The following is a 57,671-nucleotide window of genomic DNA, read 5'->3' as shown; positions in this document are numbered from 1 at the left end:
TTTTCCATCTAAGCTTTGAGTATAAACTTGTCCCATGGTGATAAAAGGCGCAGCGTCTTTTTCCCAAGTTTTTAAAATAGGCATATCATATAATGAATTTAAGCTTTTGTAGTTAAATTCTCCATCTTTTTTAATGCGTTTTGGTGGGATATTTTTTAAATTAAGTAAGGTTTTGAAAAAATTTAATTTTGCACCAAAGCTTTGAGGTATATGCATTTTAAGCAAAGAGCTAATTTCTTTAGCCACATCTTCATAGTCTTTTTCAAATGCTAATTTTAAAGCTTTTTCATTACAAAAAGTATTTAAAAGAACAGGATAATCGTATTTTTTACCATTTTTTACTGCATTAGTAAAAAGTAAGGCTTTTGAGTCTTCTTTTTTAACTTCTATATAAGCTAAATGTGCCATTTCAAGATCAACATCAACAGGCTCATGAATGGTTTTTAATAAATTATTTTTTTCTAAAAGCTCTATGAATTTCTGCATTTATATCATACTCTCTGCTTCTTTTAAAATTTCTTTTGCACCTTTTGCTATCATTTCTTTAGCTAAAAGCTCGCCTGCTTTTGCGTAATCTTGCTTATCAATCATTCTTTTTTCTTTGAGAATTTTACTTGCGTCAGGTAAGCCTACTATGGCGCGAATTTCTATTTTTTCATCAATGATTTTTGCATTAATTCCTATAGGTACTTGACAGCCACCTTCTAGAGTTTTTATAAAATCTCTTTCTATATGGGTTTCTATGAAGGCATTTTCATCATTTAAGCATTCAAGGTATTTTAAAATTTGTTTATCATCAATGCTTTCTATACCTAAAGCTCCTTGGGAAGCTGCGGGTATCATCTCATCAAGCTCAAAAGCTCTAATGTATTTTATTTCTTTATCTAAACCTAAGCGTTTAATACCAGCTAGAGCCAAAATAATAGCGTCAAATTCTTTAGCTTTAAGTTTTTCTAAGCGCGAGTTGATATTACCTCTTAGAGAAATGATGTTTAAATCAGGTCTTAGTGCTAAAAGTTGCATTCTTCTTCTAAGGCTTGTAGTGCCTACTTTTGCACCTTTTGGAAGAGCATTTAAACTCTCATAATACTCACTTAAAAAAGCATCATTTACCACTTCTCTTTTTGAAATAGCAGCTAAAACTAAACCTTTTGGGAAAAAACTAGGCACATCTTTTAAGCTATGTACAGCTAAATGCGAATCGCCTCTTAACATACTTTCTTCAAGTTCTTTTGTAAAAAGTCCTTTTCCACCTATTTTAGCCAAAGGTGAATCAAGTAAAACATCGCCTTTAGTTTTAAAACCCTCTAAAGAAATTTCTAATTCAGGATGTGTCTGTGATAATTTATTTTTTATATGCTCACTTTGCCATAACGCAAGTTGGCTTTTTCTTGTTGCGATGATTAATTGCATTTTTTATACTCCTGTATGATTTCTACATCTATGATTTCTTCTTCATTATTTGTTTGATGATGATATTTTCTTTTTTGTTTTGTAAAAAGTTTTAGCGCCATCATAAAAAATAAAAGCAAAATTCCTAAAAATGTACTTAAAATTCCTGGTATTAAAAGTAAAATTCCTACTATGGTTAAAGAAAATAATTTAATCATACCAAATAAATTCGTGTTGGTATTTTGCATAGTGATGAGATTTGTCCAAGTCTTTGCTAAAAACATTGCTCCTAAAAACATACTTGCAAAAACTATCATAAAAAAATTTAAAAAACCAAAAAAGGCTATAAATAAAATACTAGCAATTAATTCTAAAATCAAAAATGCGCTTATATTTACTCTTGCTATCATAGAATTTTCTCTAAGTGTGAAATTACTTCTTGGGTTTTTAAAACTTGTTTTTCTAAGGTATTTCTATGGATTAACTCTACTTCATCATTTTCTAAGCCTTTGCCTATAACTAAAGCATAAGGAAAGCCCATTAATTCAAAATCGTTAATCTTTACACCAAAACGCTCATTTCTATCATCAAATAAAATCTCTTTATCACTAAAATGAGTGTAAATTTGCTCAGCAAATTCCATGGCTTTTGTATCTTTTATATTAGAAACGATGATATCTAAAACAAAAGGAGCTAAAGTTTTATTCCAAATACAACCTTTTTCATCATGACTTGCTTCTATGGCAACCGCAACCAAACGACTAACACCCATACCATAACAACCCATAGTGAAAAATTGAGCTTTACCATTTTCATCTAAATAGCTTGCACTCATTGCTTTTGAGTATTTATTTCCAAGTTTAAAAATATGCCCTACTTCAATACCTTTGCTTTGCTTAAGCTTGTGTTGGCATTTTGGACAAAGATCATGCTCTTTAACTGCCGCAAGATCTTTAAAGCGTTCTTTATTTAAATTTACAACATTAATTCCGACTAAATGATAATCTTTTTTATTTGCTCCAATAATCATATTTGTTTCATTTTCAAGCTCATGATCAATATAAAAATCAACTCCATTTAATCCTACAAAGCCGATAAATCCTGGTACTAAACCTGCTTTTTCTAATTCTTCTTCACTTACATCAACTAATTCTAGTGCATTTGCTGCATTTAGTGCTTTAACTTCTTGTAATTCATCATCACCGCGTATAAAAAATACTATAATTTTTTCTTCACTTTCATAAATAGCTTTTTTAGCAATAGCTTTGATAGTATAGTAAGGATTAATTTTAAAAAATTCCGCTAGTTCTTCTATGGTTTTTACATTTGGAGTGTGAAATTGTGTAGCAAAATCAGCTTCTGGCCTTTCATCTTCACAACTTTTTTTAGCTCTTTTTGCTGCTTCAATATTTGCAGCATAATCACAATGCTCGCATAATAATATATCATCCTCACCATTTTTAGCCAAAACCATAAATTCTTTTGAACCACTGCCACCAATAGCCCCACTATCGGCTTCAACAGCTCTAAATTCAAGCCCTAATCTTGTAAGAATTTTACTATAAGTTTCATGCATAAGATTAAATTCTTTGTCTAAATCAGCTTCATTAGCATGAAAGCTATAGCCATCTTTCATTAAAAATTCTCTACATCTTAAAAGTCCAAATCTAGGTCTAGCTTCATCTCTAAATTTAAGTCCTATTTGATATAAATGTAAAGGAAGTTGTTTGTAAGAATTTATTTTATTTCTTACTAAAGCCACCATAGCTTCTTCATGAGTTGGTCCTAAGACAAAATCATTTTCTTTTCTATCTTTAAAGCGTAAAAGCTCTTTACCAAAAACATTAAATCTCCCACTTTCTTTCCAAAGTTCAGCTGGAGTATTAAAACTTAAACTTACTTCCAAAGCACCCGCTTTATCCATTTCTTCTTTGATGATATTTTTAATCTTATCTAAAACTCTTTTTCCTAAAGGTAAAAAATTATACAAACCACTTCCAATTTGTTCTACAAAGGCACCTTTAACTAAAAATATATGACTTGGTAAAGTAGCGTCTTTTGGATTTTCTTTTGTACTTATGGCATAAAATTTACTAAATTTCATGATTATTCTCCAAATTAAATTCACATTTATAAAGGTTTAAACCTTCCATATTTTCATTTTTTAAATCAAACACATAACGCATAGCATTAATTACTGAATCATTTTGCATAGTTCCGCTTAGTTTTTTTAATTTTACACTAGGATGATGTAAAAATGCATTCATTACTTGTCTTATAAGCTTTCTTGCTTCTTCATGGTTTGAGTGTTTTAAATACCCTTTATCTATAGCCTTTTGCAATTGTTCTTTAGCGATTCCATCAGCTTGTAAGCGTAATTGCTTAACTAAAGGCAGGGTTGCTAGTTTGCTTAGATGTTGAAAAAACTCATTTGTCATAGCACCTACTATAGAATAAGCAATTTGGGCTTGGTGTTCTCTTAGAGTTAAATTTTTTCTTACAACTTCTTCTAAATCATCAACAGCATAGACTATATTTTTTTCATTTGCTTTTACATCAATATCCCTAGGCACCGCTATATCAAAAAAATATCTTTTATAATCTTTTTCTTCTAATAAATCATTAGTTATAATAGCATGTGGAGCATTTGTGGCGCTAAAAAATATCTCATATTGATTTAGTGCTTCTTTTAAATTTGCAATACTTTCACAACTTGCATTTTCACCCAAATCCTCACAAAGCTTTTGGGCATTTTGTATATCTCTATTTAATATCAATACTTTGGCCTTAGCATTTAATAAATGCTTACAGGCTAGCTCACTCATTTCCCCTGCACCTACTACAACTGCAGTTTTATTTTCTAAATTTACAAGTTCTTTGGCTTTTGCTACTGCTACTGAAGCAACTGAAATAGGATTTTTAGAAATTTCGGTTTGATTTCTAACATTTGCTGCACATTTAAAAGCATAATGCACCGCTCTAGTTAAATGCACACCACATCTTTGCTCCTGCAGGGCAAATTTATAAGCATCTTTTAATTGTCCAGCAATTTGCGTTTCACCAATAACCAAGCTATCAAGTGAGCTTGCCACAGAAAATAAATGATGGATAGCTCCGCTATCTTCATAAAAATCAGCCTTAGTGCTTAAATTTTCTTTATCAACACCACAAAGTAAACTAAGCGTTCTTAAAATATGCTCATTAATGCTTTCAACATCCCCAACAAAAAGAAAAATTTCAACCCTATTGCAAGTACTAAGTACTAAGCTTTCTAAAATTTTATTATTAGTATGAATTAGCTTTAATAATTCTCTTTTTTTGTCTTCATTAGAAAAGGAAAGTTTTTCTCTAGTAGCAATATCTGTATTTTTATGTGTAAAACTGATACAATAATAATGCATTAAAATTCCCTTTCTATCATACTTTTAATAATATCTTCTAAATCTTTTATATTATATTTTTCTATGGCTTTTAAAGCATTATTTGCATAAGTTTTTAATTCTTGGTTAACTTGATTAAAAATTTCATATCCTTGCATTTTATTTTTAATCCAAGCAAGCTCATCCACACTTAAATCTTTCTTGTAATAAGACTTAAGTATTTCTTGATCTTGTGGATTTAATTTTTCATATAAATACATATAAGTAAGAGTGGTTTTACCTTCTTTAAAATCATTCATAGCGGGTTTGCCTAAGGTTTGCTCATCACCTTTGATATCTAAAATATCATCTACAATTTGAAAAGCTAAACCTAAGTTTTTGCCATATTCTGCAAAATCATCTTCATTTAAATCAGCAAGTATTGCCCCACACCTTGCACTAGCTTCGATTAAAATGGCTGTTTTATTATATATCATTTGTAAATAAGCGTTTTTATCGGTATTGAAAGTTTCGCTTAAATTTACATCCATTAATTCACCAACAGAAAGCATAACAACAGCATTAGAAATGATTTTTGCTAATTTTAAATCTATTAAAGAAAGCTCATAAAAGGCTTTTGAGTATAAGATATCTCCAAGCATGATAGCATTTTTAGCTCCAAATTGTGCATTGATAGACTTTACTCCTCTTCTTAATTTTGCCTCATCAATCACATCATCATGCAATAAGCTTGCAGCATGAATTAACTCTATAATAGCACAGATTTTATAGCTAATATCACTTTCCCCAGCTATTTTTAAAAGTAGTTTTGAGCGTAATTTTTTACCACCTTGAAGTTTTGAACTCATGGTTAAAATAGGCTCATAATTTAATTCAGATAAAAATTCATGCATATATTGATCGATCTTTTGCACTATGCTTTCCTTAGTTTTCTTATAATTGTATTTTATTAAATTTTACTTTAGTTTTGGTTAAGACTAGCTTTTCTAGGGTCTAAAAATTCTACTTCTAATCTTTTATCTCTATCTTCTATATATACAGTAAAAATAGCTTCGCCTTTTTTAAAATCACTAAATTCAAGTATCAATCTTGCTCTATCTATATGAGGATTTTTATAATCAGGTACTAAGGTTTGATCTACCCAGTTTAAATTTCTTCTTAAAGACATCACAAATTGTCTAGGGTATTTTTTATATCTTGAATGAACAATGATATTAGTTTGATCAAATAAAGTCCATGAAAAGTCAAAATAATAAATCTCATCAGGATAGTCAATTTCTTTTATTTTTACACTTGCTTTTTCATCTTTACTTAAGGTAAATTTATAAGTATAATCAAAAAATACTTCAGCCTTTAAAAAATTAAGTATCAAAAATAAAGATAAAAATAAACGCAAAATCAACCCTCATGCCCTAAAATTTCAGCGCTTAATCCTATGTAAAAATCATTTTTTCTCTCATCTATTAAGAGTGAATTTTCCATTTGAAATTGCGCTACATCGCTTTCATTTAAATTATTTTTTTCTAAAAGTTCTATCATAGCGATATGATTGGCTAATAATTTTTCTAAAACATTTTCTAATGCACCCAAATTTGCATATTTTATTGTTTCGATAAATTTTTCTTTAGGGCTTTTTGCAAACATTTCATCAAATATATCCATTTTTAACCTTTTATGTAAGTTTGAATTTTTTCTATTAAAGTAGTTTTATCGTTAGCTTCATCTAAGTCTTTAATTTCTTTTTGCCAAGAAATATGTATGTAATCCATCTTAGCATTTTTAGCACAAAGTCTGTCTTTTAAGCTATCGCCTATAAAAATACTTTTTTCATATTTTGCTTCATCTGCGATTAATCTTAACATCATAGGATCAGGCTTAGCTTCTATACCATAACTAACACCTAGTATTTTATCAAAATATGAAAGAATGTTTTGTTTTTTTAAAATAGGTACCAAACTTTCTTGAGGTGCATTAGTAGCTATAGCTAAATAGCAATCATTTTTTTTACAAAATTCTAAAACCTCAAGCACACCATCAAAAAGCACCACACTTTGATCATAATGCTTAATAAAATACTTCTCATAACCTTCTTTAAAGCTAGTATGTGAGTAAGTATCAACACCGTAAAAAATCTTAGCATAATTTTGCCCAGGAGTATTGATAGTATCTAAAATAAACTCTCTTTTTAAAGGTTCTAAATTTAAATCCGCTCTTATCTCATTTACTGCACATACTATGGCATTAGCACTATCTATAAGCGTGCCATCCATATCAAAAATTACATTTATCAATATTCATCCTTAAATTTAATTTTATGTTTGTCTTTTTTATAACTTTGATTATTTTTTAGCTTATATAAGGCATTGGCTTTTGAAGCTAAGGTTTTTTGATCTAAACTTTCATCTAAACACTCATTTACAAAAATCTCCAAAGCCTTAGTATAAGTAGAATCTAAAAACACCGCTTGAACTTTTTCAAAGATTTTAGCATTTTTTTGCATTCTTTCTCTAAAAAGTGTTAAATCAAAATCTTCCCTTTTTAAAGCACTTACAGCAGAGTTGGTAAATTTTTCTAAAGCTCTTACGTATTTAACTCTCAAGGCTTTTTCATCATTTTTCATTCTGCTGCACTTGTATTAATTCTACATTGCAATGCTTCTTGAACTAAATTTCTAGCTATTGAAGCTTCAGCATCTACAATGTGTAAATGTTTATCAGTATGTGGGAAAATGATCTTAGCACCCGTACCACTTGTCTTTAAAACTGTTTGTATAGGTTTGTTAAAACTAGAAAGCACTTGATAAAGCATATCAAGTTTAGCTTCATTGCTTATAGTTATAATAGCAACTGAACATTCTTCTATATTAGCTACTTTTAATGTTTCTACTTGCGCTACACTAGCAAAAAAAACATTCTCATTTCTACTACGCCCAAGCTCAACTAAATTTAAATCACTTTCTAAAACTAGATATGGAATACCTGTTTTTTTAATCTTTTGCACTACTTCTTGACCTAATCTTGCATAACCAAAAATGATAAAATGATCTTTCATTTTTTGATCGCATAAATAAAATTTAGCCATATCATTTTGCTCACCTTCAGCTGCGTTGGCTATTTTTCTAAGATTATTTAAAATAAAAGGTGTTGCAACCATAGTGATGATAGAAACTATAATGAAAATCTGTGCTGTTTTTTCATCTATAAGTGAATTTACTTGCATTAGTGAAAATACTGCTAGTGCAAATTCTCCAATTTGAGAAATACTCAAAGCAGTTTTTAAAGCTACTCTTTTTCTTGTATAAAGGATTAAAAGACCATAAATTACTACAAATTTTATTAATAACACCAAACTTACAAAAACAAAAATCAAAAACCAATTTTCAAAAACTATATGAAAATCAATTTGCAAGCCAACACTGATAAAGAAAAATCCTAAAAGTAAATCCCTAAAAGGAACTAAATCTGCTTCTATTTTATGTTTATACTTAGTTTCAGCAATCAAAGCTCCAGCTATGAATGCCCCAAGTGAATATGAAAAACCAAAAGAATGCGCTAAAAAGCTTGCTCCTATTACGGTAAAAAGTATGGTAGCGATGAAAATTTCATTTGCATTAGTCTTAATGATAAATTTTAAAACATAAGTAAAAAGGTATTTGCCTATAAAATAAAGTAAAACAAGTAAAATCACAGCACTGACTAAGGTTGTAAATAAAAGCTTTGAAATATCAGCGTTTTGAGAGCTAAATATATCAATCATTAACAGCAGTGGTATTACAGCAATATCTTGAAAAAGCAAAATTCCCAAAGCTTTTCGGCCATATTCTTCATTGATATCGCCACTATCATTAAGTATTTTTAAAACTATAGCTGTAGAAGATAAAGCTAGAGCAAAACCTGCTATCATTGCTATATGGTTTGCTATACCTAAAATATAAGTTACAAGTAAAGTGCAAACCAAGCCACAAGTTAGCATTTGCAAACTTCCATTTAAAAACACTTCTTTTTTCATTGCTAAAAGGTGTTTAAATGAAAATTCAAGCCCTATGGTAAACATTAAAAAAACTATACCAAACTCAGCCACATGGATAATGATTTCATTTGTGCTAAAACCATAAAATTCACGCACAAATAAACCTGTGGCTATATAGCCTATAATGGTTGGAATTCCAAATTTTTTAAGTATAACATTAAGTACGACAGCAACTGCTACTGCAGTTAAAAATAAAGTTATAAAAGCATCCACTCACCAACCTTTTTTGTAATGTTTTATTATTTTATTTTTTCTAAAAAAATTAAGTCAAAATTACTTCTGTGTTTGACTACTGCTCTTGATTTAGAAGGATTATCTCTTCTATCAAGTTCTAATCTTAATTCTTCAATGGTATTTTCAAACTCATCAATTTTTGTTTTTAGCTTTAAAATCACATCAACACCAGCTAAATTAACTCCAAGATCTCTTGTTAAGCGTAAAATCATTTTGATTCTATCTATATCTTTTTGAGAATAAAGCCTCATTTTGCCATCAGTTCTACTTGGTTCAACCAAACCTTCTTTTTCGTATTGTCTTAGAGTTTGTGGGTGTATGCTTAAAACCTTTGCAACAACGCTTATAAGATACACCGGTTCATCATAACTATGCTCCATTGCATACTCCTTTTAAGGTAATTTTTCTTCTAAAATTTTTACAAATTCAGGATCAAGACTATTAATATCAGGTATTTTTACATTTAAAATTAAATACATATCCCCATAAAGATCTGTTTTTCTATTTTGCACCCCATAGCCTTTAAGTCTGATTTTTTGATTGTTTTTAGAATTTGGCGGTATGGTGATTTTAACTTCTTTTCTTGGGGTGTGTACGCTGATTTTGTCTCCAAAAAGTGCTGTTTTTAAACTAATTTCAACCTTTTTGTATAAATCATCATCTTCTCTTTCGTATTCATCACTTTTTTCAAGCTCTACTTTTAAAATCAAATCTCCTTTTTGTCCTTGAAAGCTTTTTCCTTTACCTCGTATGCGTAGCTTTTCGTCATCTTTTATACCATGTGGAATTTTGATTTTAACTTGTTCGTTATTGATATTTATTGTGTGTTCACCACCTAAAATTCCTTTTTCAAAAGGAATTTTAACACTTGCTTGTAAGTCTAAATCCTCTTCAAAACCCCCAAAACCTCCAAAACCACTTCTAAAATTATTACTAGAGCTAAAACCTCTACCAAAACCTCCAAAGCCACCGCCAAAAATATTATTCAAAATATCATTGATATCAGCTCCGCCTGCATTTCTTGAAAAATCATGAAAACTTTGCCCACCAAACATAGAATCACCATATCTATCATATTGAGCTCTTTTTTTCTCATCACTTAAAATTTCATAAGCGGCGTTGATTTCTTTAAATTTTTCCTCAGCACCTGCTTCTTTATTGATATCTGGGTGGTATTGTCTTGCTAATTTTCTATAAGCTTTTTTTATCTCATCTGCGCTAGCATTTTGCGAAACACCTAGTGTTTCATATAAACTATTACTCATTTTTTATTCCTTATTTTTTATAAGATTATATCATAAACTTTAGTCTTAGTCAATCAACTTTTATAAGTTTTAAAACTAAAGGTTTTATTTACAATTGTGTAAAAATAAAATTTTATACTTGCATAAATTGATTTTACAAAGGATAATACATGAAAAAAACTATGGTTCTTTCTTTGGCATTAGCAACTACTCTTTTTAGTGCTAGTATTGATTTTAAACAAGCAGATGATAATGTAAAAAGATCTTTACCAACTGATAATCAAAATACTATACTTTCTTATCATGATTCTATACAAAAAGTTAAAAATTCAGTTGTGAATATTTCAACTTCTAAAACCGTTCAAAGTAATTCCTTTGGGATTGATGATTTTTTCAATGATCCTTATTTTAAACAATTTTTTGGTTTTGATTTTCCACAAGCTCCAAAAAGTAAAAAGAATAAAAAAGAAGTAGTAAGTTCACTTGGATCTGGTGTAATTATTTCAAGCGATGGTTATATTATAACAAACAATCATGTTATAGAAGATGCTGAAAAAATCACTGTAAATTTACCTGATTCAAGTACTGAATATAAAGCTAAATTAATTGGCGCTGATCCTAAAACAGATTTAGCAGTGATAAAAATAGAAGCAAAAAATTTACCTGCTGTGGTTTTTGCTGATTCAGATAAATTATTAGAAGGCGATGTTGTATTTGCTTTGGGTAATCCTTTTGGTGTTGGAAGTAGTGTTACAAGTGGGATTATTTCAGCTTTAAATAAAAACAATATAGGTTTAAATCAGTATGAAAATTTTATTCAAACAGATGCTTCAATTAATCCTGGAAATTCAGGCGGGGCTTTAGTAGATAGCAGAGGGGCTCTAGTTGGGATAAATTCAGCCATACTTTCAAGAAGTGGAGGAAATAATGGTATAGGCTTTGCAATCCCTTCTAATATGGCAAAATCTATTGCGCAAAAACTTATCGAGCATGGAAAAATAGAAAGAGGATATTTAGGTGTAGTTATAGGAGCTTTAACTCAAGATATTAAAAAAGCTTATACTAATCAAGAAGGAGCTTTAATAACAGAAGTTCAAAAAGACTCAGCAGCTTATAATGCAGGATTAAAAAGAGGCGATTTGATCATAAAAGTAGACAAAACTGTGATTAAAAGTCCTATGGATTTAAAAAATTATATAGGAAGTATTGATCCAAAACAAGCTATAGAAGTAACTTATGAAAGAGATAATAAAGTCAAAACAGCTAAATTTATGCTAAAAACAGATGAAAAATCGCTACAATATGAAAAAGGTTATATTGATGGTTTAAAATTAGTAGAGCTTGATTCTAAAAATAAACAACAATACCGCATACCTGAAAATATTAGTGGTATTTTAATCACTGAAGTTACTCCAAAATCAAAAGCAGAAAAAATAGGCTTTGAGCAAGGTGATATTATTATAGGTATTGATCAATATGAAGTTTCAAATTTTAAAGAATTATCTAAGGCTTTAGAATTAAATAAAGGCAAAGAATATGTTAAAATTTGGATTAATAGAGGCGGTATGGTTAGAGCTTTACTTTTTTAAGAAAGGAAAAAAATGACAAATATTTTAATGATAGAAGATGATTTAGAATTAGCAGAGATTATAGCTGAATATTTAGAGCAATTTGATATGAAAGTAGATATTGCTCATGAGCCTTATATAGGTCTTTCAAGACTTGCTTTAAATCCTTATGATTTAATCATTTTGGATTTAAGCTTGCCTGGACTTGATGGACTTGAAGTGTGTGAAGAAATTCGTAAAAAATATGATACACCTATTATCATTTCAAGTGCAAGACATGATATTAGCGATAAGGTTGCTGCGCTTGATTTGGGTGCTGATGATTATTTACCAAAACCATATAATCCTCAAGAACTTCAAGCAAGAATTAAAAGTCACTTAAGAAGAATTTCAAATACCAAAACCGCTCAAACTCAAGTTAAAAAAGATCTTGTATATGATAAATACAAACATACTATTACCATGAAAGATCAAGAAATTAGCTTTACTAATGCTGAATTTGATATTTTAAGTTATTTGATTAAAAAAGAAGGTGGAGTGGTGAGTCGTGAAGAACTTGTGTATAATTGTAGCTCTATTAGTGAAGATTCTAGCAATAAAAGCATAGATGTAATCATTAGTAGAATCAGACAAAAAATCGGAGATGATCCTAAAACTCCAAAGTATATTCATTCAATCAGAGGTATAGGATATAAATTAACTCAATGAACAAATCATCAATTTTTTATACTATAACCTTTGTTTTCTTGCTTGCTAGTGTTAGTGTGATTTTGGCATTTTTATGGCTTATAAAATACGATCAGCAAAATTACACTAATGAGCTTAATGCAAAATATTCTTTTATAGCTAATGCAAGATTGTTGTATTTTAATCATGTAATTAGTGAAAAAGAATTTTATGAGCAAACAAAAAATTACAAAATGATAGAACTAACCGCACCATCTTCTATAAGAAAAATTATCTACAAGGCTGAAACTATAGCACGTGCTCAAACTAGCACGGGTGTAGTTGAAATTATTACTTTAGAAGATAATGTGTATTTAAAAATCATCTTTGATGGGAAACTTTATTTGTACAAAGATTTAGAATATCAAGGTTATCGTTATTTTGTGATTAAGCTTATTGCTAGTATAGTTGTAATGGTTTTATTGATTTTATACATTTTTATCATTAGAAAATTAAAACCACTTAGAGCTTTAAAAAGACAAATAGATAAATTTGGCGAAAATAAACTCAATGAAATTCAAAATGTCAGTAAAGGTAATGATGAAATTTCTCAAGTAGCAACAGCCTTTTATGAGTCTATTTTAAGAATTCAAAAACTAAACACTTCAAGGCAGTTTTTCTTAAGAAATATTATGCACGAGCTAAAAACTCCTATCACTAAAGGTTTAATTACTTTAGAAATGCTTGAAGATAGCAAATATAAAGAAAGATTAGTAGGCGCTTTTAATCGTTTGGAAATTTTGATTAATGAATTTGCAGCCATTGAACAAATTACCTCAGGTGCTGGTTTGATTAATTTAAAAAAATACAATATCTTAGATCTTTTAGATGAAGCTAAAGATATAGCTATGAGTGATGATGAAAAGGTAAAAATTAGCATCAAAGAAAGTTTTAGTGTCAATGTGGATTTTAAACTTTTTACTACTGCGATGAAAAATATGATAGATAATGCGACAAAATACTCTGATGAAAATTGCGTTACCATAGAAATAACTAAAGATTATCTTTGCTTTAAAAACAAAGGAAAAGCCTTAGATAAAGACTTAAAATACTACACTCAAGCCTTTACGCAAGGAAAGAAAAACAAAGATAGTTTTGGACTTGGATTATATATTGTTAAGACTATTTTAGACTCTCATAAACTTACGCTTTATTATGAATATAAAGACGGTATCAATCATTTTTATTTTAATGATATACAAAATATAATTTTAAACTAGGAAGCTCATGCCCTTATCGCGTTTAAATGAAGAACAATACAAAGCCGCTAGTGCTCCTTTTGGACACAATCTTATCATAGCAAGTGCAGGTACAGGTAAAACTTCAACTATAGTTGCAAGAATAGCCTTTTTACTTCAAAATGGTATAAAGCCTGAAAAAATTATGCTTTTAACCTTTACAAACAAAGCTAGTAAGGAAATGATAGAAAGACTTAGTAGGTATTTTGACAAAAGCATTACTTTAAAAATCACAGCAGGAACCTTTCATAGCACTGCTTATTCTCTGCTTAAAGAATTAAATCATGATATTATTTTAAAACCTGCAAGTGAGCTTAAAATTCTTTTACGTTCTATTTTTGAAAAACGCACTTTTCATCATCTAAGTGATACTAAACCTTATATGCCAAGTTATTTGTATGATGTATATTCTTTATTTCAAAATACTAATGCAAATTTAGATGAATTTTATAATTGGTTTTGTCAAAATTATGATGAACAAGCTGTTTATGCTGAAATTTATGAAGATATTTTAAAAGAATACGAAGAAGAAAAAGCACGTTTTAACTATGTGGATTTTAATGATTTATTGATCAAATTAAAACATGTTTTAGCTTCACATCATTTTGAATTTGATGAGATTTTAGTAGATGAGTACCAAGATACTAATACTTTACAAGGCTCATTAATTGATGCTTTTAAAAGTAAAAGTTTATTTTGTGTGGGAGATTACGATCAAAGTATCTATGCTTTTAATGGAGCTGATATTTCTATTATAGGAAGTTTTAAAGATAGATTTGTCGATGCAAATATTTTTACTTTAAATAAAAACTATCGCTCTAGTAAAAATATACTTGCGCTAGCCAATAAGGTTATTTTAAACAATGAAAGATTATATCCTAAAGAATTAATTGTAACTAGGGAAGGAGATTTTAAAGCACCAAGTTTGCTAACTTTCAATGAATTATTTGATCAATACTCTACCATAGCAAAAATAATCTTACAAAGTGGAGTTAATCTTGATGAAATTGCTGTGATTTTTAGAAACAATTCTAGTGCAGATGGAGTAGAAGTTGCCTTAAGAGAACTTGGTATAGCAAGCAAAAGAAAAGGCGGGGGAAGCTTTTTTGAAAGCTTAGAAGTTAAAAACTTTTGCTCTATGCTTGCAATCGTGCTTAATCCAAAAGATATCATGGCTTTTATACATTTACTTGAATACACCAAAGGAGTTGGTGGGGTTTTAGCAAAAGATATTTTTGATGCTTTATTAAAACTGGGGCATTCTAGTTTGATTAAAGGTTTTTTAAATCCTGATAGTAGTGTGAGTTTAAAAAAATACAAAAAACAAAGTTACCAACTAGGACTTTTTGATGATATTGAGGAGCTAGCCTCGCCTTCAAGGTTTAACTTAGAAAGTGAATTTAATACCCACCCTATTTTAAGCCTACCTAAAATCAACGAGTTTTGTGCTAAAAATCTTGAAAAAATTTATCTTTTTATTAAAAAAGCAAGCGAGTGTAAGGTTTCAACCCAGCTTGTAAATTTGATCTTAGAAAATGATTATTTTAAAGAAATTTGTGATATTTTAGCAACTAAAAGAGCAACTAATAAAAACTCTAATGTTGATCTAAATAAAAAAAATGAAATTTTAGAAAAAATCAATGCAAAAATGTTTGTATTAAAAGAACTTGCTAAAAATTATAGTGATAATTATAAATATTATAATTTTCTTACTCTTGGTGCTAGTGAAATGAGTAGTGGTAGTGGGGTTAATCTTTTAAGTATACATGCTAGTAAGGGACTTGAGTTTGAGCTTGTATTTGTAATTGATCTTGCACAAGGAAGATTTCCTAATCAAAAACTCATGAGCATGGGTGGAAGTTTGGAAGAAGAAAGAAGACTTTTTTATGTAGCTGTAACTAGAGCTAAGGATACTTTATACTTAAGCTATGCAAAATATGACAAGATTAAAAAAAGCAATTATCAACCTTCGTGTTTTCTAATCGAAGCAGGTATGTGTAAAGAAGAATAAAAATAAGACTTTATTAATCTTTTTATACTATGATTAATAAAAATCATTCAAGGAGAAAAAAATGAATAGTGTATTATTCAAAGGAAATAAAGTAAATTTAAAAGGAAATAATATCCAAGTTGGCGATATGGCTCCAAATATCACCTTAAAAGCTAAAGATCTTTCAGGTGTTGAAATTGCTCCAAAAGGCAAAACTCAAATTATTATCAGTGTGCCAAGCCTTGATACTCCAGTATGTGCAACTGAAGCTAGAGAATTTAATAAAAAAGCAGCAGCAAGCGGTGTAGAAGTAATCGTAGTTAGCATGGACTTACCATTTGCTATGGGTCGTTTTTGCTCAACTGAAGGTATAGATAATTTAACTGTTGCAAGTGATTTTGTTTCTAAAGAATTTGGTGAAAAATATGGTGTTTTAATGGCTGATGGTCCACTTGAGGGAATTTTAGCTAGAGCGGTGTTTGTAGTTAAAGATGGCGTGGTTGCTTATAAAGAATTAGTAAATGAAGTAACAGAACTTCCAAATATGCAAGCTCTAGAAAGCTTCTTTGGTCAAAGTTGTGGATGTGGTGGTTGTGGTTGCCACTAAAATTTAAAAGCCTTTTATAGGCTTTTAAAACTTAAAAACATGGAAAATTTTCTTTCTCATTTTGAAATAGAAAAGCAAGATCTCAAACTTATACAAGAGCACTTACAAATAATAAATATTGAAAAAGACTTTAAGGTTAATGATAAATGTTTAGGATTTATAAAAATTTTAAAAGGCGAGCTTAGAGCTTTTATTCTAACTCCAAACGCAAAAGAAATAACACTTTTTCACCTTAAAGAAAATGATGAATGTGTTATTTGCTCTGAGTGTAATATGGATGGCATATCTTATGATGTTTTTATACAAAGTACTCAAAATACAAGTATAGCCATCATCCCCTCATCAATTTTTCAAATTTTAAAAGAAAAATACCCAAAAATTAATAATTATGTTTTAAGTTTAATCACTAAGCGTTTTAATACCTTAATCAAAGTTTTAGAACAAGCTTTATTTATGCCTTTATCTTCTAGAATTTGTGATTTTTTAAAAGAAAATGCTAGTAATAATACTTTAAAAATTACCCATGAAGCTTTAGCTAATCACTTAGGAAGTGCTAGAGAAGCCGTTTCAAGAATTTTAAAAGAACTAGAGAAAGAAGGTAAAATCAAACTTGAAAGATCTAAAATAATACTAATTTCTTTGTAACTTTATCACAGAAATACTTTTAAAATTTATTTATAATATCAACAAAAAGGAGAAATTATGAGTAAATTAGAAAGAGTGCTAAGAATAGCTTTAGCCATAGTGGCGTTTTCTTTAGGAGTTTATTTTTCAACTTGGTGGGGATTATTGGGTTTAATTCCTTTATTAACAGGTATTTTTGCTGTTTGTCCTATAAGAGTGCTTAGTGGAAAACAAGCTTGTCCACTTGGGGTTTGCCCTATTTCTAAAAAGAAAAATTAGGAATAATTTACTAGTTTTTCTAGCTTTGGTGTAATGACAAATCTACAATAAGCTTGGCTGGGATTATTTTTAAAATATTTTTGATGATAATCCTCAGCCTTATAAAATTTTTCTAATTTTAAAACTTGTGTAACTATGGCTTTAGCGTAATATTTTTGTACTTTTTGTAAAAAATCACTAATGGTTTTTAACTCCTCATTAGTTTGATAAAAAATAACTGATCTATATTGTATCCCCTTATCAACACCTTGTTTATCTAGGCTTGTTGGATCGTGCATTTTGAGAAAAATTTCTAAGATTTTTTCTAATGAAATTTGTTTTTCATCATAAATTATCTTAGCTACTTCTATATTCCCATCACCATTTACCACGCTTTCATAACTTGGATTTGGCTTACCACCGCTATAACCTACTTCTGTATAAACTACGCCTTTGATTTCATCAAATACAGCTTGAGTGCACCAAAAACAACCCGCACCTAAGATGATTTCCTTATTTGTCATTACTTTCTAAATCCTCATTTTCTTTTAAAACAAGCTGCATAAGATAAAGCTCTTCTCCGTCTATGATTTTTAAATCTTTATCTTCGCATTTTGGGCACCAAAAGATATTATTTTCAAGTACTCCGCTAAAATGGCATTTTTGACACTCAACTACTACTTCTTGAATATGCATAATAAATTTAGCATTTTTACATAAGGGGCTATTTTCTTTAAAAGTTTCAAAGCTTCTTTGCAAAAGTGGAGGTTCAACCCCACTTAAACGCCCTATTTTAACATGCACTTCTTCAATAACTTTTCCTTGAGCATATTCTTCGCAAAGCTCTAGTAATGATTCTGTAATACTTAACTCATGCATTAGCAAATTCTTGGTAAAAGTTCGCCTTTTGGAGCTTCTAAAATGCGTTTTGCTCCATAAGCATTTTCTAAAATCACTCTTGCTTTTTTATTAGCTGTGATTTCACCTATAATAGCTGCATTAGTATTAAATTGTTTTAAAATTTCTAATGCTTTTTGTTCATCTTTTTTATCTACACAAATAATAAAAGTTCCTTCATTTGCAAGCTCATAAGGCTCATACCCAAAAAGCTCACAAACCCCTAAAACTTCATCGCAAACTGGGATTTTTTCTTCATATATTAAAAGCTCTAAATTACTTAATTTAGCCCATTCATTTAAAACCGCACTAAGTCCACCACGCGTAGCATCACGCATTGCTTTTATGGAAATATCTGCATTTAAAAGTGCTAAAACTTCATCTTTTAAGCTTTTACAATCACTTTGGATATTTGCCTCTAAATTATTTCTTTCAATCAAAACTGCACAACCATGAGCTCCAATATCCCTTGAAACTAAGATACTACAACCACTTTTTAAGTCTTTGGTATTGATTTTTTGTATATTTTTACCTATACATGAAGTATTAATGTATATTTCATCGCCTTTATTTTTAGGAACAACTTTAGTATCTCCACAAACTAGCTTTACTCCTGCTTTATCACATTCTTCTTTTATAGATTTTAGTATAATTTTTAACTTTTCTATCTCAAAACCCTCTTCTAAAATCAAAGCTAGCGATAAATATAGCGGTTTTGCTCCTACCATTAATACATCATTTACGCTACCACAAACTGCTAATTTTCCTATATTTATATCTTTTAAAAAGATAGGATTTAGTACAAAAGAATCGGTGCTAAAAGCCAAATCATCTAAAATAGCAGCATCATTTGCTTCTTTTAAAACATCATTTTCAAAAATAGAAAAAATTTCACTTATCAAAGCATTCATTTCTTCGCCACCACCACCGTGGGCTAGAGTAATTTGTTTCATTTTATGCCTTATCTTGATAGTATTTATAATAAGCCGCACAAGCTCCTTCACTAGAAACCATACAGCTACCTATAGGATTTTTTGGAGTACAAGCTTTTGCAAACACCTTACAATCATAAGGCTTAGCTAAGCCTCTTAAAATTTGACCACAAATACAAGCTTTACTCTCATCTTTACTTTGCACTTTACAGTCAAACACTTTGCTAGCATCTAAGTGCGCAAATTCATCTTTTAAACAAAGCCCACCATTTACAATCACTCCAAGACCTCTAAATTCAAAATCACAAGGTTTAAAGTATTTTTCTACTAAAGCTTTAGCTTTTAAATTTCCCTCTTTACTAACTACTCTGTGATATTCATTGTAAACTTCAAAAGTATTTGCATTCATTTGCTCTACTATATTTAACACACTAAGCATTATATCAACTGGCTCAAAACCACTCACTGCTATAGGAGTTTTGTATTTTTTAGCAATAGGTTCATAAATATTTGATCCTGTGATAACGCTTACGTGAGAAGGTCCTAAAAAGGCATCAATTTTTACATTTTCATCTTGCATGATAGCTTCTACTGCGGGTGGAACTAATACATGATTAATATGAAAAAATAAATTTTTTAAATTTAAGGCTATACTTTTTTCTATAATCACCCCACTCATAGGTGTAGTTGTCTCAAAACCTATGGTAAAAAAGATTATATTTTTCTCAGGGTTTTTTAAAGCTATATCTATCACATCCAAAGGTGTATAAAGCGCTCTAACATCAGCTCCTTTAGCTCTAAGATCAATTAAGCTTTCATAACTTCCTGGCACTTTAAGCATATCGCCTAATACACAAAAGATAGTATTTGGCATACTTGCAAGCTTTAAAGCTACATCAATACGCTCTCTAGGCATAACACATATAGGGCAGCCTGGGCCGTGAACAAAATTAATTTCCTTGGGTAATAAATCAGGTAAACCAAATTTCATAATACTATGCGTATGTCCACCACAAATTTCCATGATATTAATAGGCTTAGTAATTTTAGAAGCAATAAGTTCTTTTAGGGCTAAAATTCTTTCTTTATCTCTAAAATCATTAATTAAATCCATTTTTTAGCCCCATATCGCCTTCATTTTCATCAATTTGTCCATTTTGCATTTTCTCTGCTATATCTGTATAAATTTTTAAACTCTCTTGTGCAGCTTGAGTGTCAATTTTTTCCATAGCAAAACCTACATGTATAAGCACATAATCGCCTACCTTTAAAGGCTCGCTTATTAAATCTAAACTCACTCTTCTTTTAACCCCTAAAGTTTCTACTATAGCTGAATTTAGCTCATCAATTTCTAAAATTTTAGAAGGTATAGAAAGACACATTAGTTAAGCTCCTTTTTCATTTTTAGATAATTTATCCAAAGATCAAACCCTGTTTTTGTTTTGCTATCTAAAATCATAATATCTATTTTAGGATTTAGCCTTTTAGCGGCTATAGAAGCTGCTTTAAAATCAAAGTCAAAATGTTGAGCTAAATCGGCTTTAGTAATGACTAATAAATCAGCCTTTCTAAACATCACTGGATATTTTTCTACCTTATCACTACCTTCTGTTACTGAAAGTAAAACTACATTTAAATGCTCGCCCAAATCATAACTTGCAGGACATACTAAATTTCCCACATTTTCAACAAAAACTATATCAAGTTCGCTAAGTTTAAAATAATGTAAAGCTTCATGCACCATAAAAGCATCTAAATGGCAAGTTTGTCCTGTGGTGATTTGATGAGCTAAGCCTCCTGCTTTGATAATGCGGTTTGCATCATTATTAGTTTCTAAATCCCCTTCAACCACGGCTATTTTTAAATCATCTTTTAAAGTTTTTATAGTTTCTTCTAAAAGTGTTGTTTTACCGCTTCCTGGAGAACTCATTAAATTAATACAAAGAGTATTATACTCATTAAAATGCTCTCTATTATGAGCTGCTTGATGATCATTTTTTGATAAAATTTTACTAATAACATTAATAGTTTTTTCATCTTTTAAAGCTGGATTTTCATGATGGTGATCATGATGATGTTCATGTCCATTAATAGAACAGCCACAATCTTTACACATAATCTTTCCTTTATATTTTTATTTTATTGTATATAAAAAAGTATTAAAAAAATATGAGTTTTATTAAGTTTTTAAAGATAAATAATGCACAAGTTGCCCAAGTGCAATAGAGCTATCATTACAAGGAAATTGTAAAGAAGTTTTATAAGTGAATTTTTTTCGATCTAAAATTTCAAGTAAGGTTTTATTTTGAAATACCCCGCCACACAAAAGTACTTCTTCTTTAAAATCTTTTGAATATTCTATAATTAAATTTGCAATGCCATTAAGTAAACCTGTGCTAATTTTAACCTTATCTTTATCTTCCAAAGCTTGCAAAAAGGCATTTTTAAAGCAAATTTCTTTTTCTTTTATGTCAAATTTGTAACTATAATCAAGATTTTTATCATAATATTTTTCCATCAAAAGCCCAATTTGCGCTTCATAATCAAGCTTTTGTATATCAAAAGCAAAAGTGCCAAAAGCATCGATAATCCTACCAAGAGAACTCGTATATAAAGAGCTTTGAGTGTGAATTTTTTTAAGATTGTTTAATTTTACTTGAGAAAATTTAGCTAAAAACTCGCTAGCTTTGCTTTCTAAATTAAAATCAAAAATCAAAGCTAAAGCTAAATTTGCGATATTTTTAATATCTGCATTAATTAGTTTGAAATTTTTAAAATGATTTAACCTTTCATAGCTTTTTAAACTCGCTCTAAAAATCTCCCCACCCCAAATTTTTCCATCATCTCCATAGCCTGTTCCATCAAAAACAAAGGCTAAAACATCATTTTTGTAAATTTTATGTTCGAATAAACAAGCGCACAAATGTGCATAGTGATGTTGCACGCGAAAATTTTTATAATCTTTAAATTCTTTTACATAGTTAAATTGTGGGTGTTTATCGCTTAAAATCTGATCAAAATTTAGTTTATAAGAGTTTTGAAAGAAAGTTAAAATTTTAAAAAATCTCTCTTGTATGTCTAAACTTTTCATATCGCCTATATAAGGAGAAATGAAAATTTGATTTTTAAAAAAACATGCAAATTCATTTTTTAGCTCACTTCCTAGAGCTAGAATATTTTCTTTTACATTAAAAATATCTGCTGTGTTAATATAAAGTGGGTTAAGACCTCTTGAAGTCCTTAAAAACATTACTTCTTTACCGATAACTTGAGCAATGCTATCATCGCTTGAATTGTGTATTGCTCTATCATAATCAAGATAAAAATCAAACACATCACTAAGTTGCTCTAAAAGTTTTGTTTCTTCATAAATAATGCTTTGTGAGCTTAGATTAGCACTTGTTGCAATGATAGGTTTTTTAAAATGCTCAAAAAGCATTAAATGTGTTCCCATATAAGCTAACATAATGCCTATTTTATTAGTATCTGGCGCTAAGCTTTTATGAATATTTTTGCTATTTAAAATAACTATGGGTTTTAAATTTGAAGTTAAAAGTTTTGATTCAGCTTTATTAGTAAAAGCTAATTCCTGAGCCATTTTAAGATCTTTTACCATAATAGCAAAAGGCTTTTTAGGGCGATTTTTACGTATTCTAAGTTCATTTATAGCATTTTCATTTGTGCTATCACAAATTAAATGAAATCCACCCATACCTTTAAAAGCTATGATTTTACCTTGTTCTAAAAGCTTTGCAAGCAAGATAAAAGCTTTTTCATCTTTGGCTAAAATATTTTGATTTTTATCTTTTAAAAAGATAGTAATTTTGCATTTTGGGCATGAGAGTGGTTGAGCATGAAAGCGACGATTAGTAGGATCTTCATACTCGCTTTGACAAAAAGAACACATTTTAAACTCATCCATAGTCGTATTAACTCTATCATATGGAAGTTTTTTTATAATAGAAAATCTTGGCCCACAATTTGTGCAAGTGATGAAAGGATATTTGAAACGTGGATTTTTCTCATCATAAAATTCATTATAGCAATCCTCACAAAGAGCAAAATCACTTAAAATCGGGCTAAATTTTTCACTATCTTGTGAAGTACTTATACTAAATTCATTATAAGTTTTTTGAAGTTTTTTATAAGAAAAATTAAAATCATCTATCCTAGCTAAAGGTGGTAAATTAGCAAAAAGTTTTTCTTTAAAAATTTCTAATTCATCATTGCTACACTCAAGGATTACAACAACACCTAAGCTATTATTATAAACTTCACCTTTTAAATTAAGCTCTTTGGCTATATTAAAAACAAAAGGACGAAAGCCAACGCCTTGTACTAGCCCTTTAATATGAATTTCATATCCAAAGTGGGACATCACTTAACTTAAAAAATGGTATGTGTTTAAATACATTTTTACTAAGACTTTTATGCTCAAACAAGCTCCCACTAAGCACGGCACAATCAACTTGCTCTTTAGCCTTTAAATCATCAAATAAATCTCTTAAAAAATACGCCAAACTCTCAACAACGCCTAAGGCTATGATTTGATTTTCTACTCCAGCAAGCTTAAAACTCATCACGCTTCTTAAGGTCTTAGTATAATCAAATTCCTTTTGCTCATTAAGCTTAAAGTCTATCCTAACACCTTTTGCCATTTTACTCTCATCTGCTAAGGCCAAAAGCGCTAATGCTGCTTTTTTCTCGTCTTCATCAAGCTCTAAAATCATCCCTACCATGCCAAAAAGATTAAAAAAATTATTAGCCATGTTAAGTTCTTTTCGCACTAGGGTAAATTCTTTTTCATAATTAGCTAATAATCTCTTAGCAACATCATCTTGACTTATAGTTTCATAAAACTCATCAAAGCTTTTTGGTAAATTTAGTTTTAAAAGATTGATTTCTTTATCAAGTAAGATAATATCATCATTTCTTTTACTAAGTTCTAAAAGCAAAGGCTTTTTGTCTTTAAAATCAGACAATATACAAGAAATTCTTGCGAAATTTTTATCCTCTTTTTGAAAAATCAAATTTTTAAATTCAGGTAAAATATAATCATAACCCCTACAAACTACTAGTTCATTTTCGATTAAAGCTACTTCAAAATCATCTTCAAAATGTTCTAGCTTTTTAAAATTTAAAAACTTAATTCCTTCTTTTTCAAGCTCAAAACACAAGGCAAACAAGAAAAGATTATCATATATTTTTATTTTAAAATACTCATGATTTAATTGATGATTTTGTCTAAAAATAGCATTAAATTTAAGTTTCATTAGAGGCTTTTCAACCCCTGCTAAGATTTTAAATTGCTCATTATTGCAGGAAAAAAACACATTGATATGCTTTGGATCGCTTGGCATTAAAAAATCATCTAATGCTTCATTAAAAATTTCAAAAGCATATACTCCTTTTGAGTTTTTAAAATATATTTTTTCTTTGTTTTTTAATTTTTCTAAGGCTTTTTTTAAATTATCGCAGAAATTTTCTTTAGTGATTTTTATAAAATCTTCTTCTATCTTAAACTCTTCTTCTACAAAAACACCCCATTCATTTTCTAAAAGCTCACCATTAGTATAAGCATTTGCATTAAGTCTTGTTAAAAAACTTCTTTTAGTGAAGTTTTTTTCTTTTTTTATAGGTGTAAAATCTTCTTCTATAACTTTTAAGTCAAATTTGTTTAAAAAAACACTGTGGCTGATATTTTCTAAATTAGAACAAAAGGCTTGAATTTCATCTTTTTCGCCTTTAACTTTAATGATGATTTTTTCATCTTTTTGCTCATAATTATACACATAATCTTTAGCATAATAAGCTAACAAATACTCAAAAATATCATTTTTAGATTTATAATCAAAAGTAATTTCTAAAAGCAAGTTTAAAACCTTAAAATTAAATTTTTAAAGCATAAATATAACAATTTTAATTCTAAGGAAAGCTTAAACAAGCTATCTAAAATATAGATAGCTTGTCATTTTAGTAGTTAAATTCAGAACCGATAGCGATTTTTTGAATTTCTTTTTTGTTTTCAAGTTTTAAAAGTGGAGCATTTTTATCCATACCTAAAACTTTTGCTTTTTTACCATCAAGTGACAATGCAACACCTTCAGGTAAAGCATAAACTACTACTTTAGGATTAACAATCAAAAACTCTTCAAGTCTTTCTTCACGGCTTTCACCATTATGTCCTACTGGTTTACCTGAGATAAAATGTGGGTTGATTTGATGAGGGAAGATATTGAAAGTATTAAATGATTTTGGTTCAACTATAGGCATATCATTAGTTGTCATCATAGTTGCACCTGCTACGTTTGAGCCTGCTGACCAGCCAACATAAGGCACACCCTCACTTACTCTTTTTGCAATGAGTTCTACTAGGTTATTATTATAAAGTTGATTTACAAGTTCAAAAGTATTTCCACCCCCTACAAAAATCGCATCAGCACTTTTAACAATATCAACAGCATTACCTCTATGTACGCTAATTATTTGAAGTCCTAAGCTTTCTAAAGCTTTAGCAACTTGTGCTTCATATTGTTCATAAGTTTTTCTAACACCTGCATAAGGTATGAATGCTACTTTTTTACCTTTTAAGTTATTTTTTTCAACAAATTCTTTAAGCCAAGGTAAAGCATGGTTTAAATACCCAGTGTCTTTATAGCCCGAACTTGAAAGCAATAAAGCTTTTTGCTTATCTTTTGGGAAATTAACCACATCATTAGCATTTAAAGCTACCCCACTAAAAAGCATAGCAGCTAAACCAAGAGCACCTACTTTTAACAAATTTCTTCTTTTCATTGTTTTTCCTTTAAAAGATATTTAAAAACAGTTTATTTTAATAAATAATTTTTTAAAATAAAATAAATTTTTGTTAAAAAATAAGACTTTTTAGAAAAACTTCTCTTGCCTTATAATCAGGCATAAATTTATATAAAAAATCATAAAATTCTTTTTGATGATGTGGGTAGATTAAATGTGTAAGTTCATGTAAAATCACATATTCTATGGCTTTTATAGGTTTTTGCATGAGTTTTAAATTTAAGTTTATGTATGCTTTTTGATGATTGCAAGAACCCCATCTTGAGATCATTTCTTTAATGCAAATTCTTTGCACCTTTCTCTTGCAGACAAATTGCCATTTTTTTATAAAATACTCAAAAATCACCCTAGCACTATGCCTTAAAAAAAGATCTAAGGCTTTTTGATTTTTTGCAAAGATTTTACCTTTTTTAATAAATACTTTTTTATAATTTTCATCAAAGACTAACTTGTATTTTCTACCTAAAAAATAAAGCTCATCACTTGCTATAACTACCCTTTTTAAAGAAAGTTCTTTTTCTTTAGCTCTAATCCAACTTTCATTTTTTTCTAAAAATCTTAAAACATCTCTTTGCTCATAATATAGAGGTATGCTAAGCTTGAAATTTAAATCTCTATCTATCCTAAGTCTTAGATATTTAAGTTTTTTCTTTTCAAAAGCAAAACAAAATTCTTTAAATTCTAAAATTCCTTTTATACTAGAGCTTTGCCTTGCCATTTTTTACTTTTCCATCTATATGAATTTACAATACCACGTAAAAACTCATCCGCGCAAAAACCTATCCAAACTCCTAAAATTCCAAGCCCAACATAAAAACAAAGCACATAACCAACCGGTAAAGAAACCCCAAGCATAAACACCACTCCACTTAAAAACGGAAATCTCGCATCACCACTTGCTCTTAGTGAATTTACCATGATTATATTAAAAGTTCTTGAGATTTCTAAGAAAATAGAAAGAGTAAAAAGTGGTATCATAAGCTCTTTTAAACTTTCCTCAAGTTTTACCACACCCATAGTAAAATCTTGCAAAACATAATTAAGTAAAGCTACAAAAGCACTTGCTACCACGCTAAAATACAAAGCTATCCAAGTATGTTTATAAGCTACATTTAGGTATTTTGCGCCAACTAATTTACCTATGATAATCTCATTTGCCACACTTATAGCTTGCCCTACTAACATGATAAGTAAAGAAATTTGAAAATAAATCGTTTGAACACTTAAGTTTTCTTTACCTAAACTTGCTACAAAAGCAAAAGCTATGGTGTATTGTATAAACCATATTAAATTTTCACCAGCAGCAAACCCACCGATATTTAAAATCTTTTTAAGTACAGTTTTTTCAAGGCTTACCATCTCTTTAATTTTAAGATAAATTTTAAGTTTAAAACTAAGTATTGCCACTAGCATACCAAAAGCTACTAAACGTCCTAATATATTGCTAAGCCCTACTCCAAAAAGCTCTAATTTGGTAAAATGTAACACATAAAAATTTCCTATAAATATCACAACATTCATCAATAAGGTTGTAAACATAACCCAATAAGCCATATTATACACCCTAATAATAGCGGCCAAAACTATACCCATAGCATCAAAAAACAAACAAATTCCAAGCATATGTAAGTAAATTTCACTGTCTTTTAAAAGTTCATTTGGAATTTGTAAAAGGTAAAGTAAAAACTCTCCATGCCATAAAATCAAACTTCCGCACACAAGTCCGATTAAGCCATTTAAAAATAAACTTTGATGGATTACTTTTCTAGCTAAAGTATAATTTTTAGCTCCTAAAGCTTGAGCAATTACCACACTACAACCCACACTTAAAAAGCTAAAAATAATGATAAATAAATCTGCTACTTGGTTACCTGCACCCATAGCCCCAACTAAAAAATTAGAATACTGCGAAACCATAACGGTGTTGATAATCAATGAAAAATATCTTAAAAACATTTCAAGTAGTATAGGCATACTAAGATGCTTGAGTGAAAGTTGTTTGCTTGCCATGTTAATCTCTCAAAAAGCCATATTCATAAATTTTTGGCTCGATTTTTTTAGCTAAAACATCTAAAGCTAAATTCAAATCACTAAGTAAAATTTTATAATGCTCATCTTTTGCTTTGCTAGGCATATTCATCTTTCCTTTTTCATCTCTACCTTGAAAAAATTCTTTTATATCATACAAAGAAGCATTTACTAAATATCCCGCCTTTTCTTTATGTGTGTGATAATACTTAAAAAGTTCTTTACCTGCTTTTAAAAGCTCTTTTGCTTCATTAGAAAATTCCACCTTATCTAATGTATCATCAAATAAAACATCTTCATTTTTTATCTTGCCATTTATAAATTTATACATAAAATCACTCTTAAATGCTTCTTGAGTAATGCCTAATTCTTTCTCGCTAAAAGGTATGAAGTGATTTACACCTTCTTTTGCACTTATGCGATTTTGCCCATAAAAAAGCATAAAAGCTAAGCAATCACTTTGAAATTCTTTATCGTTTTGATATGCTTTGTTTGGGTATAAAAACTGATCCCTATCGTTTATCCAAGTAGCAGGTATAGCATGGCGTACTGAAAAATATATAGCTATATTAATTAAATTTATAGAAAATACCTGTAAATTAACATCTCCATTTCCAAATACCATTTCACTTGAACCTAAACAAATTCTATTATTATGTTGAAAATCATTAGCCTTTGCATTAAAAAATGCAATGATATTTTTATTATAATTTTTTACTTTACAAAATACATTTAACCACTCATTTATAAATAGAGTATTTTTATAAGAAAAAAAGAATTTCTTACCTAAAAAATTTCCATTTTCATTAAAAATATCGAGCCTTACCTTTTTAAGCTCATCTTTTTGACTCATATCCCATATCAAAAATCCTATAGGAAAATTTCCTTTTACATTATCGAAAGTATAAGCAGGACTTGCAAAACCTTTTAAAAATTTAGCCTTAAAAGTTTCTCTAAATTTTATAAAATTTGTAGAATTTATATACTTTAATTTAGAAAAACAAGCCAGTATAGCTCCATCAATCTCGCAATAAATTCTTATAAAAAACTGAGCAAAAAGCTCTCTACTAGATTTTCCAAGAATATCTTTATATTTATCATATATACGAGAATATTGCACACCTATTTTATTAGTTCCGTTATTTGACAAACCCACTTCTGCATAAGGTGGGTTTATAAAGATGATGAGTTTTTTGCGTTTGTTTTCATCTTTTAAAATTTCTTGTAAATTTGAAGGTAGTTTTGATTTATAAATAACATTGCCTTTATCATCTACTTTATCAAAAAATTCATCATTTAAAAAGTCAAATTGAAAAACATGATTTTCAAATAAATTTGCACCATTTTTTATACGCTCATGTATCACATCAACATCTGCTTTATCTATGGTAGAGCAAAAAATATTTTTTGCATTTGTGAAATTTGCTAGCAAATTTCCTGTCCCACCAGCACAGTCCCATATATAGTATTTCTCTTCATAGTCTTTGCCTAAAGCCTTTGATAAATACTCACAAGCCTTATCCACCCAAATTCTTGGAGTAAAAAACGCTCCCTTTCTTTCTCTAATGTCTTGATCTACAAGCAAATCCCTACGCTCTATCATATAATCCCAAAATTCCTCTAAAGGCGGACGCTCATAAATAGCCCAAAAATCTTTATGTGCTTTTTGATTGTCTTTAAAGCCCGTTTTTTCTGTAGCGATAGAGCCTAGATCTGTCTTTTTGGCATTAAATTCATAATGATCTTTATTTAAAATAGCAAAAAGCTTTTCTACTATGGTTTGATTTTCGTTTGAGAGTAAATCAGCTAGGTAAAAGTCCGCATCGATAATGCCGTTTTTCTTTGCTAAATCCCAATCTATACTTATGCTTTCTTTTACGCTTTTGCTCCATTTGTGATATATGCTTACAAAGTTGTTTTTGTCAATTTTAAATTTACTTATGTTTTCGTTTGTTAAATTTTCTTTTATGAAATTTTTTAATTCTTCATCATTTTTCTCATAGTAAAAAATCAAAGCTTCGTTTAAAATTTCATCTAATTCTTTTAAAAGTTTTAAAAACTGCTCGCTTGTATGATCACTTGGCGTTACACTCCAATCTATGTCGTTTTTATAAAAAACTTCTTGAATTTTAGAAAAAGATAAAAATGCAATTTTTTCAGCATCAAATGCACCTATTAAAGCAGGTGTTTGCTCGGCGTGAAATTTATGCTTTCCTATGGTTAAAATAAGCTGAATGAATGATTTTTTAATATCACTTATGCCTTGCTTAGCTTCAGCCCAAAATAAATTAATCTCGCCTAAGTCTTTATGCTTTTGCGTGATGATAAAATCTATCTTAGAACCAACTATAGAAAATTTTGAAAAATACGCTTCACGCACTTTGTTTTTTAAAGTTTCTTCATCTACTTTTAACCATTCTTGCATTTTTAACCTTTGATAATAAATAAACTTACAATTTTAAACAAAAGAATATTATTTTTCAATTATTTTTGAATTAATGATTTATAATGACTTAACTTGTCTTTATAAAAATCAACTATTTCTTTTTGATCATGACTAGGATTTTTAAAAGTTTCTTCAATCATGGTTTTTAGCTCCTTATAATTAGCACAAAGCCATAAATTCTGATTTATATATTTTTGATTATTTTCATCTTTTTCTATAAAAATTTCTAAAATCAAGAAAAATATTTTTGAATTTTGTGCAAAAATTTTAAAAGTGTTTTTTAAGTAATGAAAATTATTTATTTTAAGGGCGTAAATATGTGCTTTTATTTTCTCTTTTACTTTTTCATTGTCTTCTTGAAGTAACTTTTCTAATAATATTTTTAATTCTTTTTCACAAAAATACTCTTTTTGTTTCATAGAAAAATTGTAACTATATATAAATAGCATTCTTGCATCTAGTGGATATTTTACATTAAGTAATTCTTTGGTATTTATATTTTCTTTACCTGCAAATTTTGAAAAAAACTCAAAGAAACTTTTGCATTTTTCAAAGTAAAAAAACTGAGCTTCTCCATAAATTTCATCAAAAATACTCCAAAGATAATAAATAAATTCACTGCTTTTAAAGTCTTTAGCATAAACACTCATTTTAAAAGCTAATTGTTTAAATCTTTCAAGTTCTTTTAAATCATACTCATTAAAAATATCATCATACCCTTGGTGTGAATTTGCCTTTAAAATTTTATCTATTGTTTCTTTTCTGATAACATTTTCTGCAAAATTTAACACAAAATAATCTTGAAAATATTCTAAAGAAGCTATTCTGTGTTTATGCTTATATTTTCTTCTATCTTTTAAATCAGAAAAATCTCTATTATGCAAATCATATATTTTAGGAAAAATAGAAATCAACAATTTTTTGATCACTTTTTTATTTAGTTTATTTAAACTTTCTATTTGTTTGTCAATCATATTAGTATATATTGATTCTTGCTCTTCTCTATCAATCTCATAACTAGCTAAAGCAGTTCCAGCAAAAATTTCAAAATGATTATAAATAAACTCATAAAATTTTGGCTCAAAAACTTTAAACAAAGTAATCACAGCAAAATCATACAAATATAACTCTTGTTTTATAGCACTCATTTCAAATTTTAAAACATTTAAGTATCTATTAATATCTCTTATATTTTCAAAAGCACCTGCAAAATGATTTGTATTTAAGTTCTCTATAAATTCATTCTTATCGATTTTTTCATAAGTAAAGTTAAATTGTTCAATTTTTTGCATAAAAATCGCTGTTAAATCAGCTTTATTTAATTTAGGTAGCACTATAGGAACTTGCACTATTTTTTCTATATATCTTTCGCCTTTATCTTTTTGGATTTTATCTAAGGCTTTAGTGACTATTTCATTATCATAAGCAAGAATATACATAGTATTTTTAAAATCTGCTATAGATCTAACAAGTTGAAAAATTTCTCGTATATCCGTATCGGCTAATCTATCAAGATCATCTATAACTATAATGATTTTTGTGTCTATATTTGATAAAGCAGTGTTGATTTTATTTTTAATTTCATCTAAGCCTTTTTTCTCTGCATTCAATGATTTATTAAAATCACTGATAGCATTTGAAGTTTTAGACATTGCCACTGAAGTAACCGGATCTGCGATCACATAAGATGACATTTTAAACAATAATGCCAAGTCTTCTAAATTTTGGGATACTTCAGAAAAAAATTTAAATTTAAAATGAGAATATATTTTTTTTAAATTTCTACATTTAAATTCAGGAAATGGGACTTTACAAATTTCTTTAGAAAGCATTGTAAAAAAATCACTAATAAGTTGTTTTCTAGTGGAAATATTCCAAGGATTGAAATTTATTATAACGATTTTTTTATTTATACTTAAACTCTCTAAAACCATATTTATAAATGAAGTTTTCCCGCTACCCCAATCCCCTATAATACCTATAGAAACACTGTCTTTATCTTTATAATATTTTATAGTTCTTGCTAACGCCATGGCGATTTTTTTTCTACCAAATAAGTCTTCATTTTTACTTATGATAGCTTTATCAACTTTAAAAGTATTTATTTGCATTTTTTACTCTTTATTTTTTAGCGTAATTATACATAAAATATAAATTTAGTATAAATTAAACTTTAAAATATATCATTATAAAATCATTATTAAAAAAGGAGAAACAATGCTTTCAAAAGAAGTAGTGGCTTTATTAAATGAGCAAATTAATAAAGAAATGTATGCAGCAAATTTGTATTTGAGTATGAGTTCATGGTGCTATGAACATAGTTTTGATGGTGCGGGTGCATTTTTGTTTGAGCATGCAAGAGAAGAAAGTGATCATGCAAGAAAACTCATCACTTATTTAAATGAAACTGATTCTAAAGTAGAATTAAAAGAAGTTAAAAAACCTGATAGTGATTTTAAATCATTACTTGATGTATTTGAAAAAACTTTCGAGCATGAGCAAAGCATTACTGCTTCTATTAATAATCTTGTAGATTTTATGCTTTCAAGTAAAGATTATTCAACTTTTAATTTCTTGCAATGGTATGTAAGCGAACAGCACGAAGAAGAAGCGCTTTTTAGAGGTATAGTAGATAAAATCAAACTCATAAGCGATAATGGCAATGGCTTATACATGGTAGATCAATACATCAAAAGCTTAATTAATAAATAATTTTTTAGCTTCCATTAAATTTGGAAGCTAAATATCTTTTAATTTAAAAGAATTCTTGCAAAATAAAAGTAAATTTGCTAAAATACTTTTTATTTAAAAGGATTTTTATGCAAATGAATGAAATTACTGATAAACTTAAATTTATACTCCAAAAAGAAGGCATAAAAAACGCCAAAGATTCTGATGTGGCTAAAATGCTAAATATTAATCCTGATACCTTTTATAGTATGAAATTTAGAAATTCCATACCTTATAAGCAAATACTTCATTTTTTAAATGAAAGAAATATCAATATCAATGCATTTTTTTATGAAGATTCTCTTGAGAGTAATACTCCATCACTTGATCTAAACTATAATGTTTTAAAATATTATGATGTTAATGCTTCTATGGGAGGTGGAGCTTTAAATGATAATGTGAGTTTTTCAGAAGTGATTATAGATGAAAAACTAAGTGATTTTTTTGGCTCAAAAGATTGTGATATCATCCCTTGTATAGGCGATAGTATGGAGCCTGAAATCAAAGATGATTCTTTGTGTTTAGTAGATAAAAGCAAAAGCTTTAAAGAAGGTGGTGTTTTTGCAGTAAATACTAGAGATGGTTTATTCATCAAACAAATTTTTAAAAGTAATAAAGGCGGGGTTTATCTGCACTCTTTTAATCTAAGTTATGCAGATGTACATTATCAAAATGGTGATTTTTTAATCGTGGGTAAGGTAGTGGGGACTATAAGTAGAATTTAGTATTTAGCAAATAACTTCTTTTTTCTATATGATAATTTTTATTATTTAAATTAACAAAAAATAAATATAAGTATATTTTTAAGTTAATTTTTATTAAAAAATAGTCACAATTATACTTTAATAGTTAATAGATAATAAATAAGAGTATTTTTATCTTTTAACAAAACACGCGAAAGGGAAGTTATGAAACACAAATTAGCTAAGTTTGCTACCTATGCCTGTTTAGCTTTAGGCATAAGTTTGAGCTCGCAAGCTTTTGCTTCTTCAGAGCCTAGAACCCTTGATGGTTACGTAGCTCAAGAAGATGCATTTTTTGACTATCTTTACAAACATCACCCTATTTTTAAATATGAAAAAGAAGGGCGTTTGGTAGGTAAATTCACTCATAGTGATAGAACAGAAAACTGGGTTTTAAATCAAAATGGGGCTAAATTTGCTGCTGAGCATGATTTAAAACAAGCTTCTATTACTTATCGCTTGCCTTATGAATCTTTTTTGGATTTTCCAAACAAATTTGTAGGCCCAAAAAAATGTGGTGAGTGTCATCCTGCTCAATATGCCTCTTGGGAGCGTTCTCGCCATGCAAAAACCGTGCGTTTCCCGCATGAAATGGAAGAAGTTGGCGGAGCTGAAGGTTTAAAAAAACCTATGTATAACTCTCAAGCTACTATTTTACCTGATGGAATTTATCCAAATGATGTTTATGCTCTCATTGGAACACCAAGAACAAAATATGGTTTTATAGATAGATGGCTTGTACGCGGAACTTACCATGTTGAAGATGGAAATTTGAGTGATTTAAGTGGTAAATTAACCGCCGGAGGTAATCAATTCTCAAGACTTTGGAGTGAGTTTTTAACCCCTGAAATGGCACAAAAAATAGCTGCTTTTGCACCTGGTTTTCCTACTAAAATGGAAGATTTTGGAGGAAATGGCTCTCAAGTATGGGGAACAAACTCTTATGCTGCAACTTATAAAGAAAAAGCAGTTTTCCAACCTGCTACTGCATATTGTGAAACCTGTCATACTTTTAAATTTGATTTTAAGAGTAAGGAAGAATTTTACAAAGCACTAGGTAATCCAAAAGAACTTCAAAAACATACCATCTCAAAAGGTATTACTTGCGAAGAATGCCACGGGGCTGGAGCACATCTTTATGGAGCAAGAGGTGCGGGTATGCCATCAAATTGTGAAAGATGTCATCAAAGATTTTCATATAATGAAGCTGATGCTAAAATCAATCCTAGAAAACCTTTCAATGCGTATTTTAAATCAAGTTGTCCTGCGTGTGGAACAGAAGGTGCTCAAATGTATTCTTCAGCACACTATGATAAGGGTATGAGATGTAATACTTGTCATGATCCACACGAAGTAACTTTTAATGATTGGAAAAGCGGTTATACTAAAACAAAACTTAAAAAAACTTGCAAAGATTGCCATGAAACCCAAGCTAGCTTTTTTAAAAAAGGTGGAATTCACGCAAAAGATAGCTGTACAGCTTGTCACATGCCAAATATGATGAGTTGTGAAAATTTTGGAGCAGTTCAAAACCCTGACAAAGGTGGTTTTGATAATGTTAGAGCCTCTCATATATGGAATATCAAAGTAGATAAAACCACAAAAACACTTAACCCACCAGAAGGCAAAGAAAGATCACCTAAAGTTGGTGGTTGGACTATAGCTAGAGATGATGAAGGTAGATTTTTCCTTGATTTAATGTGGAGTTGTGGTAGAACTAGTTTTAGTGATATTAATCTAATGGGTCCTGGTGCAAGTGGTTGTCATAGTCCTGTGCAATCAACCTTACCTGAAAAACTTCACTTTAGCAATCAAGAAATGATTTATGATAAGGTAATGGAGTGGCAAAACCCTGTTAAAGAAGGCTATGAAAAAATTAGAAAAGGTATAGCAAGTATTGATAAAACTTTTGCTGAAAAAACCAAACTTTCAGTAGAGCAAAAATCAAAAGTGCTAAGCCTAACAAATCAAGCTCAAGCCATAGCTGATAGACTAGAAAAAGATGGTTCTTGGGGTGTTCATGGGCCTGCTTATTCTAAGAAAATCATAGAAGAAGCTTTAATTTATATCCAAGAAGCACAAAATATCCTAAATGGTAAATAAATACAAAGGAAGAATGAAAAATTCTTCCTTAAAATAAGGAGCTAGTCTTGAAAAATTTAATTACTCGACTTTTTATTGTCCTTTTTACTCTTTTTATGCCATCAGGGTTTATTTTTGCTGAGGCTAATGGAGAAATAGGCTCAATAGAAGGTGTAAAAAGCATTAGCTTAGCACAAGCTCAAGAAATGCTAGATCAAAATAATACTTATTTTTTTGATGTCAACTCAGAGCAAGACAGACAAGCTAATGGCTATATACCTAATTCCATATCAACCTATGTGGAAAATTGGCAAAATTTACTACCTAATGATAAAAATGCAAATTTAGTATTTTATGGTTTAAATCGTTTTAGATTTGAAGCTTCTCAAGCTGCTGCAGTTGCTATAGAACTTGGCTATAAGAACTCTGTTGTAATGCTTGATGGTATTGAATCATGGATAACTTCAGGTAGAAAAGTTGAAAAAATAGACACAGTTAAATGGGAAAAAGCTAAAGAAATTATCGAGTTTAAAGACACTATCCACTCAAGATTTAAATTTAGCAATACCCCATCTTGTCGTGATTGTCATGCTCAAAAAGGTAAAGGCATTAGAGCTGATATTGCAGCAAGTAAAAACTTAATCAATCAAAAATGTGCAACTTGCCATGAAAAAGCAAGCAATGCTTTAGCAAAAAGCGCTCATGGAGTAGAAAAGTTCTTACCTGCTCAAGATATGCAAAAGAAAAAAGAAAAACCATCTTGTGCGACTTGTCACTCTATTCATGTTACCCCAAAACATTCAGGAATTTATTCACAAAAACAATTAGTCGATCAAAAATGCGCACAATGCCATAAACAAAAAAGCACGACTTTTCATATGACTTTCCATGGTAAAGGCATGTTTTTAAGCACTCCAGGTGAAACTCCAAGTGTTGCTACTTGTTCTGATTGTCATGGTAAACACAATATTTTAAAATCAAGTGAAAGAAGCTCAACTCTCTCGCCAATTAACCGTGTTCAAACTTGTAAATCATGCCATCCAAATGCAAATGAAAATTTCGTAAATTGGATGGCACATGCTGATCATAGCGATGGCGAAAAATATCCTGGATTGCATGGTGCTTATATATTCATGACTATTTTGGTAATTTCTGTATTTGTTTTCTTTGGAGCCCATACTATACTTTGGTGCTTGCGTTTAATTGCTATGCGTATAAAATATCCTAAAGAATGGAAAGAAGCAAGAAAAGCAGCACATGAAGATAAAGTAAGAGTAAGAAGATTTAGCACTTTCCATAGAATTCAGCATTTCTTTATGGCAGCTAGCTTTTTGGGTCTTGCATTCTCAGGCTTACCACAAAAATTCTATGATTCAGCGTGGGCCAAACCTATGATTGATTTAATGGGTGGAGATATCATTAACGCAGCAACCATACATCATATTTCAGCCATAGTAATGTTTGCAGTATTTTTCTCTCACATTGGAGAAATCATCATTGTAAATTGGAAACGCCGTGATGTAGCAAGGGATCCAATAACTGGTAAAATAAGCTTTATGAAAGTTTTAAAAGCTACTTTTGGGCCTGATTCTTTAATGCCAAATTGGCAAGATTTTAAAGATATGAAAGATCATTTTAAATGGTTCTTTGGTTTTGGGCCAAGACCACAATTTGACCGCTGGACTTATTGGGAAAAATTTGATTATCTAGCAGTATTTTGGGGTATGTTTATCATTGGTATTTCAGGGCTTATTTTATGGTTTCCTGCTTTCTTTGGTAAATTTTTACCAGGTGAAGCAATCAATCTAGCAACCCTACTTCACTCTGATGAAGCTTTACTTGCTACAGGATTTATTTTTGCAATTCACTTCTTTAATACACATTTTAGAGCAGATCGCTTCCCTATGGATATGGTGATTTTCTCAGGAAACGTTAGCGAAGAAGAGATTAAACAAGAAAGAAGCGTATGGTATAAACGCTTAAAAGAAAGTGGAAAATTAAGCACTTTATATGAAAATAAAAGTAACTTCAAAGCATATCAATGGCTAGCTAAACTTGCAGGATTTGCAATGCTAATCACTGGTTTGGTATTTTTATTTTTAATGCTTTATACTTTCTTTAACACTATCTTATAACCTTATTCGCTATAATAGCGAATAAGGACTTTTCCTAACTTTTTCAAGGATTTTAAATGTTTAAAATACTCACACTTAGTTTTTTAAGTATTTTTTTTACAGCTTGTTCTAATGAAGAAAAACTTGATTCTAATTTAATCTCAAGCGGTACACAATTTTCTAAAGAAAATTTGCAAAAAGCAAATGATTTAGATAAAAAATCTTATGAAGAAATAGCTCATTTATTTAAAGATAATACAAATATAAAAAGTGATGATAAAAATATTTTAATCATTTTCAGCGCAAATCATTGTCTTTATTGTGATAAATTAAAAGAAGAAATTAAAAATGATAAAAAAATACAAGAACTTATAAAAGAAAAATACAGCTCATATTATATAAATATAAGCTATAAAAAAATTCATACATTTTATAAAAACCATAAAAGTGACTTAAGCACAGCTGAACTTTCTAGTATTTATGATATAGTGGCCACCCCTACTATTGTAATTTTAAACAAAAACAGCCAAACTTTGCTAAATTATCCTGGTTTTATTAGCGCAAAAAGATTAAGCGCTACAATGGAGTTTTTAAACCAAAAAGAAAATCAAAATTTAGACGAAGCAACCATAGCACAAAAACTTATACATTTTTATAAAGAAAATAATATTTAAGGCTTAAAAATGCAGTATTTTTTTTCTTTTGCAATGAGTTTTTTGCTAATGAGTATATATGCTATAGCTTGTGCTGTGGCGACCTTTATAGAAAATGATTTTGGTATTAGCGCGGCTAAAGCTTTGATTTATAATAATGCTTGGTTTGATATGTTGCATTTATTACTAGGTTTAAATTTAATCGGAGTGATATTTTATAACAAGCTTTTTAAAAAGAAAAAATACTCTATCTTGCTTTTGCATTTATCTTTTATAGTGATTTTAATCGGTGCTGGACTTACTAGATATTTTGGCTTAGAAGGTGGAATGCATATAAGAGAAAATCAAAGCTCTAGCACCATAGTCACTAGGGAAGAATTTTTAAAAATTACTGATTTTGATACTAATGCTAGTTTTGAATTTCCTATTAGCTTTACCCCACTAACTCAAAAGCATTTTGAAAAAACTATTGACTTAAATGGCGAAAAATTAATCATAAGCTCCATCAAATACACTCCGCAAAAAGACTCTATCACACCTGCTAGCTTAAAATTAAATATTAATTATCAAAAAGCAAATACGCAAATAACCTTAAATCCAAATTTTACAAACAAACAAGCAGTGCATTTTAACTTACAGGGAAAAGATTTTACTATCAATTGGGGGCCTAAAGAAATCAAACTTCCTTTTGCATTACACTTAAAAGATTTTATACTAGAGCGTTATTTAGGCTCTATGAGTCCATCTTCTTATACTTCAAAAATTCAAATCATAGATGAGCAAAACAATATTGAGTTAGATTATGATATTTTTATGAATAATGTTCTTGATTATGGTGGATATAGATTTTTTCAAAGCTCTTATGATCAAGATGAGCAAGGCACTATACTTTCAGTCAATAAAGATCCTGGTAAAATCCCTACTTATATAGGTTATACTTTATTGATTTTAGGATTTTTATGGGTTTTATTTGACAAAAACTCAAGATTTCATCGTTTAAGCATTTATTTAAAAAAAGGTCAAAGTTTTGTATTGTTTATTTTACTTTTTGCAAATTTACAAACTCCGCTTTTTGCACAAGAAAATAAAAATGAAATTTTAAATTTAATCTCAAATTTGCAAAAAAATTCCTATGAACATTCTTTAAATTTTGCAAGATTACTTGTGCAAGATCATAATGGTAGAATCAAACCTTTAGATACTTTGGCAATGGAATTTGTTTATAAAATCACTCAAAAAGAAAAATTTTTAAATCTTCACTATGATCAAATTTTTCTAGCAATGATGATTTATCCTAAAGAATTTAGAAAAATCAAAATAATAGCTACAAAAACAAGCAAGCTAAGAGAATTAATAGGCGCAGATATAAATGAAAAATACATAGCATTTGATGATGTGTTTGATAATGGGGTATATAAACTTAGTAATTATGTTGAGGAAGCTAACCGCAAAAAGCCCTCACTAAGAACTAACTTCGATAAAGATTTGCTAGCCTTAGATGAAAAAATAAATCATGCATATTATATTTATAGTGGTCAAGCTTTAACTATTTTTCCTGATATTAATGAACAAAGTTTAAAGTGGTATTCTCCGGTGCAAATTTTACCTTTTGCAAAAGAAGATGTAGAGCGTTTACAAATGCTTTTAGTTAGCTATTTTTTACAAGTTCGCAATGGTGTTGAAAATAATCAATGGCAAGATGCAAATGAAATTTTGCAATCCTTAAAAGACTTTCAAAATCATTATGGAAGCAGTGTTTTACCACCAAAAGAAAGATTAGATCTTGAAATACTGCTTAATCATTATAATATCTTTGATAATCTAACTTTTGTTTATATTAGCTTTGCGTTAGTGTTTTTCTTTTTAAGTTTTTATACTATATTAAAAAATATTTCTTTATCTGCCTTTGTGTATAAATTTTTTTACATCATTTTAAGCATGTGTGTAATCATACATGCGCTAGCTTTAATCATTCGTTGGTATGTAGGTGGGCATGCTCCTTGGAGCAATGCTTATGAAAGTATGATTTACATAGCTTTTGCTTGTGCGATAAGCGCTGTGATATTTTTTAAAAAATCACTCTTAGCTTTATGTAGTGCGAGTTTTTTAGCAGGCATTTCACTTTTTGTGGCTCATCTTGGCTTTATGGATCCTCAAATTGGGAATTTAGTACCTGTTTTAAAATCATATTGGCTTAATATTCATGTTTCAATTATAACAGCAAGCTATGGATTTTTAGCACTTTGTTTTATTATAGGGATTTTAAGTTTAATTCTTTTTACCTTAAGATGTAAAAATAAAAACATAGATTTAAACATCATTAAATTACACTGTGTTAATGAAATGTCTATGATAATAGGGCTTGCAATGCTCACGATAGGAAATTTTTTAGGTGGAGTTTGGGCTAATGAAAGCTGGGGAAGATATTGGGGTTGGGATCCAAAAGAAACTTGGGCTTTGATTTCTATTGTAGTTTATACCATGGTATTACACTTAAGATTTATTTTCAAAACTTATTTTATTTTTGTTTTTGCAAGTGCTAGTGTTTTAGCCTTTTATAGTATATTAATGACTTATTTTGGAGTAAATTTTTACCTTTCTGGGCTTCATTCTTATGCAAATGGCGATGCTTTTCCTATACCAACTTTTGTGTATATTTTGATTGTGCTTAATTTTGTTTTAATTGTAAGTGCAGGAAGGAAACGAGATTTAAATACGCCTAGTTTTTAAACTAGGCTTTGCTTTTTTCAATTTCTTGAAGCGCTAGGATAAGATCTTTTAAATTTTCATATGGAATATGAACTTTCCAATCTATTCCATTTTCCTTTTTTAAAGCCACACCTATACTTAAGACATCATTACTTCCTATACCATAAGGATTAGAAAGATTACAAAGGCTTATTTCTCCACTTTTACTACCATGTAATTCTATAGTTTTAAATATTTTTTTACTCATGTTTATCCCTAAAAGCTGTGATAATTTTTGCTTGAAATTTTAGCCAATCTTTTTGAAGCATGATAGGAAAACCACCATAAACCCTAGCACCTTCTAAATTTTTAGTGACCCCGCCTCTTGCGGCTATGGTAGCAAAATCCCCTATTTCTAAATGCCCACTTGTAGCACTTTGCCCACCCATAGTAACATTTTTACCTAAAATACTTGAGCCTGAAATTCCACTTTGAGCTACTATAAGACAATTCTCCCTTATTTCACAATTATGCCCTACCTGAACAAGATTATCAATCTTTGTACCTTGCTTTATGATAGTGCTTTCAAAAACTGCTCTATCAATAGTCGTGCAAGCTCCAACTTCCACAAAATCTTCTAAAATAACATTCCCATTGTGATAAATCTTATAATGCTCGCCATTTTTTGTATGTGCATAACCAAAGCCATCGCTACCTATAACACAATTTGCTAGCAAATGGCATTTTTTACCTATTTTAGTGTCATTATAAATCACAACATTTGGATGGATTGTAGTATATTCACCTATACTTACATTATCGCCTATATAAGCACCTGCCATTATCACCACATGATCAGCTATTTGGACATTTTCGCCTATATAAACATTTGGCATAATCTTGGCGCTTTTAGCGATTTTAGAATTTTTCTTTTCACTAGAGATTAAAGGTTTTGCAAAAAGCTTACTTAAAAGCGCAAAAGACAAATGTGGATTATCAACAACTAATTTAACACAATCTTTTGAAACTAAATTTTCAAATTCTTTTGAGACTAATATAGCCCCAGCTCCACTACTTGCAATTTTTTTAGAGTTTTTTTCTCCATCACAATAACTAAGTTCAGTAAAACTTGCATTATTCAAAGAATTCAAAGCTGTAATTTCTATATCATCTCCACAATATTCTATACCTAAAAATTTAGCAATTTCACTAATTTTCATTTTACCTCCATTAAAATAGAACCACTTCTAACAACACTAATAGGATTATACTTTTTCATGGTTTTTAAAAAGTTATCGATATTTTTTGCATTATCACTTGCCATTACTATAATAAACTCATCATCACTATAAGTCACACTGCCATTATAAGCTTTTAATATAGCATCTAAGCCTGCAAAATTTTCATTTAAAGCAATCTTTACCAAGGCTGTTTCTTTTTCTATAAAATCACTAGAATCAATCACCTTATAAGTAGGTATGAGTTTATGAAGTTGTTTAATAATTTGCTCAAAAACTTTTTCATCACCTAAAGTAACGATATTTATCCTTGAGAATTCTTTATCATCAAGTGGTGCAACTGTAAGAGATTCTATATTATAACCGCGTCCTGAAAAAAGTCCAACAACGCGTGATAATACCCCATGCTCATTTAATACAATGACAGAAATTACTCTTCTTTTCATTTTTTATCCTTGTTTTTATAACTAGGTAAAATCATATTATAAATTGCTCCACCTGCAGGTACCATAGGCAATACATCTTCATAACGATCTATAGCTACATTTAAAACACAAGTTTTTTTAGATTCTAAGGCTACTTTAAAAGCTTTTTGAAATTCTTCTTTACTAAAGACATTATAACCCTCACAATGAAAACCTTTAGCAATAGTGACAAAATCAGGCTGGTTTGTTAAATCTGTATTAGAAAATCTTTCTTTATAAAACATACTTTGCCATTGTCTTACCATGCCTAAAAAAGAATTATTTAAAATGATATTAATCACTTTGATTCCATAAGCACTTGCTGTCATTAGCTCTTGTATATTCATTAAAAAAGAACCATCGCCTACAAAATTTACAACCACTTCTTCACCCACAGCTAATTTAGCTCCAAGCGCAGCCGGTAAAGAATACCCCATAGTTCCTTGCCCACCGCTTGTTGCAAGTTGTCTTGCGTAATTAAAAGGATAAAATTGCGCTACCCACATTTGATGTTGCCCTACATCAGTAATTATCCTTGCATCAGGAGCTAATCTAGCACATTCTTCTATAACCCATTGAGGTTTTAAAACTTCATCACTATCTTCATAGATTAAAGGATATAACTGTTGATATCTTTGTAAAGTTTTAAACCATTCTTGGTATTTTGTATTATCAAAACTTTCTTTTTTTAATTCTTCTAAGGTATCTAAAATAACACTTTTAATATCCCCAACTATAGGAAAATGCGCTTCGATGATTTTAGAAATAGAGCTTGGATCTATATCAATATGAACGATTTTTGCACCCTTGGCAAACTCACTTGTTTTACCAGTAATCCTATCATCAAACCTAGCACCCACAGCAATGAGCAAATCACACTCACTTAAAGCGATATTTGCACAATAACTCCCATGCATGCCTGCCATTTTTAAATTAAGCTCATCATCGCTTCTTAGAGTCCCTAGAGCCATCAAGGTTTCAACTGCAGGAATTTGACAAAAATGAATTAATTCCCTCAACTCATCACTAGCATTAGAAGCTATACAACCTCCACCTAGGTAAAATAAAGGTTTTTGAGCATTTTTAATCAAACTTACCAATTTTTTAATTTGCTTAATATTTCCTTTATAGGTTGGCTTGTAAGTTTTCATAGAAATTTCTTTAGGATAATGCCATTTACCTATAGCAGCAGTAACATCTTTAGGTATATCAATATGCACAGGCCCTTTTCTACCTGTTGTAGCAATATAAAAAGCTTCTTTTAAAATTTTAGGTAATTCTTCAATATTTTTTACCAAATAATTATGCTTTACACAAGGTCTTGAAATACCTATAGCATCGATTTCTTGAAAAGCATCTGTTCCTATTAAAGAATTTGCAACTTGAGCTGAAATTAAAACCAAAGGTATAGAATCACTATAAGCAGTAGCTAAACCTGTAACTGTATTGGTAAAACCAGGTCCACTTGTAACTACTGCCACACCAACCTCACCACTCATTCTAGCATAAGCATCAGCACTATGTAAGGCTGCTTGCTCGTGTCTAACTAGAATGTGTTTAAAATGAGTTTGCTTATAAATTTCATCATATATATTTAAAGCCGCACCACCAGGATAACCAAAAACTACTTTAACATTTTCTTCTTTTAATGCTTCACAAATCATTTGCGAGCCATTTAGCTCTTTCATTATTTTACCCTTTTGCTTAAAATGGAAAATATTATAACGATAATTTAATAAATATTATTTTATAAGGAGAGTTTCTTGAAAAATCAAGAAACTACTTGTGCTTTTTTAGCGTATTCTATACCTAAATCAAAAGCTTTTGCATTTGCTTCTTTAGTTTTTGCAGGTACCATATCAAGCATAGTTTGTTTTAATGCATCAATATCAATACATTTACTCATATAAGCAGCTATAGCTAGAGCAACAACTGATTGAGTAGCTACATTACCTACTTCTTCTTTAGCTATAGTAATAATAGGAATTTCAAAAATTTTCCATCTAGCATAATCTTCTTTACTTGGATGAACTAAATTTGGCTCTACAACTATAACACCGCCATCACAAACACCATCTTTAAAACTATGATAACCCTTATCAGCAGTTGAAAGCATAAAACTAACTTCACCTTCTACTGCATAAGGAAAAAAGATTTCATTTTCATCAATGATAATATCAACCTTAGTTGGCCCACCTCTAACTTGAGAAGTATAAGTAGAAGCTTTAAAAGCATTACGTCCTTCTTTAATGGCAGCTTTAGCTAAAATTTCACCTGCAGTGATAACCCCTTGTCCACCTTCGCCGCAAAATCTTAATTGATATTTCATTTTAATGCTCCTAAATCAACCATTCTTTTTTCTTTTAAAGCTCTTCTAACTTCTTCATAAGCTTCACAATACTCTGCCTTGCTTTCATCTTGGTGTAAAATTCCTGTAGGAAATTTATCTGCTCTTTGTTCATAGTCTAATTGTTCAAATTTAGACTTTTCAACACAACGATTTTTAATCCAATCAAGCATGCTTACAGCTTCACCCATTTTATTTTTTCTACCAAGATTAATATGGCAGTTTGAAAATACATCTACAAAACTATAACCTTTATGTGATAAAGCTTTAAAAATGATATTTTCAAGTTTATTTGCCTCAATAACATTTGTTCTTGCTACAAAAGAAGCTCCTGCAGCTTTAGTAAGCTCACAAGCATCAAAATTTGGGTCTATATTACCTGCTTGAGCAGTAACAGTATAAAAGCCTTGTGGGGTAGTTGGTGAAGTCTGTGAATTTGTAAGACCATAAATAAAATTATTAATTAAAATATGAGTTAAATCTATATTTCTTCTACATCCATGAATAGTATGATTTCCACCAATTGCTAAAGTATCGCCATCCCCACTTACTACGATTACATGTTTTTTAGGATTTGCTAGTTTAATCCCTGTTGCATAAGCAATAGCTCTACCATGGGTAGTATGTACTGTATTACAATTTACATAAGAACTCATTCTACCACTACAACCTATACCAGAAACTAAGCAAACATCATCCATATTCCAGCCAAGTTTTTGAATAGCCCTAATAATAGCTTTTAAAACAACGCCATCTCCACAACCCCAGCACCATTGTGTTGGAAGCTTATCTACTCTTAAATATTCATCGTAATTAAAAGCCATTTTACATATTCTCCTTTACTTTAGCAATAATTTCACTTGGGGTTATAGGGCGACCATTTGCACGGTGCAAGCTAATAAAATCATCTCTTTTACTCACTCTTTGAATTTCTTCTAAATATTGCCCCATATTAAGCTCACTTACCATAACTTTTTCAAATTTAGACACTACTTGAGCTATTTTTTTCTCAGCTACTGGATAAAGGGTAATAGGTCTAAAAAGCCCTACTTTTAAACCCTCTTCTCTAAGTCTTAAGATAGCTTCTTTAGCAGATCTTGCAACGCTTCCATAAGCAATGATTAAAAACTGTGCATCATCACACATAAACTCTTCATAAGTGCAAATTTCATCGGTATTATTTTTAATCTTACCAAATAATCTTTTCATATTTTTATCTACTATCGCTCCATCTTCAGTTGGAAAACCTATATCTCCATGATGAAGTCCTGTGATATGATAACGATAACCTTCAAAGAAAGGATTTAGTGTAGCAGCTTCATTTTCCCCTGCTGCATAAGGTTTATAATCTTTTTTATCGCCCGTAAATTTTTTACGGTTGATAATTTCTAATTCTTCTAAATCAGGTAATTTTGCCTTACCATTCATATGTCCTATAGTTTCATCTAAAAGCAAAAATACCGGAGTCATATATTTTTCAGCTAGATTAAAAGCTCTAATAGTTTCAGTATAAGCTTCTTCTAATGAAGCAGGAGCTAAAGCTATACTTGCATAATCTCCATGTGTTGGAGCTTTTGCTTGAAATAAATCTCCTTGTGCAACCCTTGTTGGAAGACCAGTTGATGGACCACCTCTCATAACATTTACAATTACTAGTGGAATTTCAGCTATAAAACCCAAACCAATTTGCTCAGCTTTTAAAGAAATTCCCGGTCCACTACTTGCTGTCATGGATTTTACTCCACTCATAGAAGCGCCCAAAGCCACACTAATACCTGAAATTTCATCTTCCATTTGTATAAAAGTACCATCATTTTTTGGTAACATATGGCTTAATTCATGTGCTATTTCAGAACTTGGAGTAATTGGATAACCACCAAAAAATTTACAGCCACAATCAATCGCAGCTTTGGCTACTAAAACATTACCTGTTGATATCACTTCTCTCATTATTTTTCCTATGCATTTAGTTTTTTATATTTATTTTCTTTAACAGCTTGTGCTCTTTCTTTAGCTTCTGGTGTAAGCTTTGCAAATTTAAACTCATCTCTTTTGGCAACAAAAATCGCAAAATCAGGGCAGTGACTTTCACATTCACTACAGCCTATGCAAGAATCAGGATGAACCACTTCTATCATCTGTCCTAAAACTGCACTGATTTCATCTCTCATTGCTAAAACTCCAGCTGGGCAATAACTAACACAGATATTACAAGCTTTACATCTTGCTTCATCAACCCAAACTGGTGTATTTTCTGGGGTTATCATTAATATTCCTTTCAAAATTTTATTATTTTTAATGATTTTTTATTAAAAATTATTTTTAAAACAAACTTTTTATTATAGCGAATTTATAGCATGAATTAATATTATTTAAGATATAAAGTAAAACAAATAGATATTTATAACACAAAGTAACATTAGGAGTAAAAAACTCCTAAAAATTATTTATAATTATACTGAATAAAAGAATTTTCTAATGCATTTTGTTCTTGGTTATCTAATTTTAACTCTAAAGTTTCAAGCACTCCATCAAGACTAATTCTTGCCATAACCCCAAAAGCTTTTTCTCTTATGCCATATTCTCCATGCAAAATTACACATATTGGTAAAAATTCTCCACTTTTTAAAGCCTCTATCATTCTCACACAAGCACTTGCAGGAGCCAAATATGCTGAAGTTTTTAAGTGTTTTATAATTTTAGCACCACCTGTTTTAACTTCTTGTTCTATTTGCGTTAGATCTTGTTTATTTAAAACCTCATTTAATGCTTTGTTTTGAACTTTACTTTGAGATTTTACTAAAACCATGCTATCATTGTGAAAACCTATAAGCTTAGTATCTACACATGAAGTTTTTATATTTAGCTTTTTACCAACTTCATATTTAAATCTAGCATTGTCTAAAACACCTGCCATAGCAATGATTTTTTTTGATGAAAATAATTTACTTTCATAAAGAGCATTAAGTAAAAAATCTACAGGGTTACTTACTATGATAAACAAAGGATCGTTGTTAAATTTTTTAATATTTTTTGCACACTCAAGCATAATTTTAGCATTAATGGCAAAAAGCTCATCCCTACTTTGACCTTCTTTTCTAGCCACTCCCGCACTAAAAATAACCACTTGAGAATCTTTTGAGTACACATAATCATCTGTGCAAGTTATTTTAATATCAAAATTAAAAGCAGCTATACTCTGACTTAATTCTAATTCTCTAGCAAAAAGCAAATCTTTATTAATATCAATTAACACAAGTTCATCAACTAACTCTCTTAAAATCAAAGCATAAGCAGTACTTACACCAACATTTCCTGCACCTATAATAGTGATTTTCATTTTTTCTCCTTTTTGTATTTATTTCACTAAATTAGCCGGCAATTCAAAAATATTTTTAATTAAATGATAAGGAAGTTGCAAACTTTGTGCGATAAGTTGAGTTTTAAACTCAGGGCTTTCCACTGTTCCACTTAATTTAATTTGTGTGCTAATTTGCCTATCCTTACCTAATATAATTTGATTGATAATAGGAACTTTAGAAATAACAGAACTAGCTGATTTTAGCGTTCTAAGCTCTAACAAACCGTCCACTTGATTATTTCTTAAGTTGATTTTAACTTGACCTAGCACATCTGCACTATCACCATTAAAATTAAGTGCGTCTATTTCAAAAAGATCTTTTTTACGGTTAAAACTTATACCAGCATTTTCAACGCTAAAGCCTTTTTCGTTAAAGGTAGGTGCTTTAAATAAAATTAAACTAGGTATGGTATCAATAAAGCTTAAAAGTTGTTGATGAAATTTTAAATCTTTCAAATAGGTATCTTTAAATAAAAACTTACCTTTAAAAAAATCAGTGCTATTACCATCAACATAAAGATTAAACTCACCTTTTTCAAAAACATTTTGACGCATAAAGGTGTTTAGAAAATCATCATCCATTTTTAAAGCTCTAATTTGCATTTGATTTTCTTTAAGCAAAAAATCAAATTTAGATTCATTTCTATTTGCCCAAGCTTTTAAATAATCTTTTTTGATTTTAGCGTCAAATTGATCAAAATCTAAGGTTTTGTTAAAATCTTTCAAAATCAAATCTATATTTTTCCCACTAATATTGTAAGTTGAATTTTCAAGGGTATCTAAAGTATTTTCTGTATCTTGTTGTGAAATTAATAAATTAATATTATTTAAAGTGATATTTACATCATCATTGTCTTTTTGAGCAAAAACACTACCACTTGCACTAGTTAAATTAAAATCATCTCCTTTTATTTTTATACTAAAACTATCATATTCATAAGGGTTGTTATCTTTATAAAGTAAAAATGATTCAAAAGTAGTATTATTAATATCTACATTAAAATCTTGGAAATTTAAAGTGTTTAAAGATAATTCCCCATCATGCACTTTATTTTTTTGCATTAGTTTAGAATAATTTTTATATTTTGCAAGTTTTTCAACATAAACAGACATACCTTGATCAAAATTTAAAGTTGTAGTAAATTCTTTATTATATAAACTAATATTTTTGTCAAAATCAAGGCTTAAATCAAGAAATTTATTTTCCATTTTTAAGCTCTCTTGTGGTAATTCTAAGTTTGTTATAAAGGTTTTAAAATCACCTTTTTTTTGCTTTAAATCAACACTTGCATTAAAATCACCGTTAATCATACTACTTTGCACGCTTGCATTTTGTATATCTAGCTTATCTTTTTTTAAAGTAAGATTTGCTTGAGCTATCTTAAAATCACTTATATTTATATTTGAATTAATAATATTAAAACTACCATTATAAGTAATTTTCTCAGGATGATCAAAAGGAATTTTCAATGTTAAATCAGTCTTTGCAATACCATTATTTTGTAAAAATGGTAATTTTATATCATATAAAAGCAAAATTTTATTAACCCTATAATCAGCTCTAGCATTATTACTTTTAATACGTATATAAATTCCTGCTTTTTCATTTAGCATATTATCTATGTAAATTTGACTTTGAGTTAAATCATAATTGTTAAAACGTAATTCATCATAAATAAAATCAAGTCTTTGTTTGGCAAATTCAAGCCTTACAAAAGGACTTACAATAGGATCTATGCCTTTATCTAAAACTACTTTTAAATTATTTACATAGCCTTTGGCATTAATATCATTTAAATAATATCTATGTTTTCCAAAGTCTGCAAAACCGGTTAATTTTTCTATAAAATAAAAATCAGCCTTTACCTTACCACCCACCCAAAGAGCAAGATTAGAAGGCAAATGCACTCCATTTTCTACTAAAATATCAAAAATTTGCGAAATGTTATTTGAGCTGATATTTTCTAATTCATAAGCAATCTCTTCTCTTTTGAGTGAAAATTTAACATCGCTTTTTAAAAAATCACTATCGATTTTACCTTTAAAAGTATAAAATTTTGTCTTAGGATTGATAAGCAAGGAGCCGACTATACTAAGGTTATGATCTTTTAAAAGAAAATTATCAATATTAGCTTGTATATTTTTATCATTAATTTTTAAATTTACTTTTACTAAAAGATTTTTACTATTTACAAAAAATAGATTATTTTTATAAATTAACTCTACAGGATAGTTATTAACAAAAATTTCATCTATATTGATTTCTTGAAAAAACCAATAAATATATTTTACATCTTTGATAAGCTGTACAGCTTTACTTGCGCTAGTTTCATTTTGAGTATTTCGACTTTGAGAATTTACTACGACTTTTTTAGCATTTAAAATGAGTTTTTTATCTAATTTAATATATAATTTCTCCAAATTAATAGAAGAAAATTCTAATTTTTCTATATAAATTCCATTTTTGAGGTAAATAAACAAAGCAATGAAAAATATCATAGGTAATGCTAAAAATTTAAGAATTTTTTTAATATGTTGTGATTTGATTTTAATTTTTCTTTTATCCATTTTTTATTATCTACTTTTACCTATAAAAACAAACTCTGTAGTTTTTATACCACAAGGTTCTGTTAGCAAGATTATAACGCAATTAGATAAAAATAACTATAAAATGAGCAGTATTGATAAATATACTTTATATTTTTTAGGTCATCCACAATCTGGCTGGATAAATATAGGTACAAAAGAACTAAATAGAGCTGAATTTTTATATAAACTTACCGTCGCTAAGGCAGCACTTGAAACTATTACTTTAATTCCTGGAGAAACGACTGAAATTTTCTTTGAAGAATTAGCACCAAAGTTAAATTTAAATGCCAAAACCTTAATGCAGGAATTTTACAAACAAAGTCCTTTTAAAGAAGGTATGCTTTTTCCTGAAACTTATAAAATTCCAAAAGGTATTACAGAAGAACTTTTGGTAAAATATCTTTTGGCTTACTCTGTAAGTGAATTTAAAAAACTTTCTTATAAAATCTTTAGAGAATATAATGAAAAAAAATGGCATGAGTATATCATTATAGCTTCCATTATACAAAAAGAAGCAGCGAGTAATGAAGAAATGCCTATAGTTTCATCTGTAATTAGAAATCGTTTAAGAAAAGGCATGAAGCTTCAAATGGATGGAACATTAAATTATGGAAAATATTCTCATGAAAAAATCACTCCACAAAGAATAAGATCAGATAATAGTTCTTATAACACTTATAAATTTAATGGCATACCAAAAGAAGCTGTGTGTAATGTATCATTTGAAGCTATCAAGGCAGCTATTTTTCCTGCCAAAACAGAATATTTATACTTTGTAAGAGATAAAAAAACCAATAGGCATATTTTTACCTCTACTTTAAAAGATCATAATAAGGCAATAAGAAATTGATTATAAAATTTCTCTTTGCCCTTTTGCATCAGGTTCGCTTAAAACACCTGTTTGTGAAAGTTGTTCTATGATATTTGCTGCGCGGTTGTAGCCTATTTTTAAGCGTCTTTGCAAATAAGAAATACTAGTTTTTCTATCTTCTAAGATTACAGCCTTTGCTTCTTCATAAAGTTCATCTAAATCCCCATCATCAAATTCACTTCTTTTATAAGCTCCATCTTGGCTATCATCTTTTAAAAAGCTCTCATCATATTCTACTACTTGTTGAGCTTTTAAAAACTCTACTATATTTTCTATTTCATTTTCACTTGCAAAAGGCGCATGTAAACGCACTAAGCCACTCATACCAGGAGGGGTAAATAAACAATCCCCACGCCCTAACAAACTTTCAGCACCCATAGAATCTAAAATAACCTTAGAGTCTATCTTTTGCCCTACTTTATAAGAAATTCTACTTGGTAAATTTGCTTTTACAACCCCAGTAACAACATCTACTGAAGGGCGCTGTGTAGCTACGATTAAGTGGATTCCACTTGCTCTTGCCATTTGTGCTAAGCGACCTATATAAAACTCCACATCCTTACCCGCAGTCATCATTAAATCAGCCAACTCATCAATAATCACTACGATAAATGGTAAGATTTTACCACCTTGTTCTTTGATTTTTTCATTGTAATTTTCTATATTTTTAGTTTTTGCTTCAGCCATCAAGCGATACCTGCGTTCCATTTCAGCTACCATATTTGATAAAGCATTTACCGCCTTTTTAGGATCAGTAATTACCGGTGTAAGTAAATGTGGTATATCATTATAAATACTAAATTCAAGCATTTTAGGATCTATCATCATAAGTCTTAAAGTTTTTGGTGAATTTCTATAAAGCAAAGATAAAAGCATAGAGTTAATTCCCACACTTTTACCACTTCCTGTAGTTCCTGCTATTAAAAGATGAGGAAGCTTTTTAAGATCTGTGATGAAAGGATCACCTACTATATCTTTACCCAAAGCTATAGTTAAAGGTGAGCTAGAATTTTTAAATACCTCACTTTCTAAAATTTCTCTTAAGTAAATCGTATCAATTTTTTCATTTGGAACTTCAATTCCCACTACATCTTTACCTGGGATTGGAGCTTGAATTCTTATAGTTTGAGCTTTTAAAGCCATAGCTAAATCATCTTGTAATGATAAAATTTTACTTACTTTAACATCTGCTGCTGGACGAAATTCAAAAGTAGTTACAACAGGACCTGTATAGGTTCTAACTACATCACCACCTATTTTAAAACGTCTTAATTTTTCCAACAAATCATAAATTTTTCTATCGATTTCTTCTTCATTGATTTCACTTTTGCCTTCTTTTGGCATAGTTAAAAAATCTAAAGGTGGTAAAGAAAAATCTTTTGGTTTTTCAAAATTTCCAAAGTCAAGATCTTTTAATAAAGCTTTATTTTCACTCACTTCATTAGCGATAGAATGGTGTGTTTTGTTTTCTACTACTTCCACTATAGGCTCTTGAGTAATCTCAAATGGAACTTTTTCTTCTTTAACTTCATTTTGTGCTTCTTCTACTACAAAAGGACTTTCATAGTTTTTTTTACTTCTTAGCTCTTCTATACTAACAGGCTTATTAAAATCATCTTCACTAAAATCGAGTTCTTTTACTTCATTTTGTGGGATAAAATCCTCATCTTTAAAATCTTTTACCCCTAAAAAGCTAGTTTTGTTTTGAATTTTTTTAAACTCAGCTTCTTTTTGCGCTTCTATGGCGTTTAATTCTTCAATTTTTTTAAAATCCTCATTAAGCTCTTCTAAAATTTTTTCTTTTTGTAAAGCTTTATACTCTTCTAGCAACTTAGCTTTTTGCAGCATTTGCTCACGCTCTTTAAGCTCTTTGGCAAATAAAGAATTTTCTTCTATCACTTCTTCTTTGCTTTCATTTAAGTCCATATTGCGTCTTTTATAGCTTGGTTCATCTAAATTTTTACTTTTTAAAGTTTGAGTATAAATATCTTCACTTTTATTTTTGTATTTTGATAAATACTCTTCAGGGGTCATTTCATCTTCCTTTATATTTATTTGACTAGCTTTTTGAGCAAAACTTGCAATAGGCTCTGAAAGCTCATGAATATAGCTTGAACTTAACTTTTTATCCTCTTCGCTAATTACCACTTCTTCTAATTCTTGGTTTTTTAAATCTTCAAGATTGAATTTTTTACTTTCTTGGACCTCTTGTTTTGGCAACTCTTCTTTCTCAATGAGTTCTTCTTTTTTTTCTTTGATTAAAAGCTCTTGCTTAAGTTTTTCTTGCTCTTCTTTGGTTTCGTTTTCGTATTTATCACCACCAAAAAATCCAAAAATTTTATTTTTAATTAAAGTTTCAAGTTTTAAATAAAAATCAAAATCAAGCTCTATTTTAAATACTTCTTTGATAATTTGCGGAAAAGAAATACTAAAAGCAAAAGCTAAAAGCAAAATCACTAAGATTAAACTTCCTATTTTTCCAAAAAGTCCATCTAAAATCACAAACATAGCAGAAGCTATATAACCTTTATCTTGCAAAAACGCCGAAGCAAAAACAAGCGAAGCAAAAATACAAGCAAAAATAGCCACGCTAAATCTACGCTCAATAAGTTCAAAGTTATAATCATTTTTATATAAAAGATAATTAAACCAAAAAAAGACAAAAGGATAAAATTTAGTCAATGAGCCAAATAAAAAATAGCTAAGTTTTGCTAAAGAGTATCCTATAATACTTACTAAAGCTTGATCAGGTATCAAAGCACTTAAACAAAAATAAAAAATAAAAATATTAGAAATAACAAAAATAGCTTCTTTTTTTATAACACATCCTTTATAAAGAAAAAAGCTATTATATCAAAAAATTATAAGTAGTTTAATAAACTCATTTGAGAAATTTTAGAAGTAGCTGAAAGCATAGCTTGATAAGATACCATAGTTTGCATAAATTGCATATAAGTTTGTCCATAATCAGCATCAGTTACTCCGCTTTTTATAGAAGCAATATTAACATTTAAAAAAGTCATTCTTTTATTTGTTTCTTCTATATTATTAGTATAAGCTCCTATGGTTGTTTGCATTTTTCTAACATGATCTTGTAAATGATCTATTTTTTCTAAAGCTCCTTGCAATCCTGTATTTCTAGGGTCACTTCCTTCTGAATCAGCTCTCATATTACCTTTTAAAACAGCATCTATCATCTCATCTAAATCTTTAATTAAATCAATATTTGGCTCATCAATAGTTAAAGAATTATTTGCGCTAAATACAAAACCCGAACCATTTACAGAAGTGCCTGCAGGGGGAAAGCCACTATTTGAATTTGAATCTTTAATGGTAAGACCTATATTAGTATTAGTTGAAAACTTATCAGTAATACTTATACGACCTTTATAGTCCATACTTACATTAACAAAATCTTTAGAATCACTTATATTTTGTTGAATAGTTTGAAAATCACCATTATTGATTGTTCCGTTTGTATTTGGAGTAATTGTAGCAGTTGGAACCTTATCGCTTGCAAACATACCTATAATATCATTTAACTGACCATAAGTAATATCTTCAGGTCTTGTTTGCATACCCACTGAAGTTCCCGTTGCTTCATTATACTGAGAATGAGTAATAGGAAAACTTATGGTTTGAGTAGGATCGTTTGGATCAGGGTAACTTACAGTGGAATTTTCTAAATCAATAGTTACATTATATTTTTGACCACTTTTAGAAGTGATTTCCATTTGAAGTTGTTGACCATCCATACTTCCATCAGCATTTGCAACAACTTCACTTAACTTTGTGCTATCAGTAGCATATTCACTTGTACCTTTAATAACTTGAGAAACATTACCAAAAACAGTATTGCCATCTTTTTCAAAAGGTACATCAAAATCAGCTCCATTAGTTTTATTACCATTGATATTGCTTTTTATAAAATCTGTTTTATAGATATCAACAGTAAATTGCTTACCTCCCACTTCCACTGTTACTGGACTTTTAGTATTATTTAAATCTCCACCATGCGCTGCTTGCATAATACGCTCTGTAACCTGAGCCATTGTAATACCCTCAGCTTTAGCAGCTTCACTTAAATCTTTAATTTGCTCTGCATCTTGAAGCTGTGGTGTCATAGCAACAGCATGAAAATCTAAAGAACTACTTCCATCTTTTAAGCTCTTTATTTCTATTTGACCACTATCATTTAATGCAACTTTAACAACCTCATTCCCTTCTGTATTGCCATATAGTTTTCCAATATTTTCCAAAACATCTTCGATTTTTGCATCAGGATCTATATCTAAAGTAGCTTTAAAACTTGTCCCATCAGGTCTAACACCTTGAATATACATAGATGAATGCGGAAAAGGAAGTTTATCATCATAACTATCACCAAAATGCTCATCTGGCTTAAGTCCTCCATTTTGCACATAGTTCTGACCTATTAAATGTGAAAATTTAGACTCACCTGTTAAAAATTCTTTTTTATCCGGATAACGAGCATCGGTGAAAGAAACATTTGTTGAGATAATCTTATTGATATTCGAATCAGGTTTAAAAAATAAATCCCAACCAGGTATATTATAAGGAATTTGAGTACCAGCGCCACTTACTACAAAAATATTATCTTTATTACCAGTATAATTTCCATATTTATCAAAAGGCATATTAGCACTATTTGACCCTGCAAATAAATACTGTCCATTGATACTAGTATTTGCAATATTTATAATAGAATCTCTTACAAGTTTGAGTTCTTTTGCTATAGCCTCTCTTGATTCTTGAGAATTACCATCACTTGCGGCTTTTGTTAAAAGCGTTTTAAATTTTTCCAAAAGTTCGGTGATATTTTTTAAAGCCGTATCAGTATTTTTTGCCATTTCTTGTGCTGCTTGGGTTCCTTGAATAATCTGACCTATATTTGCCATCTCATATTCTAATCTTGAACCATTAATATAAACATTTGCATTTTCCCAAGAATGCTGAATAAGCTGACCTGTTTGTAATTGCAAATTATATTTATTCAACAAAGATTGCCCATCTGTATAGTTTTGTATGGAAGTATAGTAGTTATACTGATTACTAATTCTCATTGTTTTGCTCCGCAAATAAATTTTAAATATTACAAGCAAAAAAAGTTCCAAACTTTAAAGATATTTTCATTTGTTATATAAATATTTTATATTGTTTTAATTTTTTTTTAGTATAATTTTACATTCTATATTTTTAATCTAAAATCTTAAAAAAGCCCGAGTGGTGAAACTGGTAGACGCGCCAGACTCAAAATCTGGTAAGGGCAACCTTGTGTCGGTTCGAGTCCGACCTCGGGCACCATTTGTTTTTTACTCCCAAGTGTTTTTTTGGCAAATTATATTCAAAATATTAAAAAAG

General features: G+C 29.5%; 51 protein-coding genes, 1 tRNA gene and 1 pseudogene (1 of these 53 running past the window's edge). 15 read left to right on the top strand and 38 right to left on the bottom strand.

From position 1 onward, the window contains the following. The 13 genes in view from L8V88_RS04390 to L8V88_RS04330 are tightly spaced (at most 47 nt apart) and all read right to left on the bottom strand, a layout consistent with a single transcriptional unit that may run on beyond the window. Positions 1 to 486: the start of a menaquinone biosynthesis decarboxylase gene (locus tag L8V88_RS04390; RefSeq protein WP_263726997.1), read on the bottom strand. Its footprint begins 1,308 nt before the window's first position; the window shows 486 of its 1,794 coding nt (coding positions 1-486); it begins with the start codon at positions 484 to 486; its stop codon lies beyond the left edge, outside the window. Beyond that, positions 487 to 1,413, bottom strand: a complete 927-nt coding sequence (gene hemC, locus L8V88_RS04385) for a hydroxymethylbilane synthase (protein ID WP_263726995.1) — start codon at positions 1,411 to 1,413, stop codon at positions 487 to 489. Continuing rightward, positions 1,404 to 1,802, bottom strand: coding sequence for an FxsA family protein (locus L8V88_RS04380; protein WP_263726993.1), 399 nt, complete (start codon positions 1,800 to 1,802; stop codon positions 1,404 to 1,406). Before L8V88_RS04380 ends, hemC begins: the two co-directional genes overlap by 10 nt. Continuing rightward, positions 1,799 to 3,499, bottom strand: coding sequence for a proline--tRNA ligase (locus tag L8V88_RS04375; RefSeq protein ID WP_263727086.1), 1,701 nt, complete (start codon positions 3,497 to 3,499; stop codon positions 1,799 to 1,801). The genes L8V88_RS04380 and L8V88_RS04375 overlap by 4 nt, the downstream gene beginning before the upstream one ends. Next, a complete protein-coding gene (gene hemA, locus L8V88_RS04370) occupies positions 3,486 to 4,793 on the bottom strand; it encodes a glutamyl-tRNA reductase (RefSeq protein WP_263726991.1) in 1,308 nt (435 codons plus the stop codon). Before hemA ends, L8V88_RS04375 begins: the two co-directional genes overlap by 14 nt. Then, entirely contained in the window at positions 4,793 to 5,686 is an 894-nt protein-coding gene (locus L8V88_RS04365; protein WP_263726990.1) for a polyprenyl synthetase family protein, read from the bottom strand. Before L8V88_RS04365 ends, hemA begins: the two co-directional genes overlap by 1 nt. 47 nt (positions 5,687 to 5,733) lie before the next feature. After that, on the bottom strand, positions 5,734 to 6,168 hold the full coding sequence (locus L8V88_RS04360) for an exporting protein (RefSeq protein WP_373274254.1): 435 nt from the start codon (positions 6,166 to 6,168) through the stop codon (positions 5,734 to 5,736). Between the two features lie 2 nt (positions 6,169 to 6,170). Continuing rightward, positions 6,171 to 6,434: a DUF2018 family protein gene (locus L8V88_RS04355; RefSeq protein WP_263723747.1), complete on the bottom strand. Its 264-nt coding sequence runs from the start codon at positions 6,432 to 6,434 to the stop codon at positions 6,171 to 6,173. Positions 6,435 to 6,436: 2 nt separating this feature from the next. After that, on the bottom strand, positions 6,437 to 7,063 hold the full coding sequence (locus L8V88_RS04350) for an HAD family hydrolase (protein WP_263659848.1): 627 nt from the start codon (positions 7,061 to 7,063) through the stop codon (positions 6,437 to 6,439). Next, positions 7,060 to 7,392: a hypothetical protein gene (locus L8V88_RS04345; protein WP_012661485.1), complete on the bottom strand. Its 333-nt coding sequence runs from the start codon at positions 7,390 to 7,392 to the stop codon at positions 7,060 to 7,062. The genes L8V88_RS04350 and L8V88_RS04345 overlap by 4 nt, the downstream gene beginning before the upstream one ends. Then, the gene (locus tag L8V88_RS04340) at positions 7,389 to 9,014 is read right to left on the bottom strand and encodes a cation:proton antiporter (RefSeq protein WP_263723746.1); all 1,626 of its coding nucleotides are present in this window, start codon (positions 9,012 to 9,014) and stop codon (positions 7,389 to 7,391) included. Before L8V88_RS04340 ends, L8V88_RS04345 begins: the two co-directional genes overlap by 4 nt. 26 nt (positions 9,015 to 9,040) lie before the next feature. Continuing rightward, positions 9,041 to 9,415 (bottom strand): heat shock protein transcriptional repressor HspR, encoded by a 375-nt coding sequence (locus tag L8V88_RS04335; RefSeq protein WP_039668403.1) that lies wholly within the window; start codon positions 9,413 to 9,415, stop codon positions 9,041 to 9,043. Between the two features lie 12 nt (positions 9,416 to 9,427). Further along, complete coding sequence (locus L8V88_RS04330; protein WP_263726989.1) at positions 9,428 to 10,300, bottom strand: J domain-containing protein; 873 nt, start codon at positions 10,298 to 10,300, stop codon at positions 9,428 to 9,430. A gap of 149 nt (positions 10,301 to 10,449) precedes the next feature. Here L8V88_RS04330 and L8V88_RS04325 point away from each other — a divergent pair, with 149 nt between their 5' ends. The 7 genes from L8V88_RS04325 (at position 10,450) to L8V88_RS04295 (ending at position 17,311) form a co-directional block, all read left to right on the top strand. Next, positions 10,450 to 11,868 (top strand): DegQ family serine endoprotease, encoded by a 1,419-nt coding sequence (locus tag L8V88_RS04325; RefSeq protein ID WP_263723744.1) that lies wholly within the window; start codon positions 10,450 to 10,452, stop codon positions 11,866 to 11,868. Positions 11,869 to 11,880: 12 nt separating this feature from the next. Beyond that, the gene (locus L8V88_RS04320; protein WP_039618324.1) at positions 11,881 to 12,555 is read left to right on the top strand and encodes a response regulator transcription factor; all 675 of its coding nucleotides are present in this window, start codon (positions 11,881 to 11,883) and stop codon (positions 12,553 to 12,555) included. After that, the gene (locus L8V88_RS04315; RefSeq protein ID WP_087684703.1) at positions 12,552 to 13,793 is read left to right on the top strand and encodes an ArsS family sensor histidine kinase; all 1,242 of its coding nucleotides are present in this window, start codon (positions 12,552 to 12,554) and stop codon (positions 13,791 to 13,793) included. The genes L8V88_RS04320 and L8V88_RS04315 overlap by 4 nt, the downstream gene beginning before the upstream one ends. Before the next feature lie 7 nt (positions 13,794 to 13,800). Then, on the top strand, positions 13,801 to 15,822 hold the full coding sequence (locus L8V88_RS04310; protein WP_263726985.1) for an ATP-dependent helicase: 2,022 nt from the start codon (positions 13,801 to 13,803) through the stop codon (positions 15,820 to 15,822). A 61-nt stretch (positions 15,823 to 15,883) separates the two neighbouring features. Next, positions 15,884 to 16,408 (top strand): thiol peroxidase, encoded by a 525-nt coding sequence (gene tpx / locus L8V88_RS04305; RefSeq protein WP_012661493.1) that lies wholly within the window; start codon positions 15,884 to 15,886, stop codon positions 16,406 to 16,408. A 39-nt stretch (positions 16,409 to 16,447) separates the two neighbouring features. Further along, a complete protein-coding gene (locus L8V88_RS04300) occupies positions 16,448 to 17,053 on the top strand; it encodes a Crp/Fnr family transcriptional regulator (protein WP_039628336.1) in 606 nt (201 codons plus the stop codon). 57 nt (positions 17,054 to 17,110) lie between these two features. Further along, complete coding sequence (locus tag L8V88_RS04295) at positions 17,111 to 17,311, top strand: DUF2892 domain-containing protein (RefSeq protein WP_012661495.1); 201 nt, start codon at positions 17,111 to 17,113, stop codon at positions 17,309 to 17,311. On the opposite strand, the gene msrA is transcribed toward L8V88_RS04295, so the two are convergent. From msrA to L8V88_RS04230, 13 genes are all read right to left on the bottom strand, one after another. Then, positions 17,308 to 17,814 carry a peptide-methionine (S)-S-oxide reductase MsrA gene (gene msrA / locus L8V88_RS04290; protein ID WP_263726983.1) on the bottom strand — a complete coding sequence of 169 codons (507 nt, stop codon included), beginning with the start codon at positions 17,812 to 17,814 and terminating at the stop codon, positions 17,308 to 17,310. The two genes, L8V88_RS04295 and msrA, sit on opposite strands and share 4 nt — an antisense overlap. Next, entirely contained in the window at positions 17,804 to 18,169 is a 366-nt protein-coding gene (locus L8V88_RS04285) for a hydrogenase maturation nickel metallochaperone HypA (RefSeq protein WP_263726982.1), read from the bottom strand. Before L8V88_RS04285 ends, msrA begins: the two co-directional genes overlap by 11 nt. Beyond that, entirely contained in the window at positions 18,169 to 19,140 is a 972-nt protein-coding gene (gene hypE, locus L8V88_RS04280; RefSeq protein WP_263726980.1) for a hydrogenase expression/formation protein HypE, read from the bottom strand. Before hypE ends, L8V88_RS04285 begins: the two co-directional genes overlap by 1 nt. Before the next feature lies 1 nt (position 19,141). Beyond that, positions 19,142 to 20,233 (bottom strand): hydrogenase formation protein HypD, encoded by a 1,092-nt coding sequence (gene hypD / locus L8V88_RS04275; RefSeq protein ID WP_263726979.1) that lies wholly within the window; start codon positions 20,231 to 20,233, stop codon positions 19,142 to 19,144. Next, positions 20,220 to 20,501: a HypC/HybG/HupF family hydrogenase formation chaperone gene (locus L8V88_RS04270; protein ID WP_039618343.1), complete on the bottom strand. Its 282-nt coding sequence runs from the start codon at positions 20,499 to 20,501 to the stop codon at positions 20,220 to 20,222. The genes hypD and L8V88_RS04270 overlap by 14 nt, the downstream gene beginning before the upstream one ends. After that, positions 20,501 to 21,235 (bottom strand): hydrogenase nickel incorporation protein HypB, encoded by a 735-nt coding sequence (hypB, locus tag L8V88_RS04265; RefSeq protein ID WP_263726977.1) that lies wholly within the window; start codon positions 21,233 to 21,235, stop codon positions 20,501 to 20,503. Before hypB ends, L8V88_RS04270 begins: the two co-directional genes overlap by 1 nt. 63 nt (positions 21,236 to 21,298) lie before the next feature. Beyond that, positions 21,299 to 23,497 carry a carbamoyltransferase HypF gene (gene hypF / locus L8V88_RS04260; RefSeq protein ID WP_263726976.1) on the bottom strand — a complete coding sequence of 733 codons (2,199 nt, stop codon included), beginning with the start codon at positions 23,495 to 23,497 and terminating at the stop codon, positions 21,299 to 21,301. Beyond that, complete coding sequence (locus L8V88_RS04255; protein WP_263726975.1) at positions 23,478 to 24,992, bottom strand: hypothetical protein; 1,515 nt, start codon at positions 24,990 to 24,992, stop codon at positions 23,478 to 23,480. Before L8V88_RS04255 ends, hypF begins: the two co-directional genes overlap by 20 nt. A 100-nt stretch (positions 24,993 to 25,092) precedes the next feature. Next, the gene (gene pepE, locus L8V88_RS04250; RefSeq protein ID WP_263675297.1) at positions 25,093 to 25,914 is read right to left on the bottom strand and encodes a dipeptidase PepE; all 822 of its coding nucleotides are present in this window, start codon (positions 25,912 to 25,914) and stop codon (positions 25,093 to 25,095) included. 73 nt (positions 25,915 to 25,987) lie between these two features. Continuing rightward, a complete protein-coding gene (locus L8V88_RS04245) occupies positions 25,988 to 26,653 on the bottom strand; it encodes a M48 family metallopeptidase (protein WP_263726973.1) in 666 nt (221 codons plus the stop codon). Further along, entirely contained in the window at positions 26,629 to 27,945 is a 1,317-nt protein-coding gene (locus L8V88_RS04240; protein ID WP_263726972.1) for an MATE family efflux transporter, read from the bottom strand. Before L8V88_RS04240 ends, L8V88_RS04245 begins: the two co-directional genes overlap by 25 nt. A 1-nt stretch (position 27,946) precedes the next feature. Next, positions 27,947 to 30,388, bottom strand: coding sequence for a hypothetical protein (locus L8V88_RS04235; protein ID WP_263726970.1), 2,442 nt, complete (start codon positions 30,386 to 30,388; stop codon positions 27,947 to 27,949). Positions 30,389 to 30,447: 59 nt separating this feature from the next. After that, entirely contained in the window at positions 30,448 to 32,520 is a 2,073-nt protein-coding gene (locus L8V88_RS04230) for a KAP family NTPase (RefSeq protein ID WP_263726969.1), read from the bottom strand. 106 nt (positions 32,521 to 32,626) lie between these two features. On the opposite strand from L8V88_RS04230, the gene ftnA reads away from it, so the two are divergent. The 6 genes from ftnA to ccsA all read left to right on the top strand — a co-directional run bounded on the left by ftnA (position 32,627) and on the right by ccsA (position 41,461). Beyond that, complete coding sequence (gene ftnA / locus L8V88_RS04225) at positions 32,627 to 33,121, top strand: non-heme ferritin (protein ID WP_012661514.1); 495 nt, start codon at positions 32,627 to 32,629, stop codon at positions 33,119 to 33,121. A gap of 107 nt (positions 33,122 to 33,228) precedes the next feature. Continuing rightward, positions 33,229 to 33,864 (top strand): helix-turn-helix transcriptional regulator, encoded by a 636-nt coding sequence (locus tag L8V88_RS04220; protein ID WP_120759114.1) that lies wholly within the window; start codon positions 33,229 to 33,231, stop codon positions 33,862 to 33,864. A gap of 183 nt (positions 33,865 to 34,047) precedes the next feature. Continuing rightward, a complete protein-coding gene (locus tag L8V88_RS04215) occupies positions 34,048 to 35,985 on the top strand; it encodes a cytochrome c family protein (RefSeq protein ID WP_263726968.1) in 1,938 nt (645 codons plus the stop codon). Between the two features lie 95 nt (positions 35,986 to 36,080). After that, positions 36,081 to 38,099: a rhodanese-like domain-containing protein gene (locus tag L8V88_RS04210; RefSeq protein WP_412175403.1), complete on the top strand. Its 2,019-nt coding sequence runs from the start codon at positions 36,081 to 36,083 to the stop codon at positions 38,097 to 38,099. A gap of 56 nt (positions 38,100 to 38,155) precedes the next feature. Then, entirely contained in the window at positions 38,156 to 38,752 is a 597-nt protein-coding gene (locus L8V88_RS04205) for a SoxW family protein (RefSeq protein WP_263726965.1), read from the top strand. Positions 38,753 to 38,761: 9 nt separating this feature from the next. Continuing rightward, positions 38,762 to 41,461 carry a cytochrome c biogenesis protein gene (gene ccsA, locus L8V88_RS04200; protein WP_263726964.1) on the top strand — a complete coding sequence of 900 codons (2,700 nt, stop codon included), beginning with the start codon at positions 38,762 to 38,764 and terminating at the stop codon, positions 41,459 to 41,461. Between the two features lies 1 nt (position 41,462). Here the strand turns inward: ccsA and L8V88_RS04195 are convergent, their stop codons facing one another. The 10 genes from L8V88_RS04195 to L8V88_RS04150 all read right to left on the bottom strand — a co-directional run bounded on the left by L8V88_RS04195 (position 41,463) and on the right by L8V88_RS04150 (position 51,328). Then, positions 41,463 to 41,687: a hypothetical protein gene (locus L8V88_RS04195; RefSeq protein ID WP_052243278.1), complete on the bottom strand. Its 225-nt coding sequence runs from the start codon at positions 41,685 to 41,687 to the stop codon at positions 41,463 to 41,465. After that, positions 41,680 to 42,639 (bottom strand): UDP-3-O-(3-hydroxymyristoyl)glucosamine N-acyltransferase, encoded by a 960-nt coding sequence (lpxD, locus tag L8V88_RS04190; protein ID WP_263726962.1) that lies wholly within the window; start codon positions 42,637 to 42,639, stop codon positions 41,680 to 41,682. Before lpxD ends, L8V88_RS04195 begins: the two co-directional genes overlap by 8 nt. Continuing rightward, positions 42,636 to 43,103, bottom strand: coding sequence for an acetolactate synthase small subunit (gene ilvN, locus L8V88_RS04185; RefSeq protein ID WP_039628356.1), 468 nt, complete (start codon positions 43,101 to 43,103; stop codon positions 42,636 to 42,638). Before ilvN ends, lpxD begins: the two co-directional genes overlap by 4 nt. Next, on the bottom strand, positions 43,100 to 44,809 hold the full coding sequence (locus L8V88_RS04180) for an acetolactate synthase large subunit (RefSeq protein ID WP_214127232.1): 1,710 nt from the start codon (positions 44,807 to 44,809) through the stop codon (positions 43,100 to 43,102). Before L8V88_RS04180 ends, ilvN begins: the two co-directional genes overlap by 4 nt. 83 nt (positions 44,810 to 44,892) lie before the next feature. Further along, positions 44,893 to 45,450, bottom strand: coding sequence for a 2-oxoglutarate:acceptor oxidoreductase, gamma subunit (locus L8V88_RS04175; RefSeq protein WP_039618370.1), 558 nt, complete (start codon positions 45,448 to 45,450; stop codon positions 44,893 to 44,895). Further along, positions 45,447 to 46,292 (bottom strand): 2-oxoglutarate ferredoxin oxidoreductase subunit beta, encoded by an 846-nt coding sequence (locus tag L8V88_RS04170; protein ID WP_087700040.1) that lies wholly within the window; start codon positions 46,290 to 46,292, stop codon positions 45,447 to 45,449. Before L8V88_RS04170 ends, L8V88_RS04175 begins: the two co-directional genes overlap by 4 nt. Position 46,293: 1 nt before the next feature. Beyond that, positions 46,294 to 47,418, bottom strand: a complete 1,125-nt coding sequence (locus L8V88_RS04165; RefSeq protein WP_039626148.1) for a 2-oxoglutarate synthase subunit alpha — start codon at positions 47,416 to 47,418, stop codon at positions 46,294 to 46,296. Between the two features lie 8 nt (positions 47,419 to 47,426). After that, entirely contained in the window at positions 47,427 to 47,735 is a 309-nt protein-coding gene (locus L8V88_RS04160; protein ID WP_412175402.1) for a 4Fe-4S binding protein, read from the bottom strand. Positions 47,736 to 47,911: 176 nt separating this feature from the next. Next, positions 47,912 to 48,808 carry a malate dehydrogenase gene (locus tag L8V88_RS04155; protein ID WP_263726960.1) on the bottom strand — a complete coding sequence of 299 codons (897 nt, stop codon included), beginning with the start codon at positions 48,806 to 48,808 and terminating at the stop codon, positions 47,912 to 47,914. Between the two features lie 18 nt (positions 48,809 to 48,826). Next, positions 48,827 to 51,328: an AsmA-like C-terminal domain-containing protein gene (locus tag L8V88_RS04150; protein WP_263726958.1), complete on the bottom strand. Its 2,502-nt coding sequence runs from the start codon at positions 51,326 to 51,328 to the stop codon at positions 48,827 to 48,829. Here L8V88_RS04150 and mltG point away from each other — a divergent pair. Continuing rightward, a complete protein-coding gene (gene mltG, locus L8V88_RS04145; protein WP_263726957.1) occupies positions 51,315 to 52,268 on the top strand; it encodes an endolytic transglycosylase MltG in 954 nt (317 codons plus the stop codon). The two genes, L8V88_RS04150 and mltG, sit on opposite strands and share 14 nt — an antisense overlap. Here mltG and L8V88_RS04140 read toward each other — a convergent pair. Both L8V88_RS04140 and flgL read right to left on the bottom strand, forming a co-directional pair. Further along, a pseudogene (locus tag L8V88_RS04140) lies at positions 52,269 to 54,197 on the bottom strand (DNA translocase FtsK); the annotation flags it as partial. 953 nt (positions 54,198 to 55,150) lie between these two features. Further along, the gene (gene flgL / locus L8V88_RS04135; protein WP_263726956.1) at positions 55,151 to 57,373 is read right to left on the bottom strand and encodes a flagellar hook-associated protein FlgL; all 2,223 of its coding nucleotides are present in this window, start codon (positions 57,371 to 57,373) and stop codon (positions 55,151 to 55,153) included. Positions 57,374 to 57,527: 154 nt separating this feature from the next. On the opposite strand from flgL, the gene L8V88_RS04130 reads away from it, so the two are divergent. After that, positions 57,528 to 57,614 (top strand) — tRNA-Leu (locus L8V88_RS04130). Positions 57,615 to 57,671: the final 57 nt, after the last annotated feature.

The sequence above is a fragment of the Campylobacter sp. IFREMER_LSEM_CL2101 genome, assembly GCF_025771825.1.
Taxonomy (GTDB): Bacteria; Campylobacterota; Campylobacteria; order Campylobacterales; family Campylobacteraceae; genus Campylobacter_D; species Campylobacter_D lari_C.
The sequence above is the reverse complement of the archived record's forward strand: the minus strand, read 5'-3'. Positions and strand labels throughout refer to the sequence as shown.

Excerpts from the sequence above, each read along its gene's own strand:
- hemC (WP_263726995.1), bottom strand. The coding sequence starts at position 1,413 with ATGCAATTAATCATCGCAACAAGAAAAAGCCAACTTGCGTTATGGCAA.
- L8V88_RS04380 (WP_263726993.1), bottom strand. The coding sequence starts at position 1,802 with ATGATAGCAAGAGTAAATATAAGCGCATTTTTGATTTTAGAATTAATT.
- hemA (WP_263726991.1), bottom strand. The coding sequence starts at position 4,793 with ATGCATTATTATTGTATCAGTTTTACACATAAAAATACAGATATTGCT.
- L8V88_RS04355 (WP_263723747.1), bottom strand. The coding sequence starts at position 6,434 with ATGGATATATTTGATGAAATGTTTGCAAAAAGCCCTAAAGAAAAATTT.
- L8V88_RS04345 (WP_012661485.1), bottom strand. The coding sequence starts at position 7,392 with ATGAAAAATGATGAAAAAGCCTTGAGAGTTAAATACGTAAGAGCTTTA.
- L8V88_RS04335 (WP_039668403.1), bottom strand. The coding sequence starts at position 9,415 with ATGGAGCATAGTTATGATGAACCGGTGTATCTTATAAGCGTTGTTGCA.
- L8V88_RS04330 (WP_263726989.1), bottom strand. The coding sequence starts at position 10,300 with ATGAGTAATAGTTTATATGAAACACTAGGTGTTTCGCAAAATGCTAGC.
- L8V88_RS04325 (WP_263723744.1), top strand. The coding sequence starts at position 10,450 with ATGAAAAAAACTATGGTTCTTTCTTTGGCATTAGCAACTACTCTTTTT.
- L8V88_RS04320 (WP_039618324.1), top strand. The coding sequence starts at position 11,881 with ATGACAAATATTTTAATGATAGAAGATGATTTAGAATTAGCAGAGATT.
- L8V88_RS04315 (WP_087684703.1), top strand. The coding sequence starts at position 12,552 with ATGAACAAATCATCAATTTTTTATACTATAACCTTTGTTTTCTTGCTT.
- L8V88_RS04310 (WP_263726985.1), top strand. The coding sequence starts at position 13,801 with ATGCCCTTATCGCGTTTAAATGAAGAACAATACAAAGCCGCTAGTGCT.
- tpx (WP_012661493.1), top strand. The coding sequence starts at position 15,884 with ATGAATAGTGTATTATTCAAAGGAAATAAAGTAAATTTAAAAGGAAAT.
- L8V88_RS04300 (WP_039628336.1), top strand. The coding sequence starts at position 16,448 with ATGGAAAATTTTCTTTCTCATTTTGAAATAGAAAAGCAAGATCTCAAA.
- L8V88_RS04295 (WP_012661495.1), top strand. The coding sequence starts at position 17,111 with ATGAGTAAATTAGAAAGAGTGCTAAGAATAGCTTTAGCCATAGTGGCG.
- msrA (WP_263726983.1), bottom strand. The coding sequence starts at position 17,814 with ATGACAAATAAGGAAATCATCTTAGGTGCGGGTTGTTTTTGGTGCACT.
- L8V88_RS04285 (WP_263726982.1), bottom strand. The coding sequence starts at position 18,169 with ATGCATGAGTTAAGTATTACAGAATCATTACTAGAGCTTTGCGAAGAA.
- hypE (WP_263726980.1), bottom strand. The coding sequence starts at position 19,140 with ATGAAACAAATTACTCTAGCCCACGGTGGTGGTGGCGAAGAAATGAAT.
- hypD (WP_263726979.1), bottom strand. The coding sequence starts at position 20,233 with ATGGATTTAATTAATGATTTTAGAGATAAAGAAAGAATTTTAGCCCTA.
- L8V88_RS04270 (WP_039618343.1), bottom strand. The coding sequence starts at position 20,501 with ATGTGTCTTTCTATACCTTCTAAAATTTTAGAAATTGATGAGCTAAAT.
- hypB (WP_263726977.1), bottom strand. The coding sequence starts at position 21,235 with ATGTGTAAAGATTGTGGCTGTTCTATTAATGGACATGAACATCATCAT.
- hypF (WP_263726976.1), bottom strand. The coding sequence starts at position 23,497 with ATGTCCCACTTTGGATATGAAATTCATATTAAAGGGCTAGTACAAGGC.
- pepE (WP_263675297.1), bottom strand. The coding sequence starts at position 25,914 with ATGAAAAGAAGAAATTTGTTAAAAGTAGGTGCTCTTGGTTTAGCTGCT.
- L8V88_RS04245 (WP_263726973.1), bottom strand. The coding sequence starts at position 26,653 with ATGGCAAGGCAAAGCTCTAGTATAAAAGGAATTTTAGAATTTAAAGAA.
- L8V88_RS04240 (WP_263726972.1), bottom strand. The coding sequence starts at position 27,945 with ATGGCAAGCAAACAACTTTCACTCAAGCATCTTAGTATGCCTATACTA.
- L8V88_RS04235 (WP_263726970.1), bottom strand. The coding sequence starts at position 30,388 with ATGCAAGAATGGTTAAAAGTAGATGAAGAAACTTTAAAAAACAAAGTG.
- L8V88_RS04230 (WP_263726969.1), bottom strand. The coding sequence starts at position 32,520 with ATGCAAATAAATACTTTTAAAGTTGATAAAGCTATCATAAGTAAAAAT.
- ftnA (WP_012661514.1), top strand. The coding sequence starts at position 32,627 with ATGCTTTCAAAAGAAGTAGTGGCTTTATTAAATGAGCAAATTAATAAA.
- L8V88_RS04220 (WP_120759114.1), top strand. The coding sequence starts at position 33,229 with ATGCAAATGAATGAAATTACTGATAAACTTAAATTTATACTCCAAAAA.
- L8V88_RS04215 (WP_263726968.1), top strand. The coding sequence starts at position 34,048 with ATGAAACACAAATTAGCTAAGTTTGCTACCTATGCCTGTTTAGCTTTA.
- L8V88_RS04210 (WP_412175403.1), top strand. The coding sequence starts at position 36,081 with ATGCCATCAGGGTTTATTTTTGCTGAGGCTAATGGAGAAATAGGCTCA.
- L8V88_RS04205 (WP_263726965.1), top strand. The coding sequence starts at position 38,156 with ATGTTTAAAATACTCACACTTAGTTTTTTAAGTATTTTTTTTACAGCT.
- ccsA (WP_263726964.1), top strand. The coding sequence starts at position 38,762 with ATGCAGTATTTTTTTTCTTTTGCAATGAGTTTTTTGCTAATGAGTATA.
- L8V88_RS04195 (WP_052243278.1), bottom strand. The coding sequence starts at position 41,687 with ATGAGTAAAAAAATATTTAAAACTATAGAATTACATGGTAGTAAAAGT.
- lpxD (WP_263726962.1), bottom strand. The coding sequence starts at position 42,639 with ATGAAAATTAGTGAAATTGCTAAATTTTTAGGTATAGAATATTGTGGA.
- ilvN (WP_039628356.1), bottom strand. The coding sequence starts at position 43,103 with ATGAAAAGAAGAGTAATTTCTGTCATTGTATTAAATGAGCATGGGGTA.
- L8V88_RS04180 (WP_214127232.1), bottom strand. The coding sequence starts at position 44,809 with ATGAAAGAGCTAAATGGCTCGCAAATGATTTGTGAAGCATTAAAAGAA.
- L8V88_RS04175 (WP_039618370.1), bottom strand. The coding sequence starts at position 45,450 with ATGAAATATCAATTAAGATTTTGCGGCGAAGGTGGACAAGGGGTTATC.
- L8V88_RS04170 (WP_087700040.1), bottom strand. The coding sequence starts at position 46,292 with ATGGCTTTTAATTACGATGAATATTTAAGAGTAGATAAGCTTCCAACA.
- L8V88_RS04165 (WP_039626148.1), bottom strand. The coding sequence starts at position 47,418 with ATGAGAGAAGTGATATCAACAGGTAATGTTTTAGTAGCCAAAGCTGCG.
- L8V88_RS04160 (WP_412175402.1), bottom strand. The coding sequence starts at position 47,735 with ATGATAACCCCAGAAAATACACCAGTTTGGGTTGATGAAGCAAGATGT.
- L8V88_RS04155 (WP_263726960.1), bottom strand. The coding sequence starts at position 48,808 with ATGAAAATCACTATTATAGGTGCAGGAAATGTTGGTGTAAGTACTGCT.
- mltG (WP_263726957.1), top strand. The coding sequence starts at position 51,315 with ATGAAAAATATCATAGGTAATGCTAAAAATTTAAGAATTTTTTTAATA.
- L8V88_RS04150 (WP_263726958.1), bottom strand. The coding sequence starts at position 51,328 with ATGATATTTTTCATTGCTTTGTTTATTTACCTCAAAAATGGAATTTAT.
- flgL (WP_263726956.1), bottom strand. The coding sequence starts at position 57,373 with ATGAGAATTAGTAATCAGTATAACTACTATACTTCCATACAAAACTAT.